We start from the raw sequence: 57671 nt of genomic DNA on the forward strand, positions 1-57671 counted from the left end.
GTGATAACGTTGAGATGGGCGTAGAGCTTATCCACCCAATCGCTATGGACAAAGGTCTTCGCTTTGCAATTCGTGAAGGCGGCCGTACGGTAGGCGCTGGTGTTGTTGCTAACGTATTGAACTAATACTTAATGCTGTCAGAGTAATCTGATCTTCGTTAATCATTAGTCAAAAGCCATCCTCGAAAGAGGGTGGCTTTTTTTGGGTATGGTTTGCTAATAGAATGACAGTGTCGACAATCAACGATAATATAACTGATATTAAAGCCAGCAAATAAAGAGGCACTGATGTTCGATATAAAGATGCTATTAGATGAACCAGATAAGCGTAAAGAAATGGTCGAAGCAGTTGCTACTATTGAAGTCATGGTTCAGCTACAAGACCCTTGGACATCTCAAGCAATAGGTGACCTGCTCGAACAGGATAGTATCAGTCTGATGGTTGTTACTGATAATTCTGCAAACGAATTGATTGGCTACTGCTTATACCAATTATTGTTTGAGCAAGCAGAGATTTTACGCATTGGCACTCATCCTGATTATCAGCGACAAGGTATAGCATCACGAGTTTTTATTAGACTAGATGAGGCGTTAGAGGCCAATCAAGTAGAGAGTCTTTTATTAGAAGTGCGAGCAGACAATACTGCTGCGATCGCGTTATATGAGCAGCAAGGATTTACTGTGATTCATACACGTAAAAGCTACTATCAAGCAGCGCATCAACCGGCAGTCGACGCGCTAATCATGCAGCGTATTTATAATTAATCTTAAAAAATATTAGCAGCTTTTATTATTTGAGATTTAAAACAATAACAAATAATAAATGCAGTGTGGTATCGAGGTTTCCTTATCAGGATAAAGGCAGTGTCTTTTTACACACATCAATGTCGAGTTTATAATCACTATCAGCCTTCATATGCTCAAGAATATCAATGCGTTCGGTCAACATTTCTATCATCAAACTGATGGTCGTTTGTTGTTTTCTGATTTGAATCAGTTTTTGCTGGGTAATGTTCAGCTGTAAGTCAATATCGAGCTGCCCATCGTAATAATCATTGAGGCTGTCTTTGATTTCAGTCAGAGTAAAGCCAATTGCTTGCGCGCTTTTAATTAATTCGATACGTTCAACACATTCTGGATGAAACTCAGTATATAGCCGCGAACCTGCCTGACGCTTACGAGACTTCAGCAGCCCCAATTGATCATAGTGACGAACTGTATCTTTGGTGGTGTTGGCTTTGGTTGCCAGCTTACCTATTAATAAAAAAGAGGTATCAGGTGCCATAATGTACTCATGATCGTGATAAGTAAGTTACTGATTTATGAAAACATTGCCGATTAAACGTAACAGTAATAATCATACGTGCTCAATCGAGTCGCGCTATTTTAACTATCGATTAGCCAGATCAACTTTAGATTTTAAAATAAAGTAATAAACTAGAGGTTTAATTGCCAAGGTTGCAAACTCCCTAGCAGCGATACCGCCAGAGGATTATGCGAATTTTTGTGCCAATTATCTGAACTATTAGATATTAATATATCTAGTTGAGTCAAAAACTCAGGACGTGACAAGGTGATAGCACCTAAACTCGTGAGATGATCGTTAGGGAGTTGACAGTCGACAAGATTAACATTGCTTTGCTCACATAAGCGCATCAAGCCCCAAAATGCTAGCTTTGATGCATTAGAAGCGATATGGAACATCGATTCACCAAAATAAATACCACCTATTTTTAAGCCATATAAACCACCAACGAGCGCGCCTTTATCATCCCAAACTTCAATACTATGCGCAAAGCCTTGAGCATGTAGCTCGCTATAGGCTTCAATCATCTCATCATGAATCCAAGTATGTTCGCCTTCAGGCTGACTTTCATTAAGATCGTTATCAACGCTATTACTACGCGGTAAACTACAAGCGTGTATGACCTCATCAAAAGCTTGATTCAGCGTCAACTGCCAACGACTACGGTTTGCTTGCTTACGTAGCGATTTACTGGGCTGATAGTCTGTCGGCTGCATCACACATCTGGGTTCAGGGCACCACCAAGCAATTGGCTCACCGTCATTAAACCAAGGAAATAGACCCTGTGCGTAAGCAGAAATCAGCGTCTCAGGAGCTAAATCTCCCCCGATAGCCACAATACCCATACCTTCAGGATCTACTATCGCTGGCTCTGGAAAGTCATAACGCCCAAGACTTTTGATATGTTGAACAAAAGCCTCAGGCGTTATGCGACTATCATTAACAAAATCGCTCATTTACGCTTCTTTGTCAGCTGTCAACGTTGAAGCATAAGTATGATCTTGAGCGACCGTTTCGCCTATTGCATCTAGGTACTTTTCAGCATCAAGTGCTGCCATACAGCCCGTACCTGCCGAGGTGATCGCTTGACGATAGACGTGATCTGCGACGTCACCTGCGGCAAAAACACCTTCGATACTGGTTTGGGTAGCGTTACCATTGAGACCGCTGTTGACGATCAGATAACCGTCTTTCATCTCTAACTGACCTTTAAATAAGTCAGTATTCGGCTTATGACCAATGGCAACAAACATACCAAACACGTCCAGTTGCTTGGTGCTGCCATCAATCATAGATTCAATGACCACGCCATTAACGCCCATATCATCACCAACCACTTCTTTTACGCTGTGGTTCCACTCGATTTTGACATTACCATTTTTGGCTTTTTCAAATAGTTTATCTTGTAGGATTTTTTCTGAGCGTAAGCTATCACGACGATGGACTAAAGTGACTTCAGCGGCGATATTTGATAAATACAGCGCTTCTTCAACGGCCGTGTTACCACCACCGATAACCGCCACTTTTTGGTCTTTATAAAAGAAGCCATCACAAGTTGCACAAGCAGAAACGCCAAGACCACGGAATTTGGTTTCTGACTCTAGACCTAGATACTGTGCTGATGCGCCGGTTGAGATAATAAGAGCATCACAGGTGTAATTGCCGTTATTACCGGTCAGCTCAAAAGGACGCACATTTAAATTCACAGCATTGACATGGTCATAAACCAGTTCAGTACCAAAGCGTTCGGCATGGGCTTTCATACGCTCCATCAATGCAGGACCAGTCAAATCATGTGCATCACCCGGCCAGTTATCGACTTCGGTCGTCGTCGTGAGCTGTCCGCCGACTTCCATACCGGTGACCATAACAGGCTTTAAGTTGGCGCGTGCTGCATACACAGCGGCAGAATAACCAGCAGGACCTGAACCTAAAATAATGAGTTTTTCGTGGCGTGGAGCAGTATTATCAGTTGCCATAAGATTTCCTTGCTAGAGCAATAAATGTGAAAAGGTTCAACGTTAAAATAATAAGTAGATATTATAAGTATTATAAAAGATAAGCGTAAAAATGACGACGTATCTGGTTATTATCGTTGCTATGTGATAATAACATAAGGGCTAAGAGCAAAAAGTGCAAGTTTGCTAAAACAAATATGGGTATCATTAGAACTAAAGTATCTGAAGCTTGAAATTTTAGTACCAAAAATGAGCCCATATTCAAATATAGTCAGTGAAAAGTGATATATAAACATCACGTACTGCTGGTATTACTTTGTCTTGCTTGCTGTACCTACGCAGACAGAGGCTATAAAAAATTTACATCATCAGTAACGTAGAGCTTTAATATATTTTGGTTAGATTCTAATGCAAAAAGAACAGGCATCATTTTTTACTAGCTGCATTTTTGGCTAAATCACTACTGGATTGATTTTCTTATGCGCTTTATTGATAACACGGTCGCCATGGCAGCTATGTATTTGTTATTATAAGAAGTTGTATGCCGCGCACAAAACAAAAACAGCAATGCGGTCAATATTTTGCCGTAGTATTTTAGATAAAGTTTTTGTGTTATTACGCCACATCAGTCGTAACCTATTACAGCAGTTTCTATCAGGAATTTATGTCAGCATGATTAAGCTTAATCATGGTTTGACGACTATTGAGTATTCATGACGAGTATTAACAACAAGGCAGATCTTACGTGATATCAGCACCAATTATTGATTACTTAAAAAAGGGCATATTTACCCTACTGGGATTACTCCTCGCGGTTTATTTGTTCGTGATTTTGATGACTTATACCGGTAATGATCCTAGCTGGTCGCACATCAGTAGTGATATGACGACCATTAATAATATGGGCGGCGAGATGGGCGCATGGCTCTCAGATTTGCTGTATAGCTTCTTTGGTTTTGGTGCGTGGTGGTTACTGGCGTTTCTGGTTTATGAGTCAGTACTGATTTGGTGGGACAATAAACCGACGTTTTGGTTATTACGCTTGGTTGCTTACGTGTTTTTAATATTGAGCAGCAGTGCCTTATTTGCCCAGATGATCGCATTGGTGCAGCAGGTAGCAGATCCGATGTCGTCAGGGCTCAAAGGCGTTGCTGGCGGTATTATTGGTCTTGAGCTACAAGCGAGGCTAGCACAGCTATTGTCGCAGTGGGGGAGTGTGACGTTTTTGGCAGTGTTTGTCGCTATTACGACCACCTTTGCCTTTAATATTCATTGGTTAAGTATTTACGAAAAATTCAAAACTTTGTCTTGGTTTGGGTCAGGTGTCAAAAACCTTGATAGCAGCCTTGATGTTAGTCAAATAACACAAGAAGACAATGCTACTAGTGCTGCCGATAAACAAGGTCTTGATACAGCAATAAGTAAGACTGATACTCCAGAATATGAGCAATTGCCTCTTGAGTTGCAAGTGGATGAACAGGCTAAAAATAAACAGCAAGACAATAGAAGTGGTCGTTTTAATAGCGCATTGACAGACTTTTTATCGTCTTCAGGATTGGGTGCCAGTGTAAAAGCTTCTATGGCAGCCGCAGCGCAAGTCGCCAGTGAAAGTACCAAACGAGAAGAGCAGCTGCAAACTGCAGCCGCCACAACGACTAGCAATAGTGCTTTTAATCTAAATAAAACATCAGTACCTGCTACCAATGTTACGCCAATGCCTATCAGAAAGGTTGAGCCAAGTTTTGCATGGAACGATGCAAATACTGTCGCTGATTTATTAGCAAACCAGATAGAAAATGAGCAAGATACGATACCTTATGATGTCGTAAATGCTCCATATTCAGAGGCATCAGCTGCTGCTTCTGTTGACAGCTTAAATACTGACATTTCTTCTGCTAGCCCAGTTCTTGATATTACTCAAGAGGAGACTCAGCAACAAGCAGCACATTCGTTAAATGATTATGCACCGAACATGTCAACTACGCAGCCAGATATTCCTGAATCAGCGCCTAGCGTCAATAGCTTAGTGGATGCATGGTTGGCAGAACATGCGGCAGTGCCGGAAGCGACTGATTTTAGCCATGAACAAGAATTATCTGCCATAGAGACATTAACAGAAACTGCAGCTGCACCTGTTCAGCAGCAAACTACTATCTCACCAAACGACACTACTGACGACATTCCTAATAATGCTGCAAATGACTTGTTGAACGATTTGGAGTCTTTTTCTGATGCTGATGCTGATGTAGAGAATACATCAGAAATAATAGATATGACACCGACCAATACCCCGCCTGCAAATCCAAAAGCACCACCAATAGCAGAGAGTACGGCTACCATATCAAGTATCGAGTCAGCCATAGTAACTAAACCAACTATGAGTTTTGCAGTCCCAGAAGGTGATAGTAGCAATCATATTACGGATATGATGCCAGAAGACGACAATGTTTATGATAGCACTGACGAGATTGATGCTCCCGTTATGCCTCATATTAGTGATGATATTGCATTCAGTCAAAAATCACGCTCAATGCAAACGGCTGCCTATCGTAGTAGTCTGTCGCCGATTCCAGAGATGTCGATCTTAGATAAGCCAGACCCCAATCGTCAGCCAAGCTATACACTTGCTGAGCTTGAGCAGTTATCAGAGCTACTGGAAATCAAATTACAAGAGTTCAATGTCAAAGCAAATGTTGTTAATGCGATTCCAGGACCTGTCGTCACTCGCTTTGAAGTAGACCTAGCGCCTGGGATAAAAGCCAGTAAAGTTACGGGAATTTCACGCGATTTGGCACGCTCATTATCAATGGCATCTTTACGTGTGGTTGAGGTTATTCCTGGCAAGCCGTACATTGGCATTGAAGTGCCCAACAAACAGCGCGAAATGGTACGCTTAATTGAACTATTGGATACCGAAAAATTTAAAGATCCTAAAGCGCAAATCAGTATGGCGATGGGTAAAGATATTGGCGGTAAAGCTATTATTACTGATCTTGCACGAGCGCCGCATATGTTGGTCGCTGGTACGACAGGTTCTGGTAAATCAGTCTTGGTCAACGCGATGTTACTATCGATGCTGCTAAAATATACGCCGAACGAGCTGCGAATGATTCTTATCGATCCTAAGCAGCTTGAGCTTGCCAACTATAATGATATTCCGCATTTGCTGACCCCAGTCGTTACCGATATGACTGAGGCGGCAAGTGCCTTGTCATGGTGCGTCGCAGAGATGGAACGTCGTTATCAGCTTATGAGCTTGCTAAAGGTGCGTAAACTAAATGAGTTTAACAAAAAAGTGATCGCTGCTGAAAAATCAGGCAATCCAATGCTTGACCCATTATGGCGACCCAATGACAGTGTAAGTATTAGCCAAGCACCAAAGCTAAAAACCTTACCGATGATTGTCATCGTTGCCGACGAATTTGCCGATATGATTATGCAGGTCGGTAAGCAGGCAGAAGAGTTAATTACACGCTTGGCGCAAAAATCGCGGGCAGCAGGGATTCATTTAATCCTTGCGACTCAGCGTCCTTCAGTTGATGTGATTACTGGTTTGATTAAAGCCAATATTCCGGTACGAGCAGCGTTACGAGTCAACTCAAAAGTCGATTCACGGACTATTTTGGATAGTGGTGGCGCAGAAGATATGCTTGGTAATGGCGATATGCTGTTCTTAGGGCCTGGGCAAATTGAACCTGATCGTGTCCATGGCGCTTATGTCAGCGATGAAGAGGTCAATAGCGTCTGTGATGCATGGCGTGAGCGCGGTGCGCCTGATTATATCGACAATATGGCAGGCAATTTTGAATTGTCTAGTCCTAGCGGTGGCAGTAGTGCTGCCAATGCCTCTGGTGAAGATGATGACCTTTACAACGAAGCCGTTGGTTTTATTATGGAGACTCGTAAAGTTTCCGCTTCTAGTATTCAGCGTAAATTTAGCATTGGCTATAACCGCGCCGCACGTATTGTTGACTCGATGGAAGAGGCTGGACTGGTCAGTTCAATGGGTAAGAGTGGTAAACGTGAGCTACTAATGTAGAGCTTATGTTTGACTGGATGGTAAAAAGACGATTTACGAAAGTAACTCGTCTTTTTTATTGAAGATATTAAGGAATTTTATGTAGTAAAAGGTTTTAGGAGTATTATTTTCAGGCTATCAATTGCCCCTATCAAATAGGATTCTAAATACCGTAAATGACTAATGAGTTTGTTTATTCATTATAAACAGTAAGGTTTTATACTAAACTGGATGCTGTCTATAAATCGGATACATATTAATCTTTTCAAAATTTTAATTTGATTATTCTCCAAGGAAGGTCGGTTATGTTTAAAGAATATACCCAATACGATGCATTAGCACTCGCGGCATTGGTCAATGCTGGGGAAGTCAGTACCAAAGAGTTGCTGGATGCAGCAGTCTATCAAGCCAATCAGCTCAATCCTAAATTGAATGCTATCATTCATCGTTTTGACGAGCGCGCTTATGCTGCAGCGCAGGCGGGACTGCCAGCTGGTGTATTTAACGGCGTCCCTTATTTGTTAAAAGATTTGTCATTTAGCTTCACTGATGAGCCGATTACGATGGGCAGTCGTAGCGTCAATATCATCTCAAAAAGCGATAGCGAAATCGTCAAGCGTATGAAAGCTACGGGTGTGAACACTTTTGGTAAGACCAATACCCCAGAATTTGGCTTGATTATCACCACTGAGCCAAAAGCGCATGGCGTGACACATAATCCTTTTAAAAAAGGCTATAGCTCTGGGGGCTCATCGGGTGGTAGTGCGGCGGCAGTGGCAAGCGGTATCGTACCGATGGCAGGCGCGGGTGATGGTGGCGGCTCGATACGCTTTCCTGCCGCGTGGTGTGGTACGTTTGGACTCAAACCCAGTCGTGGACGTAACCCAATGGGTCCCTTATTTGGTGAAGGCTGGGAAGGAGCAGTAGCCGATCATGTAATTACACGTAGCGTGCGTGATAGTGCCGCGATGCTTGATGCGACTAGTGGTGCTGAGATTGGGGCACCTTATGTCATAGCACCGCCTAAAGGTACTTTCTTAGAAGCGGCAATGCGTGCTCCAAGGCAATTAACCATCGCCTTGCATCAACAGCCGTTGGTTGCCAATACTGTGGTCGATAAGGAAGTGCTTACCGTATTAGAGAAGACTGCTAAGCAGCTAGAAGCCATGGGTCACCGCGTAATACCGGCTGAACCTAATATTAATATTGAACAATTCTGGCATAACTTTTTAGTCGTTGTTTGCGCGCATACTGCGTTTACTATTGATAATATTGAGCGTTGCTATGGTGCGCAGCATATACAAAATCTTGAACCGCAAACGTATAACATGGCAATGTTAGGACGTTCATTATCGGCTGTTGATTTGGCGCACGCCAAGCATGGCTGGCATGATAGCCAATATCAAACCGGTCTTCTGCTAGAGACCTACGATATGATTTTGTGCCCAACCGTTCCAACACCAGCAGTAAAACATGGCGTATTACCACCAAGTCGCATGGACGAAATGCTGATGCGCAGTGCTGGTTTGCTAAATAAAGGCATGGATATGGGCAAATACGCTTTTAGCTCAGGCATGATTGAAAAGTTAAGCTCGCCAGTGCTTGGGAAGATGGGTTTTACCTTATTGGGTAATATTACAGGCTTGCCAGCCATGTCGTTGCCTGTCGGTATGAGTAAAAAAGGTCTGCCGATTGGTATGCAATTGATTGGGCGTATGAATGATGAGACGACGTTATTGAGTGTAGCAGGCGAAATGGAGCGTGCAGGTTTATTTACTAAACTTGCTTTTGAAAAGTAGTGTGGTATACCCGCATATATCTGACGCTTTGATTGAGAGCCTTTAATCAAAGCGATAGATATCCATGCCTAAGCTATGATGCGCCATACTTTGATGCACGACTGAGACACGTTGACCGGTACCTAAGGCAAAAAATAGCGGCAGTAAATGCTCATCACTTGGATGGATATCTTTATAGTCAGGATATTGCTGCCAGTCTAAGGCGCTTGGGATGTCGGTTTTGAGCTGTTGTAGTAGCCAAACTTTAAAATCTTTTGCGGTTTGATCAATACTGTCTGCTTGCCAGCGTAGCGCTTGCAAATTGTGGGTGATATTCCCTGAACCAATAATCAGAATTTGCTCATCACGCAGCCGTGCCAGTTGCGCGCCCAATTGATAGCAGGCGATACTGTCATAATACTGTGGCAAGGATACTTGTACGATAGGAATATCAGCCTGTGGATACAGGTGTAAAAGTGGCGCCCATACCCCATGATCACTGACACGTAAGGGATTGACCCTACAAACAATACCACGGGCACTCAGTTGCTGCGCCAAGGTCTCAGCAAGTGCTGGATGACCAGCAGCAGGATATTGCAGCTCATATAGCTCTGGAGTAAAACCTGAAAAATCATGCCACGTTTTTGGCTCAGGATTGCTGCTGATCTCAAGTTTCGCTGACTGCCAATGCGCGGACATAATGACGATGGCACGAGGTTTGGGTAAGTTTTGTCCTATACGAGCTAGCGCGCTCGTCGTAGCAGATTGCTCGATAGCCAGCGTCGGTGCACCATGCGATATAAACAGCGCCGGTAACTTAGGGCGCTTTGCCGCGCTCGATATGATAGGCGTATCTGTCCAAGCCGCCGCTGCTGTAATTGGCGTCGGTATCAGTGGGCTATGCAAATCGTCGCGATTATCATCGCGTTGCGGATTGATACTGTGGGCATTGGGTGTTGCAGGTTTAGGATGTCTCATGTGGCATTTATTAGGGCGCGCGTCCATTTTTCAATCTGTTGTGTCACTGTGATTGATGATGTTTTCCTACGGGATAGTTTTCTATTGCTACTTTAATTACCACGGTGATAAGGGTGGTTATGATTGATACTCATCGCGCGATATAGCTGCTCCATGAGGACAACGCGCACTAAAGGATGCGGTAGCGTAAGCGCTGATAACGACCATTTTACATCAGCTTTCGCTAACACTTCGGGCGATACCCCGTCAGCACCACCGATGACCAAGGCAATATCATCGCCTTGCTGCATACCATCAGATAATTTATCTGCCAAATTTTCGGTCGATAGCATCTTACCCTTGACATCAAGTACCCACAATTGCTCACGTCCTGCTGTAGCATGAGCGGCTAAGATCGCCTGTCCTTCTTGCTCACGGTATTGAGCTAAATTAGCATCCGATGGATTCTTAGCACGTTTTGCCGCCGCAATTTCAACGACTTCGGTAGTGAGCATAGGCTGAATACGCTTATGATACTCGTCAAAACCAGTTTGTACCCACTTGGGCATTTTATTACCTACGGTCAAAATTCTTACTTTCATAACAGCTGCCATTTTAAGAAGGGGTTAAATAAATGTAATAAGAAAACCTGTTAAATACTAGATTCTTTGCTCAAGACGTATTTGATAAATAATTATTCTGTATGATTTTAATGCTTTCAAAGCCCACTTACTTACTTACTAATAGTCCAACAGCCGCCTAAAAAGGATAGAGTAAGACAAAGAAAAGAGTCATGCTGCTCTATCCTTTTTAGAGCCGATTAAGTTTTTAGTAAAAATTTTATCAACTGTATTACATAAGTGGAGCAATGGTCTCTGAGACTGTGTCTTCCGCTTCTGGATCATCATTAGAAGTACTCGGTTTTGGAATAATGGTGAGTTTGGCATCCGACTCAAAAACCACCGCTTCAACCTCATCAAAATTATGAATACCCTCAGAGCGCATAGCACATTCAATTTCTTGGCGGGTCAAACGCTCATCACGCATGGCATCGGGCAAAAACTGTCCTTGGTAAAAGACAATGCGTGGCTCAGACAAAATAAAGCTGCTAAATTGCGGCGAAACAGAGGCGTATTTGGTGACCAAAAATTGTAATAAATACAGTGAAAGAATAGCCGCCATACCTTCGATAATCGGAATGTCTTTGAGTAAAATCGTACTGGCACTTAATGACCCAATCATCACTGTGACAATCCAGTCAAAATTATTTAGCTGAGAGGTTGAGCGTTTGCCTGAAATTTTAGTAAACGTAACAATCAAAACGTAGACCACGACCGTGGTCAGAATAATACGTCCAAGCTTATCAACATTGTCAAAAAAAATCATTTCCATGGTCTTATCTCCTATTCATCAAAGTTCATCAGCGTAAATACAGCGTAACGGAATTTAGAGATGAATAGGGCAAAAACTTTGTAGTTGCTTGTTTATAACGTTCAATTGCTGGAAGTAAGCAATTAAGCGCCCTTGCGATTGGGATCAAGCAGGCGGTTAATTGCCCAAATGCTGATACGTGCACTCACCAAACTCAGCACCAATATCATGATCAATGCAGAAATTAGCGGTAAAGGCTGCTGCATGCTCATCTCAAGCAGCACTTCACGGCTGATGGAATCGAATAGAAATACCCATATCCCCAAAAAGTAAACCATAGTGAGTAGCCAAACCACGATCACGCCGCCAAACATTAAGCGGTTGATCTCGTCTCTATCTAGTGCACGCTGTTGGTGCTTGATAAACTTATGCACGGCAATATAAGCGCCCAAGATAATAGACAGCACAGTGACCAATTGCGCATTGAGAGCAAGCTTGGTTTGAATCATCATAAATACAGCGCTGGCAAGCATATAGCCAACGGCAAAAAACCCAATATAGAGCATCAATTTGGGTTGAGTGGCAGTTGTATTTAAGTGTGATCCTTTACGTCCTGATGGGGTGATAGGTTTGCTAAGTGACGCGGGCTTACGTGACATAAAATGTCCTTTATAAAGTAAATAATTTGGCGTAAAAAATTAATGCTGCGCTGTCCAATCTAGCATGGCGTCCAGTACCGTTCTTGCTGTATAAGTATTTAGCGCTTGCTCATTATTGATCAGTCCCACTACCACATAATCCTGTCCTGATAAGCCTTTGACATAGCCTGCCATCGAAGTGACATTGTTTAAAGTGCCCGTTTTTATCCAAGCTCGACCAATGGCGTTTGATTCTGGTAAACGCTCGCTATGTGTCAAAATGGTGCCACTGACTCCAGCGATACCTAACGAGTTTACATAAGCATTAAAGCTTGGGTGAGCGTAAGCATAAGTCAGCAGCTCGCTTAGATTAGCAGCGCTGATGGTACAATCACGGCATAACCCAGAACCATTGGTCAGATGTGGCGGTGGTGTGCTTAGATGCGTTTGCCACCATTCGTTGATGGTTTGTAAGGCAGCAGGGTAGCTCGTTGTCGCAGGCTTACCAAATTGATATAAGCTGTGCTGACTATTAATAGCTTTATCGACGTTTTTATTAATGGTTGGATTAACGGTTTTATCTTTGGGTTTATGATAAGCACCTATTGATAGCGCCACTTGTTCAGTCATCACATTATTAGAGAAATGATTGATATCATAGATTTGCTGCGTTAAGTTTAAAGAAGGATAACTAACAATTGGTAAAGGCGACATTGGTAGAGCTGCCAAACCGCGCGCTGATATGGATTTCTTATTCTTATATGGTGTTTCTTGAGTGACAACGTTGCCCGTTAGCGTATTACCCAGTGCTTGCCATTTGGCTTTGATCACGCGAGCCGCAAAATCTTTGGCATCAGGATAAGCGACATAAAAAGCATGGTTGCCGCAGTTATCGGGTAAAGAAGTCTCAAAGGTCAGCTGAGTTTTTTGCCACTGCGGTGCTAGGCTATAACGTGCTTGACCACAGGCAGAAGAGCGTATATTTATCTTATTTGGCAACTTATAATCTGCCAGCTGAGGCATATAAGTCAGTTGTGCTTGGGCATTATCTAATGGATAGCTTTGGATACCAATAGTACTGAAATTGACCAAAAAACCATCGGGACTGGCGTTATAAGGACGTAAAGGCGCGTTATCAAATGCCGCAGGATCTTTACTGACGTGGTTAAAAATGCCGCTATCTACAATGATATCGCCATCAATATGACGGATACCTGCTGCTTTCACTTTATAGAGCAATTGTTGTAAGCGCTCATGGGTCATTTTTGGGTCGCCACTGCCTTGAATTATCAAATCACCAAGCAATGTATCACCAATGATAATACCAGTATGATAAACGCGCGTATGCCAGACAAAGTCAGCGCCTAAGATATCTAAGGCAATAAAGCTAGGAACGAGTTTCATCGTGCTGGCGGGCGTACGTGCTATGTCAGGCTGATGATTGAGTAATGGCGAAAACGATATTTTTATTGAGGTCTCACTGTCAGATTTTTTATTGTCGCTGTTATTATTATCTGCGCCATTAGCATTGATATTGTCGTTATGACTGGAAGAATAATTAACAGTGTTTAATACGTTTTCTGGCAGTAATGACGGAGTACTCATCAAGCTTTGATGGGTATAAGGATCATCGGTATAAGCGTGTAATTGTCTGTCGTGCTGTCTGATGGTTTGCTTTTCGATGGTTACTAACGCGCTTTGGTAATTGGCTAGCGGCTTAGGGTTTCGCTTGTTTTGCACCAGTTTTTGCTTGCTGTTGTTGGTATCAGTATTTATCTCGTCTGAGCTTGCAGGCTGCAATTGATTGACCGCCTTTTTACTGTCGATAACCTGAACGGCAGAGGGCAAGCGGCTGGCGTTTTTGTCACCCACTGGCGTAATGACAATACTGATGTCTGCTGCGCTTAAATGGGCTCGCGCTAATGCCGTTTCAATCTCTTGCGGTAAGGCAGCGTGCAGCTGTAATGGCACTAAGGTAGGAGCGACAACTAATGCCAATAAAGATAAACGTTGACCGATATTCTTCGGCGTTTGCAAATATTGGCTAATGGCTGTTGTGCGTATAGAAGAGTTATGAGTTCTAAGTAGGGTTGGTTTTACTAAGGAGCGCATGAGCAGCCTATCATCAGGTGGCAAAAACAGGCTATGGTAACATGAGTTGCTGTTTTCGCGTAGCTGTAGCATGTAGTTGTAAGCGTGCTTTTATTTTAATTTTTTATCTTAAAGCCTTGTCTAAATAATGCATTTTAGCCATCATATTAGCGCATATGCAAAAATGCCATTGCCGTCATGATGGCGTCATTATAAGCATCGTGGGTGCCAAGCTCAGGAATATTATAATGCGCCAAGATACTATTCAAATGCTGTGCTTGGCTAGGGAGCCCTTGGCTGCGACCCATCATACGCCGGCTATAAAGGGGGCGGATATCGATAATCTCATTGGGCAAATGAGTACCCATATAATGCTTTACTAAAGGATTTAAGAACCCGACGTCTATTTGCGGACAAAACCCCACAAGCGGACGATTACCAATAAAGGGCAATAGTAATGCCAGCATCTCATCATAGCTCATCGCATGCTCAATATCGGCGGTGCGCAGTCCGTGAATGACAATGGTATCGCCTTCAGGCATGACAGGCGGTCTGCAAAGCAGATGCAGCCCATTTCCCGTATCAATCTTGTCGCCATTGATATGAATGGCAGCTACTGATAGCAGGTGATGCTTCTTTGGATTGAGTCCGGTCATCTCACAATCAATCGCGACCCACTGTTCATCGACAGGTGCCTTAAACATTGACGCCAGTTCAGGTCGCTGTAATTGGTTTTTTTGCCAAGCAGTAGACAGCTGTTTTAGCCAGTTCATAGTCAGTTATCTCCAAGGCTAAGCGGTTTACCTTAACCAAATTCAAGCTGATAATGTCGGCTTAACTGGTCTTTAAAGCTTTTTACTACCGCCAAACACTCTTTTAATAAATCACGCTCAAGGGCAGACAAGGTCGTTGGATTGACTTCTTTTGCATGCTTATTGTCTGTCAATAAAGCAACCGATAGGCGCTGCGCCATAAAGAACTCTAATGCCTCAAGTAAGGTGTCGGCACGCTCTTGGGTTAAGGCCCGCGCTTGAACCAAAGCTTTCAGACGACCTTTGCTGCTAGCATCGGTAAAGAGATCGTTTTCTAACGCCAAGGTACGGATACCATGTACCAATGGAAAGATACCCGCTTTTTTGAGGTCAATAGTATAAGCGCTTGGTTTACCACCTAATAACGGTACTAGCCTTTGCCACCATTGATTGATATCGCCAAACTGTAGGGCTGCTCGTGCAAATTGGCGCACGAACATCAAGTCTGACTGCCTATGGGCCGTCTTTAGATGTTCACGAACCTGCGTCAATAGCGTTTCATCACCGCAAACATATTCACCATCAAATATAGCGGATAAATAAATACTATGCATCGGGTCTGTGTTTTTAAACCATACACTAATCTGCGCTTTAAACGCTTTTAATGGTTGCCGCCACATGGGATTATTCATCATGATATGACCATCGCATAGCGGATAGCCAAGATCTGCTAAGTGCTGGTTAAAGGTATCGGCAAATTGTGCCAGCTTAGGGTGGTCATAACCATCACGCATGATGAGCGCATTGTCTTGGTCGGTACGCATGATTTGCTCGCCGCGACCCTCTGAGCCCATGATGATAACACAGGTATTCTTCATTACTTCATCAGGAACGATGAGTTGCCAAAGTTTGGTAAATACTTGCGCGTTAAGGGTTTGTACCATGCGGCTGACGTTGCCCATTTTGATACCGTTTTGATGCTGAGCACGTATATATCGCCCAATGAGTTCAACTGCGGTTGCCAAACTTGGCAAATCTGTGGCTTGGTTAATTTGAATACTAATCAGCTGAGAATGATGACCAATGTGAGCAAGCATATCGCCTTGTGCAAGCACACCGATGACCTTACCATTAGTATCTATCACTGGTAACCTGTGAATGCGATAGCGAGTCATGGTCAGTAACGCATCACCAATCTCATTATCAGCGTTAATGGTTCGCAGATTAAAACTTGCATAGTTTTGACAAGGCGTTGTAGTAGTGTTCTGTTGGTCGCTGACGGCGCGGCAGATATCATTATCGCTGAGGATACCCAAGGTACGATCGGAGCTATTTTTATCTTGTAAATGTCCTGATGGGCGTATCAAAACATGCTTCAATCCAGCCTCAGTCATGGTACGTGCTGCTTGATATAGACTATCGTCTGCGTCAACGATATGGACTGGTAGTAAAGTAATATCAATCACCGGCTGTAGCATGATTTGCTGTACTTCCTGAGGGTCGTCATAGCTGGCAGCGTCAAGTTTTTTTCCACCATGCCTCAGCTGTAAAGCTTTTAAACGCTCTGGCAGATTTTCTGACAATAATTGGCGTACGAAATGGTTTTGGGCACCGATTTTATCAATGGTTATCCCATTTACTTGCAGCAATAAAGTATCTTCGACAGCGCGAAACTGATAAGCAGCCGGCTGCGAATCAATGTTTTTATCTTCTTGCAGCCCATCTTCTATGAGCGACTCTGGTGAGCGTCTGCTATCAAACCAATCGTTACTATTAAGATGGGCAGTATGGTTGTTGCCCAAATAAGAGGCGACAAAATCACCATCTAACAGCTGCTCGACATGACCTTTAAGCACCACATAAAAGTACTGCAAATCATCCGCTGGTAACATCTCATCTTTGGCAAGATAACGCACTTGGGTATTTTTTTTGATACTTTGGCGTTCAGCGGCACTTAATACATCAAATGGTGGTTGGGTAAAATCAAGATGGGGCATGGCATCATCCTTGATGGCATAAGCAATAAGAGGGATGTAAGTATGATAAATACAGTCAGGGAAAAGTAATATCGATACATCAAGTACTGCTGATATTTTTCTTGCTTGCTGTGCCTACGCAGACAGAGGCTGCAAAAAATTTATACCAGCAACACTGTAGCGTTTTTGAGATATTTTGACTATATATCATCAAATGGCGGTTTGTTAAGCTTAATGCGTTTTAAATAGCGATTTTAAGCACCGAGTAATTGACGAATGCGCTTGATTGCCTCGCGACTTTCCTCGACGCTTGCCACTAAAGCAATACGCACATAGCCTTGCCCCGGATTTTCACCATTGACCTCGCGTGATAGGTAACGTCCGGCAAGCGCGTGAATATTGGCATCCTCATAGAGTGCTTTGACAAATAATTCATCATCACCACCGAATTGCTCAGGCGCTTTTATCCAAAAGTAAAATCCTGCCTCAGGCATACGTAACTCCAGTAATTCTCCAAGCTCCGACATCCAGAGTGCAAACTTTTCTTGATACAGCGCTCGATTGTGCGCCACATGCTTCTCATCTTCCCAAGCGGCGATAGACGCCAGCTGATGAGGTATCGGCATCGCACAACCCTGATAGGTGCGGTATTGTAAATAAGCCTGCAAAATAGTGGCATCGCCTGCCACAAAGCCTGAGCGCAAACCGGGTAGGTTTGAGCGCTTCGATAAAGAGTGAAACACCAGACAATTTTTGAAATCGTGTCGACCAAGAGCCGCGCAGGCTTGCAGCAAGCCTATTGGCGCTTTATCAAAATACAGCTCGCTATAACATTCGTCGCTGGCAATGATAAAGCCATATTGGTCTGATAGGCGCAACACTTGCTCCCAGTCATCCATCGTCATCACTGAACCGGTTGGGTTGTTTGGGCTACAGACAAATAACAACTGCGTACGCGTCCAGACGTCTTTTGGCACACTACGAAAATCACCCTTAAAGCTATTGTCTGAGGTGCAAGGGATAAAATAAGGCGTTGCTTGCGCTAATATCGCCGCCCCTTCATATATCTGATAAAAGGGATTGGGCATAACTACTATAGGCGTAGGCGATTGGTTGAGCGTTGCCGTCTGACTAACACTCTCTGTCTCGTGATTAATCACTGCCTGCACGATACTAAATATTGCCTCACGTGTACCCATTACTGGCAATACTTGCGTATTAGGGTTGAGGTGATTTAAGAAAAAGCGCTTCTCAAGCCAATGAGCAATGGTTTGACGCAGCTCAAACAGCCCATTTGTGGTCGGATAATGGCTTATTTTGTCCAAGTTTTCGCGTAGTACGTCCAGAACAAAGGCTGGCGGCGCATGTTTTGGCTCACCAATACCCAGTTTGATTTCATCATAGCTATGGGCTGGAGTACTATCAGCCAGTAAAGTGGCCATCTTAGCGAATGGATAAGGGTGTAGGGACGTCAAGTTGTGATTCATAGGCAGGCTAACTATAATAGACAGTTAATAATAAAGTTATAAAGAAAAATTACATTTAAGCAGTGTAGCACTTCTCTTATTTTTTGTCTTTTTCTTCTTATATTTCCTTATAGTGCTTTGTAATAACTTGGCTAGAGGATATTTAAGCATTGTTATTTTAACTATATGGCTGTGTAAATAGGTAATCATGTGACTATATCGTAACGCGTTATTATAAAAGCGATGTGATTTCTGTATTACTAAGTAAAGATAAATGCTGGCTTTTCTGACAGCGTATTTTAGGAATAATTTGATATGTCTAGTATGTTAAAAACGGACAGTCTCGATGCTAAGGATATCAATGAAAAATACTTTGATAATCATGAAAGTCTTGACGTTTATAAGCAGTTAAAGCAACGTGAACAGACTTGGTGGAAATCACGCCAGCAGTTGACACTGTTACGAGAACGTCAAATGTTTTGGTTTGGCGATAACAGTTTTATGATGTGGCTGCTCTGGCAATTGGTCAGCTATATAGTCGTTGCTATGGTACTCATGCTGCTTAGCAAGTTGCTAGATATATCGTTACCTCTGTGGCAATACATCGCTTTATTTGTCATACAAACCTTAATTTTTATTGTGATGCTGAGTTTTAAAGACAGACTTGCTAGGCAGTTGCAATATAAGATCAATCAAGCCGATTTGTCGCGTGAAGAGATGCTTAATGAGATGACTATCTTGGCTTCTGATAGCTTGTATCGTGATGTCCACGCCAAAGCACCTATTACTTTGAAGCAAATCTACCGATATTATAATGCAGAATTTCGTTTGGCCAGCTTGCACCGCCTCCTACAAAAGGAGGTCGATGCGGGACGCTTGATGTATGGCGACCAAAAGGTGGAAGCCGATATACTGCCTCTAGAGCTTGCCGATGATGCGCTGAAGGAGTATGCACGTGGCATCATCTACAAAAGCTTGATATAGAAAATAAGCTAGACTCTATCATTACGGACACTAAGACTGTCTATCAGTGCCGTTTTTAACGTCTTAAGTTTATCAGCGCTCAGTGCTTGATCATTTTGATCGCTGATATAAAACATATCTTCTGCACGCTCGCCAAGCGTAGTAATACGCGCGGCATGTACTTCAATCTGCTGTTGCAAAAATACTTGTCCAACACGGGCAAGTAGACCTGGCTGATCAAGGGTCTCTAAGCTCATTATGTGCTGACTTGAGGCATCATTGAACTCAAAATTGATCGTCGTTGCTACATCAAAATGTTTGAGCTGGCGTGGAATTCGTTTGTGCGTCAGTTTGGGCGCGGTAGGATTTTTAAAGGCATCAATCAATCGTTGCTTAAGCTCTTGCTGGCTATCGCTATCGACCAGTAAAGTACCGCTACGGTCGAGTAGCACATAAGAATCCAACGCAAAATCACGGGTCGCTGTGATAATACGGGCATCCAATACATCAAGATTCATCTGATCGAATACGGCCATAGTAACCGCAAACAAATTGACCTGATCTTGGGTATAAACAAAAACCTGTACCGCATCAAGCGCCAGCTCTCGATGCTCACGTAGAACGACTAATGGCGGACTATCAGCATTTGACGCTCGACCTATAGGCGGATGATTCAAAATCGCTTCAGTATGCCATAAGATATCTTCTGCAATTTCACGCAAAAAATACTCATCGCCCAAATCATCCCACAATCTCAACACCTCATCGCGATTCATATGCTGATTGTCGACGTTATCTAGCATTATCAGTGCTTGCTTGCGTGTGGCACTAATCATATCTTGACGATTGGTTGGGGCATCAATATCCGCCCGCAAAATACGGCGCGTTTGCGAATATAGCTGCTTCATAAGTGTCGCACGCCAGCTGTTCCAAAGTTGTGGATTAGTGGCGTTCATATCAGCGACGGTTAAGACATACAGATGATTTAGATGGGTGACGTTACCGACTAAATCTGCGAACAGCGTCACGACTTCTGGATCTGAGATATCTTTTTTCTGAGCTGTCATTGACATCAGCAGATGATAACGGGTCAACCAGCCAACCAGATTGGCGTCTGCAGTACTCATACCATGAGCCAGACAAAACTCAATCGACTCGATTTCGCCAAGTTGACTATGGTTGCCGCCACGACCTTTGGCAATATCATGAAACATCGCCGCTAATACCAAAATCTCTTTGCGCTCGATGCGCTGAAAAATGGAGCTCACGAGCGGAAAATCTTCATAAAAATGCGGATCCGTAAAACGGTGCAGAATACGAATCAAAAATAAGGTATGGGCATCGACCGTATAACGATGGAACAAGTCATACTGCATCAAACCAGTGACTTGAGCAAAGGCGGGGATATAGTTGCCAAGCACGCCATAGCGATTCATGGTACGCAGGCGATGAAAGAGATAATTCTGCTCTTTTAAATTGGCTAAAAATAAGGTTTGATGCGTAGGATTGTCGCGATAAGCCTGATCAATACCACGCGCTGCAATTTTTAGCGCGCGCAAAGTATGGGTACGGACATTCTTGATGCCATACTGACCCATAAGTAAAAACATCTCTAAAATCGACTCGGGATGCTGCGCAAATACTCTGTGATGCGCCATTGCGATTTGATCGCCGACTTGGTTAAAGCGGGCATTGATAGGCTGTTTTTTTGGGCGTTCTTCATCAGGCAACTGCGCCTCGATGATGGTTTCGTAATAGTGATTGGTTAGCATTTCAGACAATGTTGATATTTGCATCGCACAGCGGTAATAATCGCGCATAAAGCGCTCTACCGCAGCATTTGGTTGATCATCTGTCTGGGTATCATAGCCCATCAGTTGAGCAATCTCACGCTGATAATCGAATAACAGCTTGTTTTCATTGCGACCAGTCAGTTCGTGCAGGTAGTGCCGTATCTGCCATAAATAGTTTTCTGAAAAGCTTAATTCATCGAATTCCTTTTCAGTCAGAAAGTTCTGTTGTACCAGATCATAGAGCTTACTGACCCGAAAATAGCGTTTGGTCACCCAACCAATAATATGGATATCGCGCAGACCACCAGGGGCGGTTTTTATATTGGGCTCAAGATTATATTCTGTGGCATTGTGCTGTAAATAACGTGCTTTTGCCTCATCGATTTTTACATCATAAAACGAGCGCGGGGACCATTGATTGTTTACTATTTGGTGCGGGACATTTTGCAAGGCGTCATTGCCTATTAATAGGCGAGCCTCTAATAATGCACTGGCAATAGTATGGTCAAGCGCCGCCTCCAAGCAGTCACTGACGCTGCGTACTGATAACGCAGGCTCAAGTCCAATGTCCCATAAGAGTGCCACCAAGTTATCAATTTTACTACTGGTATCAGCGTCAATATCATGTGGCATCAGTAGCAAAATATCGATATCTGAATGTAGTGATAACTCACCGCGACCATAGCCACCAGTTGCAAACAGTGCCAAATCCGTCTTATCAAGCCCAAAGCATTTAAATAATTCGATCAATAAATCATCAATCACGCAAGCACGCGCGCTAACCAGTTGCCGGATATTGACGCCACGTTCGAGTGCGCGGCTGATATCGTCATTTATTTGAAGCAACCATTCAGGAATACCAAATAGCGATTTTTCTACCACGCTCGTGTCTGTTGATAAAGAGGCAGTTGTTATATTGTCTGCTGAAAATAAAGGCATCGGTGTCAAATCAATAGCGGTGACATCACAGTTAAACATGAGATTTATCCAGTTAAAAGTTTGAAGTCTAGTTCAGTAAATAAGGAGCGCTAAAAATAAAAAGGGATCAATAATATAGAGAAAGTATAAAGATAAAAAACCATCAAGAATAGTGGGGGACAACCATTAATAATAGACGAAAAAAAAGACCGCCTAAGCGATCTTTTATTGTATTACTGAGTCAAAAAACTCAAATCTTCTTCAGGGCGCGTGGTAAATACTTCACAGCCATTGTCCGTTACGACCATCGTGTGCTCCCACTGGGCGGATAGCTTGCGATCTTTGGTAATCGCCGTCCATTCATCCGGTAAAATCTTAGTCTGCCATTTGCCTTCGTTAATCATAGGCTCGATGGTAAAAGTCATGCCGGTTTTTAGCTCAAAGCCCGTACCTTTTTGTCCATAGTGCATGACTTGCGGCTCATGGTGGAACTCATTACTGATACCGTGACCACAGAACTCACGCACGATACTAAAACGCTCAGGCTCGACCACTGCTTGGATAGCCGCACCAACATCGCCCAAACGCGCGCCGTTTTTGACCACGCTCATACCAGCATATAGGGCGTCTTGTGCTACTTTGCAGATACGCTGCGCCATGATGGAGCCATTGCCGACGATCCACATTTTTGAGGTATCACCATAATAGCCATCTTTAATCACGGTCACATCGATATTGATGATGTCGCCGTCTTTTAGCAATTTATTTTCGGATGGAATACCGTGACAAACCACGTGGTTAATCGAGGTACAGATAGATTTTGGAAAACCATTGTAGTTAAGCGGTGCAGGAATAGCTTGTTGCACATTAACGATATAATCATGGGCAATTTGGTTCAGTGCTTCAGTACTGATGCCCACTCTGACATGCTCATCAAGCATCACAAGGACATCGCTGGCAAGTTTACCAGCCACGCGCATTTTTTCTATGGCTTCAGGAGATTGAATAAGAGATTTTTTAGTCATCATCGTCGTACTTATAGTTATAGAATTTAGGTCATCAATTATAGCATAAACGCACAAGTTGCTGCTTGAATGCAAGTTATTGAATATTTCAATCGTATTGATATTAAATGACTTTATATACGCTAATGTGACTATATAGTCACTAGGATATAGCTGCTAATGTCAAAAAAAAGTTGAATGTTACAGAGTATATAAGTATTGTAATTTTGTTCGCTAAATGATTTAGCAGACCTCTTTATAGCTTTGTGCAGGATGCAAGAGATAAGGCAATATAAAGATAGAATCACGTTTACAATAACAAGGATGTTGTTATGACTCTAAAACCCTCTCTGCGCGCTGTGCTAACGCCGAGCGCATTTTTACCGTCATTAGGTGCCATTGTCACCGGTGCGCTTTTGATGACTATGCAAGCCACCTCTGCTCAGGCGGCTGGACAGTATTATAACTGCGCCAATGCTGACGGTTGCCAGCTCGTAAGTAGTCAATATTTCACCTCAGATCATACCAAAACCAAATACCCAGTGGTACTCGCACATGGTATGGCAGGGTTTACTAAAATGTTCGGCTTAGTTGATTATTTTTATGGTATTCCTGAAACACTCATGAGCGGTGGCAGTCAAGTATATACCACAAAAACCTCCTCTTTTAACAATAGCGAAATTCGTGGCGAGCAGCTTTTACAGAAAATAAAAACCATCAGTGCCATTTCAGGCAGCCCAAAAGTGAACTTATTGGGTCATAGCCAAGGTGGTATTGATATTCGTTATGTCGCTGGCGTGGCACCAGAATATGTTGCTTCTGTCACTGCGATTGGCAGTCCAGAGCAAGGATCAAAAACGGCGGATGCTGTTATGCGAACGCTTTCTGAGGATAGCTTGGCTACCCAAGCGGTATCTGTGTTCTTTCAGCTATTCGGTGGCGTTACGGATGTCGGTTCAGGTACGAGCCCGACAGAACTCAATAAACAAGAAGCTTGGAATACAGCTGTCGCGTTATCAACTGATGGTGCTGCCAAGTTTAATGCTAAATTTCCTGCGGCGATGCCGACCAGCTATTGTGGACAGCCTACTGGCACTGAAGCCAATGGTATCAAGTACTACTCATTTAGTGGTGTTGGGCAAATAACCAATGGTCTTGATCCTAGTGATTATATGCTCGCGCTGACAGGAACAAGTTTTGACAATGATCCAAATGATGGCTTGGTATCTGCCTGCTCAAGCCGACTGGGTTATGTGATTCGAGATGATTATCGTATGAATCACTTAGATTCAGCCAACCAGCTTTTGGGTTTGACCGCATGGGGGCAGCCTGATCCAAAAACCTTGTATCGTGATCAAGTCAATCGCTTGAAAAAAGCCAATTTATAGTATTCATAGATGAGTTAGCAGATTCACAGCTTTTATGATTCATAGCTTTTATAGAAAAAGGGTCAATACTAAAATGACCCTTTTTCTTTATCCATTTTTATTTATCATAAATCTCTACATAAACCGATTGATTAAATAAGATATTGTCGTTATGTCAAATAATCGCCGTTCACCCTTATTGTCCATTATTATTGCTGTGATAGTCGTTCTAATAGTAGCGATTATTTGGTGGTTCAAGCCTGTTAACAATAGCAACGCTTTTTCTCAAGCGGATTCTATAACGCTAGACAATCAAGCTAACGCTAATACCGTAAATAAAGCGAGCTCTGATAGCAATATGAGCCAAAAATCGAATCAAAACATAATTAAATTTACCACAGGACTTGAGAGTCTACCGCGTTCCTTGCAAGGGACAGATGTCGATGGTGAGATTATTATTGATGAAAACAAGCAACTGGTCATCACAGAAGGCTTAAGGCGTTTGTTTGATTATTTTTTATCAGCGCTTGGTGAAGAAGAGGAATCAGCGATTTACGCTCGCGTAGAGAGTTATATCCGCAGTCATACGCCAGAGCCAGCCGCCAGTCAAGCGGTGGCTATATTTGATCAATATGTGGCTTATCTCAAAGCCATACCTGAGATTGAGAAAAAATACGGTACGCTGCAATTGCAAGCGACCCAAAGTGGCGAGCTAGATTTAAGTGTCGTCGCTCAGCAGAAACAAGATGTCGCTAGATTGCGCCAACAGCATTTTGATAAAGACACCATTATCGCTTTCTTTGGGACAGAAGATGAGTATGACGACTATAGTATGGAGATGGTCAGAATCAGTCAGAATTCTCAGCTGTCTGAGGCGCAAAAAGATGCCGCAAAACAAGATTACATCAGTCGTATGCCAGACAATGCAACCAAAACCAATATCGCCCAGCAAGCCAATCTAAACGAGCTGATGACGCGTACAGAGCAAATGCAAGCAAAAGGTGCCACACCTGAAGCGCTGTATAATATGCGTCGTGAGCTGGTCGGTGCACCAGCGGCAGCACGCTTAGCGCAAGTAGATCAAGCAGACGCTAGCTTCGATAAGCGTTTCAAGCAGTACCAAGCACAAAAACAGCAGCTTCTAAAACAAAGCGTCAATCAATCACAAACGCAATCACAAGCTCAAATCAATCAAATCGAGCAGCAACTGTTCAACGACTCTGAACGCAAGCGCTTAACAGGTTATGCCGCCCTACAGCAGCAGAAAGCTGCCGATACAAATTAACCAAAAAGACAGGCTATAGATATGAATTTAAAGGTAAGTAAAAACCGTAAATATAGCTTGATAGGCTTTTAGCCAGTAAAACAATTCTTAAGAATCAGACAAAAGATTATGTGTTAGCAGTTAATAACTGGCTTAACAAGGCATGTTAGCAAAAATACCGTAAAATGGTACAAATATAGCGTTAATTGGTACTCAATCTATCATGATAGGCTTATGAGAAATAGGCATAATAGCCCCATTGTTTAGACTAAAGAAAACAACAAATTGATCAGAGCAAACGCTACTAATTAAAAAATAAACAATGAATATCTTATTTTGTATATTAATATTTGAAACTTATAGGAGTTTATATGAAAAACATGACTAAAATGATGATGGCTGCGACTCTTGCTGTAGGTACGTTGGCTGCTGGTTGCCAGACTGCTCCTATCGTAACGGCACCTGTGACTCAACCAATTACTGCTAATGCACTACAAGCATATGATTGGCAGCTTGTTGATGCAAAGCGCGCAAATGGCGATAAAGTCACTCAGCTATTCTTTGATCCAGCCAAACCACTTACCCTAAAATTCTTCAAAGACAACGGCAATGACCGTGTTGCGTTTGTCAATACTTGTAATAACATGGGTTCTAATTATAATGTTGTAAATGGCAATGTTGTATTAGGCAATGTTCTATCTACTATGATGGCATGCCCTGAGCCACAAGCCAGCTTTGATACAGCGACGCTTGCTACAGTACAAGGTAAATATAGCATCAGCACCAACGCAAACAACACACCTATCTTGACCATCAAAAATAGCAGTCAAGTCGCTCATTTTAAAGCGGTTACTAAATAATATAGATAGTCAGTTACTACCGTTATATTATAACCGTATATAAAAAATGCCTCACTTAGCAGTGGGGCATTTTTTCGTCTAAAATTTTTGTTTAAAAAAAGAGACCAATCTGCGTTACACTAGCGACATCACTGTTCCTAATGACTTATATTTCATTTAGCACTCTTCTTCTTGATATTATTAATAGTAAGTTGCACGTTTTAAATGGCTCTATAGGACTTTATCTTATGTTAAAAACCGCTGTCTTAAAACCGACTGTTAATATTCGTAGGCGAAACAGTACTGTTCCTATTATCATACTTTCAATGCTGGCGGTATTAACAGGCTGCCAGACCATGCCAACTGCTTTGTCCAAAGCGCCTAGCACTATGGCTATGAATAATCCGCTCACTATTGGCATGCCAGCAATAGATCGACAAGGCTATATTGCTTATGTAGAGGAGCAAGGCGTGGGTGCTGCCAAGGTCTCGACGCTATATCGTATCCGCCCCGATGGTAGCGGGCGTCAATTGATTGATCAGCTAAATGGCTATATCTACGCGCCTGCGTGGTCAGCGGATGGTCAAATGCTCGCTTATAGCAAACAAGCCGCGCGCCAGCATCCAAAGATTTATATTTACGATGTCAAAAGCGGTAGTCATAATTTGGTCGTCAATGTAGAAGGTAGCAATTTATCACCGTCATTCTCACCCGATGGCAAAAAGCTGCTCTATAGCTCAACTGTCGGCGGCAATGCCGATATCTATGAGATGCAGCTTAGTGATGGCATTACCAAACAGCTTACCACGCTACCGAGTACTGAAGTGCAGCCAAGCTATGCCAGCGATGGGCAGAGCTTTGTCTATACCAGTGATAAAGTCCGCGCTGGTCGCCCAAGCATTTATCGTTATAGCTTTGCAACGGGCAACGCCGCGCTGATATCGACGGGAGCCTACGCTGCTAGTCCTCAGCTTAGCTTAGATAGTCAACGTTTGGCATATCTTAATGGTCGTAAGGCGTCAGTAATGATGCTTACCACCAGACAAGTCATCAATCTGGCAGAAACGGGACTTGATGAGCCAGCGCGACTGTCGCCTTCTGGGCAATACGCCATCTATCCGACGCGTCAGTCAAATTTGGGTGGACAAGTAGGCGGTCAAAGCAGTCAAAGTGGCGGCAGCTTGGTTATCCATTCTTTAGCAGGAAATACCAGTTATGCGATTAGCAGTAAAACGGGCGGAGTAGTGCGCTCACCAATTTGGGGTCGTTAAGCGATTTTTTTAACTTAAAGGTAAATATCATGGCGCATAAAAAGAAGAACGTCCGCAAAAAACTCTGTCCTGTCTGCGAGCGCGAATTTAGTTGGACTAAAAAGTTGGATAAAAACTGGGAGAGCATGGTCTATTGCTCCGACCAATGCCGCCGCGTGAAGAAATATGAAGGATTGGCTCGTCAAAAAGAAGATAAATAGGCAGTAATAACTAACCATAGATATTAGATATACGGCACAAGGGAGCAGACGATGGCACACAAAAAAGTAAACCTACCGCAAAAAACCTGCCCCGTCTGCCAGCGTCCTTTTGCCTGGCGCAAGAAGTGGGAGAAGGATTGGGCACAGGTGATTTATTGTTCGGAAAAGTGTCGGCGGGGGAATGGTAACGATTCGCCTATAGTTAAAGTAGAATGAGATTAGTTCTTTTGTCAATATTTCTTGGATGATATACCTATTTAAATAACTATCTATATTATAGTTAATTTGAGTATTTCATAAAAATGAAATTTGGATACGCTGATGATTATAGAAAATACCGCTTTGTCTATTTTATTAAGTGAGCCAGTAACCAAATTGGCTAACTGGATATTTGGGAAAGCTTTAGTAGCTACTAAAAATAGAAAAATAAAAGATTCGCTACAAGGCTTGGCTGAGAAAATAACAGATGTTGCAAAAGTAAAAACAATATATAAAAATGATTCTAGTATAGACTTACATGAATTTTATATTCCAACTAGAGTAAGGAATATAAACATTAAGATTAATAAAATAATAGATATTGATAAAAAAAATATTATTATTGAAGGAACAGTGGGTCAAGGTAAGTCCATATTTATGCGGTATTTAACTTATCAAGAGGCTAAACTAGGTAAAAGAATACCTATTTTCTTAGAACTGCGTAAACTTGAGAATAATCAGAGTTTAGAAGATGCAATCAGCTCTACTATAGCTGAATGGATACCAATATTTTCTAAAAAGAATTTTCATGTGTTAGCTGAAAGTGGAGATTTGTTTTTATTTTTAGATGGTTTTGATGAAGTAAGTCGTGATAATTTAAAAAGGTTACTGAACGAAATAGAGAGATGGCATAGGTATTACCCTAAAATGCAAATGGTAATTAGCTCTCGCCCGGGAGATGATATTCAAAATATCAACGCTTTTAAAGTATATCAGTTAGATCCATATAGATACCCTGAGCAAAAAGCATTAATAAACAAGCTGGTTCAAGAAGAAGATGCTAGAAATATCTTAAAAAAATCAATTGAGGAAAGTCCTTCTGATATTAAAAGCTTAATAACAACTCCTTTAATGGTGACTTTATATGTCATGATATACAGGGCGCTTTCTGAACTGCCTAAAACCCAAAGTGAGTTTTACAAGAACATATTTTCTATATTGTCAACTCGTCATGACAAAACTAAACCTGGTTATAAGAGAGAATTTAGTAGTAAGTTAAGTGAGTCCAAGCTGCAAAAGATATTTGAAGAATTTTGCTTTATGAGTTTTAAGAAAGATGAGTTAATATTTAGTTACCCAAGAGCAGTTGAGATAATTGATATTTGTATAAAGGACAAAGATATTCAGGCAGATCCTAGTAATATTCTTCAAGATTTTTCTAAGGTGGTTTGCCTTCTACCAATAGACGGTCTCAACTATACTTTTGTGCATAAAAGTATTCAAGAATATTTTAGTGCTAGTTTTATAATAGGTAAATCTGAGGCTTTTAAAAGTAGTTTCTATAGTAGTTATTTAACTAAATTCGCAACATACTCTAAAATGAAAAGTATTATAGATTTTCTTAAAGATGGAGATGAATATAGTTATAATAAATATTATAAAATACCATTTTTAAAAGAATATATAGATTTTTTCGAGATAAATCAGTACAGTAATAAAATTATAGATAATATTCTTATAGAAAATAATGTCCACGATAAATTAAATATTAGGCTAATTACGAAAGGATATATAACGTCAGTACAAGTAAGATATCCAAAAAATATCCAAAAAATATCCAAAAAATATCCAAAAAATATTTAGTCATATTACCAACGTAGTAGCGAAAGAGCGTAAAATTAGTCATAACTATGGTTTGCATGATGCTCCTACTGAAGGACTAATAAATATGGGTTATGTATATTTAAAGGATTCTCTTGATGAAAATGAACTCCTTTCGTTGAAAGGATATATTTTTGAAGAAAGTAGAGAATTGCTACATTTGTATGAAGGTCTTGAAAAATATATAGCTATACAGGAAGACTATGAATATTAATGTTATTGACCAGATCGTATCAGTGATTTGCCAACGTTAGCAGTTTAATAGCACAAATCTACTAGATTTTCCAATAGAATTAAAATCGGGATTGGCTGCATAAGCGACCAATCCCGTCTCAAACACTTCTGTAGAAAGTTATAAATAAAATTAAATCTACAAATTCGGATTTAACCACTTCTCAGCAGTTTTTATATCCCAGCCTTTACGTTCAGCATAACTCTCTAACTGATCACGACTGATCTTACCGACGTTAAAGTACTCACTATCAGGATGCGAGTAATAGAAGCCGCTGACTGATGACGCAGGCCACATCGCATAGCTTTCAGTCAAGGTCGTACCGATGGCATCGCCCGTACCAAGCCATTCAAACAGTTTGCCTTTTTCGGTATGTTCAGGGCAGGCAGGGTAGCCAGGCGCAGGGCGAATACCAACATATTTTTCTTTAATCATCTCATCATTGGTGAGTGACTCAGTCGGCTGATAGCCCCAATACTCTTTACGAATCAGCTCATGCAGATGCTCGGCAAAGGCTTCGGCTAAGCGGTCGGACAAGGCTTGTACCATAATGGCATTATAGTCGTCACCAGCCGCTTTATACTTCTCAGCCAGCGCTTCTGTTCCAACGATCGAAACGGTAAAGCCGCCAAGATAATCCGTGTGCGTATCCGATGGTGAGATAAAATCTGCCAAGCTAAAGTTTGGCTTACCACTGGCTTTGTCACTTTGTTGGCGCAAATGCTCAAATTGATATTCTGCTATGCCACCCTTAGTCGGTGCTTTATCATAGACAGTGACAGTATCCGCGCCAGTACGGCGCGCAGGCATAAGCTTAAACACCCCTTTGGCCACGAGTGATTTCTCATCGATCATCTTTTGCATCAGCTCATTGGCATTATCAAATAAATCACGTGCCGCTTCGCCGACCACGTCATCTTGCAATATTTTCGGATATTTACCCGCCAGTCCCCAAGAGATAAAGAAAGGCGTCCAGTCGATATAAGGTAATAGATTGGGAATCGGGTAATCATCTAGTATTACTTGTCCTAATTTATTAGGCGTAGGTGGCACATAGTTATCCCAATCATACTGAAAGCCAATCTTGACCGATTCGGCATATGTGACCTTCGCCGCCTTTGGTTGGCGCTTAGCCAGACGCTCACGTACCTTGATATATTCTTCGCGGGTTTCATCAATGAGACCTTGGCAATGCTCTTTTGACAGTAGCTTGGTCACTACGCCGACAGAGCGTGAGGCATCCGCCACATAGATGACACCATTATTTTGGTATTGTGGTTCGACTTTGACCGCCGTATGTGCTTTTGAGGTCGTTGCACCACCGATCATCAAGGGCAAAGTCATGCCGCGCTCTTGCATTTGCTTAGCCACATAGACCATCTCATCAAGGCTTGGGGTAATCAGACCTGATAAGCCAATAATATCGACTTTCTCAGCTATCGCGGTATCGAGGATTTTCTCACAAGGTACCATCACGCCCAAATCGACAATATCATAGCCATTACAGCCAAGTACCACGCCGACGATATTTTTACCGATATCATGGACGTCACCTTTGACCGTTGCCATGAGGATTTTACCTTTCTTTTCACCCTCGACTTTTTCAGCTTCAATGTACGGGTTTAGCCACGCGACGGACTGTTTCATGACGCGCGCAGATTTTACTACCTGAGGTAAGAACATTTTACCGGCACCAAATAAGTCGCCGACGATATTCATACCGTCCATCAGTGGTCCTTCGATGACCTCAAGTGGGCGCGGATATTTCTCCCACGCTTCTTTAGTATCCGCTTCGATAAAAGTAGTAATACCTTTTACCAACGCATGAGCAATCCGTTCTTCGACCGTACCTTCACGCCATGTCATATCGACGGTACTGTCTTTTTTCTTACCGCCATCTTGATAGTTTTCAGCAATGGTCATCAGGCGTTCGGTGGCATCTTGCCCAGTTTCGCCTTGATTGCGATTAAGCATCACATCTTCGATGGCATCGCGTGCCTCGACAGGAATGTCATCATACAGCTCAAGCATGGCAGGGTTGACGATACCCATCGTTAAGCCGTTTTGAATCGCATGATAAAGGAATACAGAATTGATGGCTTCACGAATCGGATTACCACGGAAACTAAACGAGACGTTAGAGACACCGCCTGAAACCATCGCATTTGGCAGGTTTTCTGTAATCCATTTGGTCGCGTTAATAAAGTCGGCACCGTAGTTATTGTGCTCAGTGATACCGGTAGCAACTGCAAAAATATTAGGGTCAAAGATAATATCTTCAGAAGGGAAGCCTACTTCATCGACCAACACATCATAGCTGCGTTTACAAATTTGAGTTTTACGCTCAAAGGTATCCGCCTGACCATCTTCATCAAATGCCATAACAATAATGGCAGCACCGTAGCGCATACAGAGCTTGGCACGCTCGACGAACTCAGCGTGACCTTCTTTTAATGAGATAGAGTTGACGACACATTTACCTTGAGTGCGCTTCAAACCTTCTTCGATAATGTCCCATTTCGATGAATCTAGCATTAACGGCACACGGCTGATATCTGGCTCGCCTGACACGAGGTTAACGAAGTGAATCATCGCTTGTTTAGAGTCAAGCATCCCTTCGTCCATATTGATGTCGACGATTTGTGCGCCGCCTTCAACTTGGTCACGGGCAACGTCAAGCGCCTCAAGATAAGCTTCGGTTTTAATTAAGCGTAAGAATTTCTTCGAACCCGTAACGTTGGTACGTTCACCAACGTTGACGAATAGACTGTCACCGTTGATGGTAAATGGCTCAAGACCAGATAAGCGGCAGGCAGGCGGAATCTCAGGAATGATGCGCGGTGGGTAATTTGCTACCATATTAGCGATTTGACGGATATGCTCAGGTGTTGTACCACAACAGCCGCCGACGATATTTAAGATACCAGCTTTGGCAAAGCCTTCAAGCAGTGCAGCTGTTTCATCGGCAGTTTCATCATATTCGCCAAACTCATTGGGCAGACCGGCATTTGGATGCGCAGAGACATAAGTATTGGCAATATTCGATAGCGTTTGGATATGGGGTCTAAGCGCGTCTGCACCGAGCGCACAGTTAAAGCCAACGGATAGCGGTTTGGCATGACGAATGGAGTTATAAAACGCTTCAGCCGTTTGCCCAGATAAGGTACGACCTGACGCATCGGTAATCGTCCCTGAAATCATAATTGGCAATTCAAATCCGATATCATCAAACACGCCTGTGACAGCAAAGATTGCTGCTTTGGCATTGAGCGTATCAAAAATAGTCTCAATCAAAATGATATCAACGCCACCTTCCATTAGCGCCAAGGTTGCTTCGCGATAGTTCAGCACCAATTCATCAAAGGTAATATTACGAAAGGCGGGGTCATTGACGTCAGGTGATAGCGAGCAAGTACGCGATGTCGGACCAATAACCCCAGCGACAAAGCGTGGTTTTTCTGGATTCTTCGCAGTGTATTCGTCAGCGGCTTCACGTGCGATTTTAGCAGCCGTTTTATTTAGCTCAGGCACGAGATATTGCATATCGTAGTCTGCCATCGACAGCCGCGTACCATTAAAGCTATTTGTCTCGATAATATCAGCGCCGGATTCCAAATGCGCCAAATGAATCTCTTTAATCATATGCGGCTGCGTCAGCACCAATAAATCATTATTGCCGCGGACATCTTGCTTAATATCAGCAAAGCGCTCACCGCGATAGTCCGCTTCCTCTAATTTATAGTTCTGAATATGCGTGCCCATGGCACCATCTAGCATCAAAATCCGTGCTGTCATTTGGTCTGTAATGCGCGCTCGCGCCTTTAGCTGCTGATCCTTATAAGGGAATACAGCAGGCGGCGTCAATATAAAGTCATTGGGATTAGCATTTGGGTTACTGGCGTCAGTTAGATTGATTGAAGAGGTATCAGTTTGAGAACGGGCTGTTGGAGTCATAGGAGCGCTGCTTATGGAGTCAATGTTATAAAAAAGAAGAGGAAAAAGTCGTTATAATTTTTAATAGAGAAGACGTCAAAACCATCAATGCCAGTAAAAAATAGTAAATAAATACAGATGATTTTAGCAGAAAATATATTGCCAATGTCAGGTTATCAAAGTCTATTGCATAAAGCGTGTGAGCACAAATGAATATCATTTATCTTTAGGGTTACAGAAAGCTTTACTTATGATTATAAACGTAAAAGTATCACTTTATAATGCAAATACAGATTACATGCACACCACAAAAAGTAGCGTAAATAGCCGTTTACGCCACTTAAGGATATGTTAATTTAATTTCAGAAGGATTGATGTTTCATAAGCGGTGCTTATTAGTAAGGGTTGATGATTTTATTTGCAAGTTTGCCTATATATTATTTTTCATGGCTAATCATGCATTATCAAATCAGTGATTATATCGTTAAGCGTTGCTGCTAAGGAAAGCCAATCTCATCTGACCTACCAGATAAAAACCAACAGATTATAGATATTTACTCATTAAGGATAATATTATGAAAATCATCAAAATCGCTGCTATTGGTATTTTAGCTGTTTCAATTGCAGGTCTAAGTGCTTGTAACAATATGATGCCAGCCAAAAGCGCTCCTATGAAAGCGCCCATGCATAGCCAATCCATGGCAAAAATGAATGTAGTACAAATTGCCCAAAGCAATCCTGACTTCTCTGTACTCGTAGAAGCTGTCGTTGCCGCTGATTTAGCGGGCGCGCTCTCTAATCCTAATGCCAACTATACGATTCTTGCGCCAACCAATGCTGCCTTTATGCAAGCGTTACAAGAAAATAACATGACCAAAGCACAGCTCTTTGCCAATAAACCACTATTGACTAAAATCTTAAGCTATCACGTGATTAACGCTGCAGCACCTATTTATGCCAAGGATGTTAGACCAGGCAATATAACCATGCTAAGCATGGACACGCTTATGGTCACAGCCCAAGGCAAATTGATGGATGAAAGTGGACGTACAGCAAATCTTTTAAAAACGGACATTACTGCCAGTAATGGTGTGGTACATGTGATTGATAGAGTTCTAATGCCTAGATAGTCTTTTGGCAAGGTTTTATAAACTAGCCATTATATGCGTATAAGATCAATCGTTTAAGAGCTGTTCTACGCAGCTCTTAAATTCGTTATAGATTCAGATAACGAAACGCCTGTGTTATATACGTGATTGCTACAGTGCTACTACCTAAGAATATATCAATTAAAAATCAATCAGTTAATATTGTAGATGATTTCAGATAACGTCCCTTTAAAGAATGTCATATTCTAAACAGTATTGTGCATTTTAAAAAAAACTGTTTATGCAAAAATTATTACTTATCGAATCAGTACTTATCAAATTGTTATTCACTCAATAGTTATTAATATCAAAGGAATGTCTTATGTTAAAAAAGAACTTACTATCTATCGCCGTTGTGGCGGCAGCAATGTCATTAGCAGCTTGTAACGATAAAGAAGTCGTTGCTGAGCCAGTTGAGCCAGAAGCAACCACTGATGTAGTCGTTGAGCCAGAAGTCGCAGCTGAACCAATGGTTGAAGCGGATGTTGCCCCTGAAGCAGCAGCTACGCAGACTATTGGTGAGATGGCAGCTGGCAATAAAGACTTGACCATCTTGACCGCTGCACTACAGGCAGCTGGACTTGATTCGATGCTGATGGCTGAAGACAAGTACACAGTATTTGCACCTACTGATGATGCATTTGCTGCTTTATTGACTAAATTGAACATTACCAAAGAAGAATTACTTGCTGATCAAGCGACGCTAAAAAGTGTGCTTCCATACCATGTCGTACCTATGGTTGTAAAAGCCGCTGATATTCCTTACGGTACTGCGATTGAAACTGCGAATGGTCAAACCATCACGATTAGTGATGCCAATGTCATTACAGATTCAAATGGTAATACCGCCAACATCGTTGGCACTGATATGATGGCAACCAATGGTGTAGTGCATGTAATTGATACAGTTTTATTGCCTAAATAAGTTTTGGTTAATAGACTTACTAAGTCTTTCTTGTAAACAGTAAATGATGTAAAAATACCTAAAGCCCAGCCATTGAGTTGGGCTTTTTGCTGCCTATTAATTGCTGCTAATAATTTGAGTCGATGCAATGTAAAAGGAATCCAGTAGTGCCTTATGACATTTGTATTTCTTTTATTTAGGACCGAATATAGTAGAAAAGAGGCAAGAGCGCACATACAAAAAAGCCCAAGACAATGGTCTCGGGCTTTTTTAATAACTGGCTAGTAGGCAAATACTTTACAGAGGATTAACGATGCTCTTTATTTAAAGGATCTTGTGCCGCTATTCTTTGTTGCTCTTTTAGATGACGCTCTTCCCAATAAGGCGCGTTTTTGATACCGAATTTTGCAGGATCAAATGTATAGCGCGTTACACCAGCTTTACGCTGTGCTTCATAGTCTTTAAGCATGGTAAGCGTCGGACGTGCCACAAAGAAGATAACAAGAATACCAACAATATTGAGCCAAGCCATAAGACCAACACCAATATCACCAATTGCCCAAATATAACCGGCTGAGTTAAGACCACCATAGGCAACCATCACCATGATTAGGACTTTAACTAAAAATAGACCAGTTTTGTTGGCACCGCGACCGATAAAGCGCGTCAAGTAAGCAACGTTCACTTCAGCGATGTAGTAGTAAGCCAAGATGGTTGTAAAGGCAAAGAAGAAGACGGCGATAGCGATAAAGGTATTACCAAAACCACCATAGACAGATTCCATTGCCATTTGCGTAAATGCTGGAGCGTTGATTTCAGTCGTAGCCGCTACATTCTGGACGATGAATTGACCATCTGGTAATGTACCTTGGATGTTATAAGTACCCATCGTTAAGATCATAAATGCAGTAGCAGAACAAACCAGTAACGTATCAACGTAAACCGAGAAGGCCTGTACCAAACCTTGCTGTGATGGATGCTCAACTTCAGCAGCAGCAGCAGCGTGAGGACCTGTACCTTGACCGGCTTCGTTAGAGTAAATACCACGTTTTACACCCCAACCAATCGCTGCACCAAAACCTGCTTGAGCAGTAAACGCATCACCAACGATTAAGCCAAATACTTCTGGAATCATCTCAAAGTTAGCAAACATGATGATCAGTGCAAGGATAATATAGCCGATTGCCATGAAAGGAACCGCATACTCGGTAAACGTTGCGATACGCTTGATACCACCGAAGATGATGATACCTAATACCACAAGAATAATACCCAATGCTACTAACCGCATAGAGCCGACTTCTAAGGCTCCAATGTTAACGATAGAACCTTCACCCATTACCTGCGCGAAAGCACTGATAACGCCGTTTGCCTGTACGCCTGGTAGGAACATACCACAAGCAAGGATAGATGAGATTGCAAAAAGGATGCCGTACCATTTTTGACCAAGTGCACGCTCAAAATAGTAAGCAGGGCCACCGCGATATTCGCCAGTGATTACATCTTTTTCTTTGTAAATCTGAGCCAGTGTCGACTCAACATAAGCAGTAGATGCGCCTAGGAAAGCAACTACCCACATCCAAAATACAGCACCAGGACCACCGAAGCCGATAGCGGCTGCTACCCCTGCGATGTTACCCATACCCACACGACCAGCAAGCGAGACGGCAAGTGCCTGAAACGATGAAATGCCTTGTTCACTAGATTTACCAGTAAATAGCAATTTGATCATTTCACCGAATAAACGTACTTGTACAAAGCGCGTCATGATGGAATAAAATAGACCTGCGCCCAAGCATAAGTAAATTAATGCGGGGCTCCAAATAATTCCGTTTACTAAATTGACTAAACCTTCCATATATCTATTCCTTCAACTGTCTCAAAATGACTATATATGAGGATGCATAGAGTGAGTTAACGGTTTAATATCCTTATTAAAGCCAACCACTCAAATTATCTGCATGTACTTAAACAATGATTCAAGCTTCATATGTACATAGTCACCAAGAATGGACTGTAGTTGTCTGTGTTTATCCGCTTGGTTTATTATCAAAGTTTGGCTGTATTTGCTCATCTCTTGATATCATTTATATATAAATATCAATCGATTGGCGATGGTTGCCATCTTTTTACTGTCTCTTTACTTTGGTAATCCGTCATCCTGCCATAAACATAAACGCTGTTATAAATAAACCAGTGGATAAAACAGGCGGTTATAATTTTAAATACCCATCATCGCGATGGTATTCAGCTTTCTATGAGCAGTATCGGCTAAGTACAATTGCGTAATAGAGTCATAAAGCGATGATTTATCTGTCTATTAATCCTTTTAAATGATAAATAAACGAATCGCTAGTACTATGAAGAAAATAAGTCCACTACCAAATGTATGCAAACCGTACAGCTACGTAACTGCAATTTGCCATATTTTTTACCCAATTACTAGAAATTTCTTCTTAGCGGCAGCCATATATATGTTATGGCAAGCTTTATTATGGCAACAAGTACCGTAGAATATGGCATAAGGTCGATTTATCTCAGTTTGGATGATTTTTCAATAATTTATGTTATATAGATACATAGTCAAAACAGAGCGAGAGATTATGCTACAAGTCGTTGCTTGCGGTTGTGTTTTGGTAACGATGAATTGTAAAAAAAGCGTTATAGCGCCATTATTAGCACAACATATTGTAGGCTACAAAATATAAGCTTATATAGTCATGGTATTGAAGTCAGTATCAAAAAAAGCAGTCAAAAGCCATTTTAAAATCTTGTTATCAGTTGTTTGATATTTATCATTATTAGGAGAATCCACAATGACCCGTAAATCCATTGTAAAACCCATCTTGCTATCAGCTGTATTAGCCATGTCTACTGTCGGCTTGACAGGTTGTGGTTATAATAATCTTCAGGCTCAAGATGAGCAAGTGACGGCTTCGTGGTCAGAGGTGGTCAACCAATATCAACGTCGCTCGGATTTGGTGCCAAACTTGGTAAAAGTAGTGCAGCAGTATGCTAAGCAAGAGCAGGAAGTCTTTACGCAAGTGGCTGAAGCCCGCTCACGCGCTGGTGGTATCACCGTAACGCCAGAAGTACTCAATGATCCTGAAGCGATGGAGCGTTATGCGGCGGCGCAAGAACAGATGACGGGTGCACTATCACGTTTGATGGCAGTGTCTGAGCGTTATCCTGAACTGAAATCTGATGCGCTATTCCAAGATTTGCAAGCGCAATTAGAAGGTACTGAAAACCGTATCGCCGTCGCTCGTAACCGCTATATCCAAGAAGTACAGGGTTACAATACGACCGTACGTCAATTCCCAACCAATATTACGGCAAAAGTATTTGGGATGAGTGCTAAACCAAACTTTAGCGTCGCGAACGAAAAAGAGATTTCTACTGCACCAAGCGTGGATTTTGACAATGGCGACTCAAAGACGGCTCAATAGCAGCAAATCAATAATGATGAATCATGCGTTTATTTCACGCCGGTATGCTTCATCTATTAAACGAATTGTGTAGCCGTCTTAGCGTTTCTTACTGGTATGAATAGGTTGCGTCTAATATTAAATATAAGCGTCTCTTAAAGCCTATTTATATCGTTAAGCCATTAAAAACAGGTAGAGCATCAAGTACTGATTAATTAAATACTTACTGATTGCCGCTCTACCTATTAATTTAGTAAAGATTTGACTTGAGGTGGTATACAGTTAATGACTCATTTAAAAACACCCCTAGCAGCGTTGTTATTCGCCCTTACTATTGGTAGCGCGTCTACATTGCATGCAGCGCCCGATGACAGTACGCTTGCTGCCGATAGCACCACGCAAAATCGCAGTGTGGAAGACTTAGTGGCTATTGCAAAAGCCGCTGAATCCAATGAAGCTATTAATGATGCTGTTTTAGGCAATGAGGCGATTAACGAAACCATACTCGGTAATGAAGCTATCAATCCTAATGCATCCAACAATGAGGGCGTGGCAGAGGCAAATGCGACCAAACGTCCCCCTGTCAAATCAACTGCTGACAGTGTCGATGCGGACAAACTGATTTTAAACAGCCCTGTCATCGACCAAGCTAATATCTTAAACCCACAAGAGAAGCAGCGCTTAGAAGCACAGCTACGTACAATTTATCAGCAAGGTTTGGCACAAGCAGCAGTGGTGATTGTCCCAACTACCAATGGCATGCCTATCTTTGATTATGCCTTGCAAGTTGCTGAAAAATGGCAGCTGGGTAGTAAAGACATCGATGATGGCTTGCTTGTGGTTGTCGCTGTCAATGACCGTGATATGTATATACTGACAGGTTATGGACTCGAAGGTGTACTGCCAGATGCGGCGGTCAATCGCATCATTCGAGAGGATATTACCCCATTATTTAAGCAAAATAATTATGGAGCAGGGATATTGGCAGGCGTAACAGCCTTACAAAATCGTTTATCTGCTGATCCTGAAGTGCTTGCTCGTGCCGATGCGCAGGCAGCTGAACGTACTACCCAACAAGGCTCAGACGAGCTGCCATCTCCTATTTTTCTATTCATCATGGCGATGATATTTGGTAGCTTTATTACCAGTATATTTGGTCGAGTATTCGGTTCTGTACTGACGGCCGGTGGTTTTGTTGCAGGCTCACTAGCATTGGGCGGTGGTCTATTTATGACCATCATCATGGCGATATTTTTATGGCTGTTCTTGATTTCACGCGGCGGCGGTAAAGGCGGGTCTGGCGGCGGTAAAGGAGGTAGAGGCGGTGGTATGATATTCCTACCGGGTATGGGCGGTGGCGGTGGCTTCGGCGGCGGTGGTTTTGGTGGTGGCGGCTTCGGCGGTGGCGGTGGCGGTTTTGGTGGTGGCGGCGCTGGCGGTTCTTGGTAAGCATTAGCCCGTTGTTTTTCAGTGGCTTCATAGCTACCTAGTAAAGACACTAAATAACCATTAGTAATGACGTACTTGAGGAAATAGTATCATGGCAGAGAATAACGCTTCAAAATCCAGCTTTGCCCGCTGGTGGCGCCAAGTCTTATTTATCCCCGTTTTGCATAGTAAATGGTTGACGCCCGCGGCAAAAGCTCGGTTGACAGAGCGGGTGACACTTGCTGAGCAAGGTCACCGCGGCGAGGTATTTTTGATCGTAGAAAATCATTTGCCTATTCAAGAGGCCTATCATAGCGACTGCCGTGACCGTGCGATTGATTTATTTAGTGAGTATCGAGTGTGGGATACTGAAGAAAACACTGGTGTGCTGATATACGTCAATGTTTGCGAGCATAAGCTTGAAATCGTTGCTGATCGTGGTATCAGTGCCCATGTTAGCCCAACAGTTTGGCGCGCAATGTGTGACAAAGCGGTAGTCGGTATTGCCAATCAGAAGACAGAAGAAAGCTTGACTGAATTGCTCGATGAGGTTGGTCAAGTACTGCGCCAGTATTATCATCTGGAGCAAAACCCATCAGGTAATGAGTTGTCTGATACGGTGGTTTTTTTAAAATAAACCCAGACGGCCATCAGCATGGAAGATTACACTAAACACTTATCGCTATATTTAATAAATAACCGATATACAACGCCAATACTGGAATATTATGATTGATCTAATAAAAAGACTGCCAAAAGCAGAACTGCATTTACATATTGAAGGCTCGCTCGAGCCTGAGCTTATGTTTAGATTGGCAAAAAAGAACCAGATAGAGATTCCTTATAAAGACATAGAAGATGTGCGTAATGCTTATAACTTTACCAATCTGCAGACGTTTTTAGACATCTATTATGCCGGTGCCAATGTCTTGATTACGCAGGAGGACTTCTACGATTTGACATGGGAGTATATTCTCAAATGTGTCGAAGACAATGTCATTCATACAGAGATATTTTTTGATCCGCAGACGCATACGGCAAGAGGCGTGGCGTTTGAGACAGTCATAACAGGCATCAAACGTGCACTGGCTGATGCCAAAGCACAATATGGTATTACCTCTTGTATTATCATGTGCTTTTTACGGCATTTATCACAAGAAGAAGCGTTTGAAACGTTAGAGCAAGCATTGCCATTTAAAGACGACATTATTGGTGTCGGTTTAGATTCTTCAGAATTAGGCAATCCGCCATCGAAGTTTATAGAGGTATTTAAAAAGGCAAAAGAGGAAGGCTTTAAGTTGGTTGCCCATGCTGGCGAAGAAGCGGATTTCTCTTACATTTATGAAGCGTTAGATTTATTGGATATCAGCAGAATCGACCATGGCGTGCAATCTATCAAAAGCGCTGAGCTGATGCAGCGTCTAAAAGATGAGCAGATGCCGCTCACCGTGTGCCCGAATTCTAATATCGAGTTGAGAGTATTTGACACCTATAAAGAGCACAACATCAAAGAGCTGCTAGATTATGGTCTAAACATCACTGTCAACTCAGATGACCCTGCTTACTTTAAAGGCTATATCAACCAAAACTTCATCAATATCAGTGAGAATTTGCCATTAACAGAAGATGATATTATCACCTTGGTAAAGAACTCTTTTAGATCGTCATTTATCAGTGATGAGCTAAAGCAGCAGTATTTGGACAAAGTCGATCAAGCGGTAGGTTAATGGTTTGTCTATTATAGTATGCCCATTCTTTTTACCAACTCTGGCAGGATGACACCAGCTTTTGCTGCCAGAGTAATATCGACTAGCATATTTGGTGTCGGATAAGGATTTATCTCGATAATTTTAGCACCGTTATGTTTTGCCAGTTGTGCCAATCCAGCAGCGGGATAGACGAGGCTAGAAGTACCGATACTAATAAATACATCACAATTCGCGGCAGCTTCCTCTGCTGTCTGCCATGCCCGCATCGGTAACGACTCTCCAAACCACACAATATCAGGTCTGATATAACCATCACAATGCTGGCAAATCATTAGAGCTTCATCAAAGCTGATGCTATTCTCGCTGTTATAAGCGCCTTTTAATTGGATTGTATAAGGTGTCTGACATTGACTGCATCGGTTACGCCATAGATTGCCATGCAGGTGGGTAACAGCGCTACCTGCTTGCTCATGCAAATCATCGACATTTTGAGTAATGAGGGTTAGTTGCTGATTAGTCGATTGACTGTGATACTGCCACTGTGCCAATGCTGTATGGGCAGGATTGGGTTTTTTACTAGCCACGAGCTGTCTGCGCCATTGATACCATGACCAAACTAGCTTTGGATCGCGAGCGAAGGCATCTGGTGTCGCCAAGTCCTCAGCCCGATAATTCTCCCACAAGCCAGTTTGCTTATCACGAAAAGTCGGAATGCCGCTTTCTGCTGAAATCCCTGCGCCAGTTAAAAGGCAAATATGCTGTTTTGATTCTAATAGTTCAGCAGCACGCTCTACTTCTGCTATTAACGCTGATGATAATTCTGCTAACATAAGCTAACCCTTGCTAATAATGGATATCCTTTCTTATGATAGACGGAATTTGGTGGCTTGTCATATTGACGGCAGTTATCGTTGGACTATGGTTTTTTGCAAAATCACGTGCACCAAATAACTTGCATGATACAAAGTCAAAAGATAAGAAAAAACCGATCAATGACGCCTTACAAAAGACGGCGGAGATGATTAAGCAGTATTTTCCTGATTATCGAGTGACACGAAAGGGCAGTCATTTGCTCGTTACTCGACAAAATATAAAAATCGCGATGATTACGATCGACCCCAAGCTTGCCGCCAGTCAACGCCGTTTGGGTGATATACCAGTGATTAATTATCAGCGTGTGCCTAGCCGTGCGCAACTAGATGCCAATTTGCAAGAGGCAGAGTAGATTGGTACGAATACCTAGCTAGGAGAAATAACACTCTGTCATAAGTCAGCATAAAATGGAGTTAACAACAATATATACAACATTTTATAGGTATTAACAGACGAGCTTATTAATGATAAAAACTTCAAGGTTTTGTTTTAAATGGTCTTATAGATTTGAGGTAGTGCTGAGAAATGGCGAAATACGATGATTGGTGCGCTCGGCGGGAGTCAACCAGTTGTCTTAAAATATTGATTAACATAGATAATTTAGATAAATTTTATTTTATGTACAACAATATGTACAACATTTTAATATCGTTACCCTCGGCTTATAACTTGGAAGCTTACTCATAGCTGCTTACAAAATAATTATGCTGATGAAAGTCAATTATCTAATTTCAGCCATTAGTGTCTTATAAGCTGACTCAATCCATGCTTGCTCACTAGCATAACCATTTAATAATGGATCGAAATCAAAGGTATTGTTTTCAAAAAATTTTTTTGCTAAATCATTGGCCAATATATACTCGAGGTCTTGAACTAAGCTATTTAAGATATCTAGATTTTCCTTACTCGCAAAATGAATGAGAACATCTGCGTCATTCACTTTAGGATCAGAATACTCTGCCCACCAATTTTGATAGAAATAGGCATTCATCAGATATATAAATGTATTACTCACAATATTTCCCAGTACATAACATTCATGAGTACAAACAGTCGCATTTTTACTTTGAAAGGCGTTGGGTTTCAATCTCCAATAGCTATCTAGTTGCACTTATAGGTCGGTCACTGTGAGTAAATCTGGATTCCTTTCTAGTGTACTATCCTACATTTAAAGCCGCTACTGTAGAATGTTAATTATTCCACTTTCTGCTTCCTGAGAATTTTTCTGCTTCCAACGTCAGCTAGTTATTTTATTAGCTTAGAGGTGGTTTTCCACTTTGAAATAAAGGTATAAAAAAGCGCATTTTTATTCCTGTTTTACTTGCTTCCTCATTTCCTTGCTTCCAAAAGCAGTATCCAGATATTAAAAGAATTCTTTTATTTAAATAAGAATACTTTTATCCAATAAAAGCCTTAATTGCGTTTGCAAACTAGCGTTCATATCCTCTACTATCATACAATGATTTTTATAGACCGTTATAAGTCGATATGTTCCATCGCAGTACGTGTTAGCCAATTTTTAAGCCTGTCATATCATCTCAAGTATTTATCCTTGCTCAACAAACAATAAGACGAACCCATGACCAAAAACTTCTCTCAAACAGCGGCTTTCATCTGGTCAGTTGCTGATCTATTACGTGGTGATTTTAAGCAGTCTCAATACGGCCGTATAATTCTGCCATTTACATTATTGCGCCGCTTAGAGTGTGTACTAGAAGAGACCAAGGCAAACGTAGTCGCTGAGAGTCAGCGTATCGCTGAGATGGGTCTGCCTGAGGAAGCGCAAGAGAAGTTCATCATTCGTGCCAGCAAGCGCCCGTTCTACAATATCTCGCCTATGGATCTTAGTAAAATGGGTCAAAGCGATATCAAAGATAACTTAAATACTTACGTGCAATCTTTCTCTAAAGACGCGCGTGAGATATTTGAGCATTTCAAGTTTGAAGAGTTTGTCGGCCAGCTAGCGGATGCCAACTTACTGTATAAAGTGGTGCAGAAGTTCGCCAATACCGACCTAAGCCCTGACGCTATCTCTAACCATGAAATGGGCTTTGTTTTTGAAGAGCTAATCCGCCGCTTTGCTGAAAGCTCAAACGAAACCGCAGGGGAGCATTTCACCCCGCGCGATATTGTCCGTCTGACTACCTCACTGGTATTTATGGAAGATGATGATGCCTTGACCAAAGACGGCATTATTCGCACTATATATGATCCCACAGCGGGTACGGGCGGTTTCCTATCCTCTGGTATGGAATACGTGCTAGAGCTAAACCCTGACGCGGTGATGCGTACCTATGGTCAAGAGCTAAACCCTGAGTCTTATGCGATCTGTAAAGCCGACATGCTGATTAAAGGGCAAGAGGTCAATAACATTAAGCTGGGCAACACTTTGTCTAGTGATCAGCTGGTCGCTGAGAAGTTTGACTACATGCTATCGAACCCGCCGTTTGGGGTTGACTGGAAAAAGATATCGGGTGAGATCAATGACGAGCATACGCAAAAAGGCTTTGACGGTCGCTTTGGGGCTGGCTTGCCGCGTGTGTCTGATGGTTCGCTATTATTCCTGATGCACTTGCTGAGTAAGATGCGTCCGATTACTGCTAGTGAGCAAGAAGCTAGTAACACTCAAAACAACACTCAAAACAGCAATCAAGGCAGCCGTATCGGTATCATCTTAAATGGTTCACCGTTATTCACGGGTGGCGCAGGTAGTGGTGAAAGTGAGATTCGCCGTTATATCTTAGAAGCTGACTTGCTAGAAGCTATCATCGCCTTGCCAAACGATATGTTCTATAACACGGGCATTGCTACCTATATCTGGATATTAAGTAATAAGAAAGCAGAAGAGCGCCGCGGACAAGTGCAGCTGATCGATGGTAGTAATCTATACAGCAAGATGCGTAAGTCACTTGGCTCAAAGCGTAATGAGATGAGCGAAGACGATATCAAGACCATTACCCGCAGCTTTGGTCACTTTGAAGTGGTCGATGCGCGTGTATTAGATAAACCAGAAGAGGTTAAGTCGAATCGTGGTCGTCAGTCTTCCAATCCTAAAAGTGAGCCTGCCAAAACCTTTGCCAGTAAAATCTTTGAAACCCATGAATTTGGCTATCGCCGTTTAACCATTGAGCGTCCATTGCGCTTATCGGCACAACTGACAGATAGCACCATTGATAGCCTACGCTATGCGCCAAAACCTTTTGATATGGTCATGCCAGCGTTATATGAGAAGTTTGCTAGTGACTGGGCTACTGATAATAACAGTGACAGCTATGGCGACTTATCTACGGTTACGGTTGATGCACGGGCGATGATAAAGGCAGACTTTAGCGAGCTAAAAGAAAGCCAAATCAAAGACGTGCTTGATGCCAAGATATGGCAAACGCAACTTAAGCTGATGAATAAAGCCAAAGCCTTGCAGTCGGCTATCGGTGACAGCCAATTCGACGATTTTAATGAGTTTGATAAAGTGTTTAAACAAGCGTTAAAAGAGACTGAAATAAATCTTGACGCTAAAGAAAAGAAACAGCTGCTAGATGCTATTACTTGGAAAAACCCTGAAGCCGAACCCGTCATTAAGAAAATGGTCAAGGTTGCCAATCCGCTCTATGGTGCATTTAGCTACAAACCCGCCCCGATTCATCAACAAGCAGACAAGCCAGCCAAAATCGTTGAGTTTCAGCCAGATGGCGACTTGCGTGATTATGAAAACGTGCCGCTTGACCCAAGCATGACCACCACCGCGCTGATTGAAGCGTACTTCGCCCGTGAGGTGCAGCCGCATGTGCCGGATGCGTGGATTAATGCTGAAAAGGTAGATGCTATTGATGCAGAGATTGGCGTGGTCGGCTATGAGATACCCTTTAATCGTCATTTCTATGTGTACGAGCCACCGCGCGCGCTTGCCGATATCGATGCGGACTTGGATGCGGTCAGTACGGAAATTATGCAGCTATTGGGTGAGGTGCATTCGTAATGGCGAAATACGAGCAGTATGCAGAATATAAAAATACAGGTGTAAGCTGGATACCTGAAATGCCTCAAGGTTGGCAGGTCACTAAGCTTAAGTATTTAATAAAAAATCTTGAGTCAGGTGTTAGTGTAAATGCTGCTGATTATCCTAAATCGGAAGGAGAGTTTGGCGTTCTAAAAACAAGTTGCGTTTACACTAGAGAGTTTCGTGCCGAAGAAAATAAGACTGTGTTTGAAGAGGAGTTGAGTAGAGTTAAATGCCCAGTAAGAGCAGGCTCAATAATAATAAGTCGAATGAATACGCCTGATCTCGTTGGTGCTGCTGTTTACGTCACAGAGAACTACAGTAATCTTTATCTTCCCGATCGTTTATGGCAAACAGTCTATAACGATGATGAAGCTCAAAGCTCAAAATATCTTCATTATTTTATGTATCTTAGAGGTTTTAGAGATCAAATTTCAAATTTTGCAGAGGGTGCTAGTAGTAGTATGCAAAGTATTTCTAAGGAAGATTTCTTATCAATTAATATTTTACTACCTACGCGAGATGAGCAAGAGGGAGTCGCCAACTTCCTCGACCATGAAACCGCCCAAATCGATACCCTAATTGAAAAACAGCAAACCCTGATTCAACTATTAAAAGATAAGCGCCAAGCCGTTATCAGTCATGCGGTGACCAAAGGCTTAAACCCTGATGCACCAATGAAAGATTCTGGGGTGGAATGGTTGGGGGATGTGCCGGAGCATTGGGAGGTGTTAGCCATTTCAAAATTAACGCAAAAAATCACCAATGGCTATGTAGGACCTACTAGAGACATACTTGTAAAACAAGGGGTTCCTTATGTTCAAGCTACTCATATAAAGCGTGGTAATGTAAATTTTGATGATGCATATTTTGTGACAGATAATTGGAGTAAGAAGCATTCAAAATCAATACTAAAAAAAGGTGATGTTCTTGTTGTGCAGACTGGTGCAGGCACTGGAGATATAGGTTTAGTGACAGAAAGAGAAGAAGGTTATAACTGTCATGCATTAATTATTTTACAACCAACAACTGATTTGATTTTGGGTAGTTATTTATCCTTAATTCTTCAATCGTCTTATGGCTATTCAACCTTATATTCAATAAGAACAGGTGGTATGCATCCTCATTTAAATTGTGGAGAAGTTAGGTACGTCAAAGTACCGACTCCTACTATTGATGAACAACAAAAAATTGTTGAATATATCGAGAATATGAAAAGTAAGTTTGATGAATTAACTAGAAGTGCAGAAAAAGCCATCCAACTCATGCAAGAACGCCGCACCGCTTTAATTTCTGCTGCTGTCACGGGTAAGATTGATGTGAGGGGCTGGCAAGTGCCTCAGTAGTTCTTAATTTAGGGGTGTAGTGATGGATGTTGGTATCTGGAGTCAGTTAGGACTTACTTTCTGTGCCTTTATAACCATAGGTTATGCAATATTAAAAGATAAAATATCTAATAAACAGAATGATCTAAAAAATACTAGAAGCATCCTTAGAAGACGAGAATATATAAGAAATAGCAATAGGTATTTACAAGATTTAGAGCTAATACGGTCACCTATTTAAAAGGTTTTAGATGGGAAGAGGTAGAAGTTCTGCTAGATAAAAATATAAGCTTATCGACCATTTCAAATATTCGGGCTTTAAAGAAGGAAAGTTTTCTAATTATTCGTAGTGATGAAATTATTATCCCATCGAAGAACTATATATTCAAAAAGAAACTCTATAAATTTAAGAGTTTAATGATTTTAGGTAGCTTTGTTTTTAGCATTTTGTTGATTATTTGGTCGATTTCTCATTATTCATTAAGTGCCATTGAGTACATTTCCATGCTGACGTATATGTTGCTTTCTGAGGTAATAGCTATTTATTACTTTGATAGCGTGATCAGCTTTGACTTAATTATAGAGTCCGAAGATCTAGCAGGTAATGATATCGTTGTATCACAAGACTTTGATAGTGAATTACAACCATAACTTTCTTAAAGGCTGGCAAGTTAAGCAGTTTTTTGTGCTTAATAAATATAATTAAAAGGAATTAATTTATGAAAGCATTTACCGTAGCAGCTTTACTAGCCGCAATAGCAGTCACCACTATCGCCCAAGCAGAAACCTATAAATGGCAAGATGAGCTATGTGATATCCAAGGCAACTTTGATAATAAAAAGTATAGCGCCAAGCAAATCAAGAATTCACATTTCGTATTAGAGGGCTTAACGAGAGCGAATTTAAATAGCTTTTTTGCACCGATGGACATTGAAGACTTAGACAAGGTCTCTATCAAAGATTTAGAGAGACTCACTGAAGAATATAAACAAGTTAAGAATAATGTCGAACGACTTGATGTTGTGCCTGAAGCAAAAGCCTATAAACAACAGTTATTGCAGAGTATAGAGGGTGAATATAAAAAAGAGCGATTAACCATTTTGGCTTATGTCGATCCCATACAAGCGATGAGACAGAGTCCGCTGATGTGTAAGCAGTATCTTGAACCTTTTTTCAAAGACCAAATCGCCGTGCAGAATAAATGGCAGCAGATGGTTGAAAAACGCGCGTTATCAAATAGCTATGCCATGTCACGTTATCAAGAAGAAAAAGCCAACGACCCTACTAACTATGCCAAAATTGACTTGATCACCTTTGGTTTTGGCAATTGCGTCAATAATCAAAGATATCATGCGGGTTCTGAAGTAGTCTTGCGCAATCAGCAAAAACTGAATAAGACGCTATTTGGTAAGAGCCTGACGATGGTTTGTGAGGAGCCGTAAGAATCGATTGGTTAGATTGACGTTCGTGGCTGGCAAGCCTTGAGTATTCAGTAGTGGAAAGCTAGAGTATTTTTGCGCTTAATAACCATCGGAACAATTAAAGGGACTTACATCAGGAGCTGAAATGATGAAAGCAATGACCGTAGCAGCTATCCTTGCCTTAATGGCAGTGACCACTATCACCCAAGCACAGACCTACCAATGGGAAGATGATTATTTTTATTGCAGTCATAAAGGTGACTTCGACAGTAAAAAATATACTGCCGAGCAAATCAAAAATTCGCATCTTTTATTAAACAGTTTAAGAACCTCAAATTTAGGAAGCTTTCTGTCACCTCTCAGTATCGATGGTCTAGACAAACTATCCATGAAAGACATGGATTTGCTTACCAAAGAATATAAACAAGCTAAGAGTAATGCGGCGCGACTTGACGTCGTACCTGAAGTAAAAGACTATAAGCAGCAGTTGCTTAAGTCTATTGATGGGGAATATAAACAAAATAAATTAACCATCTTGGCTTATCTCAATCCTAGTGAGGCACTTAAGCAAAGCCCGAAAATATGTAAACATTACATTAGGCCCTTTTTGCAGAGTGAAACTGCTGTCCAGAAGAAATGGAAAGAATTTGTCGAGGCAGATATTAAGGAAAAAAGCGCTTCTAAATTTTCGGCATCTATTCGCGATACACTGATGACGCGCTATCAGGGACAAAAAGCCAGTAACCCTGCTGAGTATGCCAGAATTGCTTTGCTGACTTTCGGGTTTGGTAATTGCGTTGATGAGCAGGTCTATCATCCGGACACTGATGATGTTTTTGAAGCTTATCAAGAACTGAATAAAACCTTATTTGGTAAGAGCTATAAAGTAACGTGCTCTGAGTTATAGGATTTAGTTTGAGGCTAATAAGGTATAGAGCTAAATATGAAAAAGCAAAGCATAAGATATCGCAAAATAAGAGGTATTAACCGCCGTAAGCGCGCTATTGAACAATGGGGCGCGCGCAATAAAGCATTAGATATTGAGGAACTAAAAGAGACACATCGAGATTACGTCAAGTTTTGGGTAAATCCATGGTCACGTTTGTCTCTGATTAATAGTATCTATCCTGAGCCAACGGACGACTGTGAATATTTATTGATTAAAAACTTGCAAAAAATCTACCAATCATGGCAAGACACTTTAGAAAGTATGCAAACTCCTTATTATCTGCAAATTTGGCTATACGAAGAATATATCAGCCGCTCACAGGTGGTCTGCGCGATAGAGGATTACAAAGACTTTTATAAACATACCTTTGAGCCAGTAGATGAGCAGCCAAAAGACGGTATTCAAAGCTCTATTCACTATAATGTAAACACGGCTAGGTATCTAGATCGTTATGACTGGACACTACATCGTTGTGTTCAGGCATATGATTTAGCTGATCCTTGGGATGCTGAATATGTCGAGAGTTTAGATAGCCAGCAATTACTAAGAAAACAGACCATCGGGCAAAAAGAGTATCAAATTGTTGAGATCGATAAAGTGTGGTTACTCTCATAAGCCCAGCTTATAGCTAATCCATAACTGCAAACTAATAATAAGAACCATGCCATGACCAAGACTAGTAATTTCATAATGAAATCTATGCACTATTAATATAACAATGTTGAACACTGTATAAAAACTAAAAAGCTCAAAAATATCATGATAACAATATCGACTTAAAACTCTCTGCTCAGTTCATAGTGATAGGACGCACAATGCTAGTACCAAATATAAAGAAAAAAATATTCTATAAAGCAATGATCTTGAGCATAGTGTTTGTGCTATCACAATCAGCGCAGGCGAGCCGCTTGGTAAGCACCGAAGCAATGGCTGCTAAAGGATCTGTATCTGCTCAGTATAACTTGGCGGTAATGTACGAAACAGGTGACGGCGTCGCTCAGGATAGTAAAAAGGCATTAGAGTGGTATCAAAAGGCCGCTACTCAAGGAGACTCATCTGCTCAAAATAATCTAGGGATTATGTACGATCTAGGTGATGGGGTTGAACAGGATTATGTCAAAGCAGCAAAGTGGTATCGCAGAGCCGCTGATCAAGGCAACCCATTGGCTCAAAAAAACCTCGCTACAATGTATGAGGCAGGTACTGGGGTTGCAAAAGATGATGCTCAAGCTGTGCGATGGTATCGAAAAGCTGCTGATCAAGAAAATGCGATTGCTCAATATAATTTGGGCGTAATGAATGAAGAAGGTAGAGGGGTAGCTCAGGACAGTATTAAGGCGGTTGAATGGTATCAAAAAGCTGCTATTCAAGGCGATGTATTGGCCCAGAATAATCTTGGCACCATGTATTACGAAGGTATAGGAGTCGCTCAAAATTTTGATAAAGCTTACTCATGGTTTCAGCAAGCCGCCACTGAGGGTGATCCATCAGCTGAATATAACCTAGGCTTGATGTACGAGATAGGTCAAGGCGTCAAGCAGGATTATGCCAAAGCCGCACAATGGTATAAAAAATCTGCCGATCAAGGCAGTGCTTTAGGTCAGGGGGCGCTTGGCTGGGCATATTACCTTGGTCAAGGTATCGAGCAAGATTATGACAAAGCGTATGAGCTTATACAAAAATCAGCCATTCAAGGTAATGCCACAGCTCAAAATTACTTAGGTGTTATTTACGATGAAGCCGTAGCGGTGGGGCAAGATTATGCCAAGGCATATGAATGGTATAAAAAAGCCGCTACTCAAGGTGAAGCCGCCGCTCAAAATAATATTGGTTACTTTTATGAGAGCGGTACATTCCTTGAGCAAGATTATACCAAGGCTGCGCAGTGGTATCAGAAGGCCGCTGATCAGGATCATGCCCCTGCTCAAGCGGGACTCGGCTGGGCATACGCCAGTGGTCAAGGCGTCGAACAAAATTATGAGAAAGCACTCGATTTATTAAAAAAATCAGTCGATCAAGGAGATCCGACAGGTCAGAATAATCTAGGTGCGATGTATCTAATGGGTAATGGTGTAACGAAAGATTTTGACAAAGGGTTAGATTTGTTAAAGAAATCAGCAGCACAAGATTATGCTCACGCGCAACGTAATATGGGTATGGTTTATTCCAGAGGTCATGGCATTAAGCAAGATACCGAACAAGCAAAAGAGTGGTTTAGGCTCGCTTGTGATAATGGGGATTCAATGAGCTGTGAGCTTTATGAAGCATTTATGATGACATCCGATGATACTATCGCGGCATTAGAGGCAGCAACGAAAGCAGCATCAGAAGCGGCATCTGATAAGTAGTTTTTAATTTGTAAGCTATTAAGAGTTAAATAAGGAAGTGGCTATCACTTTACAAAGTCCATATCCAATTGCAAAGCGCTATAAGCAGCTATTCTGGGCGTTCATCTATAGCCCTATAATCGCCTATTTGATTACTGCTTATACTACCTATCAGTCATATAAAAAATATGACGAGGGTTTGACGGTTTCTGTATTGTTTATGACTAGTATTGCTGAAGATATGCTACGCAATATTGATATTACATTTAGGCTTGTGTGGTTACCGTTTTTTTGGCCTGTGCTTATATTTTATGCATTCGTTTTTTACAAAGTTTTCACGTCCAAAAAACAAGAGGTTGAGAAGCACAAAACGCTATTATTAGTATTTTTGCTGGTGCTTTTTTATCTATTCACTGAGCAGTTCGCACATTTTATAGCCTCATCAATTTGAGCTGAGTCTTTCAAACTATAATTAAAATAATAATAAACGGAATGAATATGTCTGACACAACCTACGAATCTGTCTTCCAAGCTGATATAGTCAGCCAAATGCAAGCGCAAGGCTGGCACTTGGGTAGTCCTAGCGGCTATATGGCAGAAACTGCGCTATATGAGCAAGACGTGCTGGACTTTGTGCAGACCACCCAGCCAGATGAGTGGGATAAGTTCTGCCGCGTGTTTCCTATCGATAGTGAGCGCCATTTCATTGAGGCATTGGTCAAGCAGCTGAATAAAGCGGATGAGCACTCAACCGATAAAGCCTCACGCACCTATGGTACGCTTGGCGTATTACGTCATGGCCTAAAGATTCGTAACGCGCGTTTCTCTCTTTGCCAGTTTAAGCCTGAGCACAGCTTGAACCCTGAAATCATGGCACGCTATGAGGCCAATATCTGCCGTGTTTTCCCTGAAGTGGTGTATAGCCCTCATGTTAGTCTTAAAAACGGTGCTGATGCTAATGATAAGGTCGCTAAGCGTAACCGTATTGATGTGGTGCTCTTTATCAATGGCTTGCCTGTCACGACGATGGAGCTAAAGTCTGAGTTTAAGCAATCGGTACAAAATGCTATCACTCAGTACAAGAAGACACGCCTGCCAAAAGACCCTGATACCAAGAAACCTGAGCCGCTACTGACGTTTAAGCGTGGCGCATTGGTTCATTTTGCGGTTAGTCAGTATGAAGTCTATATGACAACCAAGCTGGCAGGTAATAGCACCTACTTTTTACCCTTTAACAAAGGCACGAAAGATGGCGGTGCGGGTAATGATACGCCGAGCGATAGCAGCTGTTATGCCACCGATTACCTATGGAATGAAGTGCTCACGCCAGATAATCTATTGGCCATTCTCGGCCATTTTATGCACTTACAGATAGAGGATGAAGAAGACGCTATTGGGCGTAAGTCTAAAAAAGAAACCATGATGTTCCCGCGCTACCATCAGTGGGACGTGGTGACCAAACTGGTCAATGCCGCAGTTAGTGAGGGCGCAGGACAAAAGTATCTGATTCAACATAGTGCAGGCTCAGGCAAGTCCAACTCTATCGCATGGACGGCGCATCAGCTATCTACGTTATATAACAGCGATGGCGATAAGCAGTTTCATTCAGTGATTGTGATTACCGACCGTACCGTACTCGATGACCAGCTACAAGAGACTATCTATCAGTTTGAACATGCCGATGGCGTGGTGGGCAAGATTAATAGAAAAGAGGGTGACGGTTCAAAGTCTGAACAGCTTGCTAGCGCACTGGTGAACTCACAGCCAATTATCATTGTGACTATTCAAACCTTTCCTTTCGTGCTTAAAGCGATTGAAGACTCAAGCGTTCTCAAGTCGCGCCGTTATGCCATCATTGCTGATGAAGCACACTCATCACAGACAGGCTCAACCGCACGCCAGCTTAAGGAAGTGCTGATCTCTGGTGATATAGAGAGTAGTACAGATGATGACGCGCCGCTATCTAGTGAGGATATGCTTGATAACGTCATTGCTGCACGTCGTAGCAGTCCTAACTTAAGCTACTATGCCTTCACTGCCACGCCTAAGCCAAAAACCATTGAACTGTTTGGACGCTTGCCCAATCCTGACTTGCCAGCCTCAAAAGATAACCTTCCAGCCGCTTATCATGTTTATTCAATGCGCCAAGCTATTGAAGAAGGTTTTATCTTAGATGTGCTAAAAAACTATACCAACTATAAAGTGGTTTATCAGCTCAAGCAAAAGCTGGCTGCCGCTGATGACGAAGTTGATGCTCGCCGTGCCAAGATTAAGCTTAATAACTGGGTGCGACTCCATGAGCATAACATCGCGCAAAAAGTGAAAATCATCATTGAGCACTTTAACGATAACATCAAAGGCTTACTCGGTGGACAAGCCAAAGCGATGGTGGTGACGGGTTCACGTAAAGAAGCTGTCCGTTATAAGTTGGCGTTTGATAACTATATCGCTGAGTACGGTTATAGAAACATCAATGCCATGGTCGCGTTCTCAGGTGAAGTCACCTTCAATGATAATGACCCTGATAGCGGCGCATTACTTGGTGAGAAGTTCACTGAGCACAACATGAACATTGGTCTCAAAGGTCGCGACCTACGTAAAGCTTTTGACAGCGATGACTATCAAGTGATGCTGGTGGCTAATAAGTTCCAGACAGGCTTTGATCAGCCGAAACTCTGCGCCATGTACGTTGATAAGAAACTAACAGGCGTGGACTGCGTACAGACTCTCTCACGGCTTAACCGTACCTATAAGGGTAAGGCGGAGAGTGGCACCTTTGTGCTCGACTTCTTTAATGATCCCGAAGATATTTTAGAGGCCTTCCAGCCGTACTATGAAACCGCACACTTAGCGGACGTGTCTGATCCTGATCAGGTATTTGATCTCTACGAGAAGCTGCGAGTCAGTGGTATCTTTTTATGGAATGAAGTAGAACAGTTTGTTGAAGCCTTCTATAGCAAGAATAAGTCTAACGCTGCCATTAGTAATATTTGCAAGCCTGCGGTCGAGCGTTGGCAGAAGCGCTATAAGCTGGCACGTGAACAAGCACAGCACGCCAAGGCGATGTTAGAGCGTACCAAAGCCACAGGTGATGTGGTGCTGATGACTAATGCTGAAAACGACTACAAAGGTTTTAAGACCGATCAAGATGCACTAGAAGTCTTTAAGAAGGACTTAGGTACATTCACTCGTCAGTATGAGTTTATGTCGCAGATCGTGGACTATGACGATAAAGAGCTAGAGAAGCTTAGTCTGTATGCGCGTAACCTACAGCCGCTACTACGCGAAAGTGTTGATGATGAAGATGAGGTTGATCTTAGTAATATTGTGATGAGTCATTACCGTGTCTCAAAGCTGCATCAGCAAGATCTAAAGCTACAAGAGGGTAGTAGTGAACTAGAAGCTGGCGGCAGTGCAGGTACGGCAACTCCTAAGGATATAAAAGAAGCATTTTTATCGCAGATCATTGAGCGCTTAAATGAAGTGTTTGCTGGCGAAGACTTTACCGAGAACGACATGGTTAATTTTCAAAATACCATTTGGGGTAAAGTCACAGAAAATGAGATTGTGGTAAAGCAGTTTAGTAATAACAGTACGGATCAGATCATGCTAGGTGGTTATCCTGACGCAGCAATGGACGCGCTATTTGAGAGCCAAGAAGCCTATGAGGGTATGACTATGCACCTGTTATCTAATCCTAATCAGTTTAAGAAGTTCATTAGATTAATGCTTGATACGAAGCTGGGTGATCACGCGTAGGTAAGGCTATACAGAGAGTAAGAGTTAAACAGCATGACAGATAAAAATATTAACCTTTGTGATACTGAAAATGAAAAGCAGCGCTACATTTTCAACATGCTGCCGACTTATTTCGTCACACAGATGGAGGCTGACCCTAACAAGCTATTAAAAACATTAACCGCGGGTTTATCTAGCGACCATCGTAAACAACCGTTTCAAATAGCCAAAGTATTGAACGATTCAATATTTTCGTCGCTCAATACATATATTAATGCGCAAGATATTCAAAAAGGAGAAATGTCAGCACATCCTTATCAGTCGCTATTACGGATTATGGGTGTATCGGCGGATAGCAAGTTGTATGAACATACTAAGATTATTGATATATCCGTTAGTCAAATGTTGTCTGAGTCAGTTATAAGTCAATTTAAGGTCTATTTATCCTGTGAATTTAATTATGAAAGTGA

At 42.0% G+C, this 57671-nt stretch carries 44 protein-coding genes and 1 pseudogene (1 of these 45 running past the window's edge); 28 read left to right on the forward strand and 17 right to left on the reverse strand.

What is annotated here, in order from left to right:
• Both tuf and rimI read left to right on the forward strand, forming a co-directional pair.
• Positions 1-125 (forward strand): annotated as a pseudogene (gene tuf, locus FQ082_RS09045) (elongation factor Tu); the annotation flags it as partial.
• A 162-nt stretch (positions 126-287) separates the two neighbouring features.
• A complete protein-coding gene (rimI, locus tag FQ082_RS09050; protein ID WP_149492851.1) occupies positions 288-764 on the forward strand; it encodes a ribosomal protein S18-alanine N-acetyltransferase in 477 nt (158 codons plus the stop codon).
• An 85-nt stretch (positions 765-849) separates the two neighbouring features.
• Here rimI and FQ082_RS09055 read toward each other — a convergent pair whose 3' ends face one another.
• The 3 genes from FQ082_RS09055 to trxB all read right to left on the reverse strand — a co-directional run bounded on the left by FQ082_RS09055 (position 850) and on the right by trxB (position 3284).
• Positions 850-1284 (reverse strand): MerR family transcriptional regulator, encoded by a 435-nt coding sequence (locus tag FQ082_RS09055; protein ID WP_149492852.1) that lies wholly within the window; start codon positions 1282-1284, stop codon positions 850-852.
• A 152-nt stretch (positions 1285-1436) separates the two neighbouring features.
• On the reverse strand, positions 1437-2261 hold the full coding sequence (gene aat / locus FQ082_RS09060; protein ID WP_149492853.1) for a leucyl/phenylalanyl-tRNA--protein transferase: 825 nt from the start codon (positions 2259-2261) through the stop codon (positions 1437-1439).
• Positions 2262-3284, reverse strand: coding sequence for a thioredoxin-disulfide reductase (gene trxB / locus FQ082_RS09065; RefSeq protein WP_011512797.1), 1023 nt, complete (start codon positions 3282-3284; stop codon positions 2262-2264).
• A gap of 724 nt (positions 3285-4008) precedes the next feature.
• Between trxB and FQ082_RS09070 the strand changes: the two genes are divergently transcribed.
• Entirely contained in the window at positions 4009-7302 is a 3294-nt protein-coding gene (locus FQ082_RS09070; protein ID WP_149492854.1) for a DNA translocase FtsK 4TM domain-containing protein, read from the forward strand.
• Between the two features lie 284 nt (positions 7303-7586).
• The gene (locus FQ082_RS09075; RefSeq protein ID WP_149492855.1) at positions 7587-9080 is read left to right on the forward strand and encodes an amidase; all 1494 of its coding nucleotides are present in this window, start codon (positions 7587-7589) and stop codon (positions 9078-9080) included.
• A gap of 42 nt (positions 9081-9122) precedes the next feature.
• Here the strand turns inward: FQ082_RS09075 and FQ082_RS09080 are convergent, their stop codons facing one another.
• The 8 genes from FQ082_RS09080 to dapC all read right to left on the reverse strand — a co-directional run bounded on the left by FQ082_RS09080 (position 9123) and on the right by dapC (position 18331).
• Positions 9123-10037, reverse strand: a complete 915-nt coding sequence (locus FQ082_RS09080; protein ID WP_149492856.1) for a DODA-type extradiol aromatic ring-opening family dioxygenase — start codon at positions 10035-10037, stop codon at positions 9123-9125.
• A 92-nt stretch (positions 10038-10129) separates the two neighbouring features.
• Positions 10130-10618: a 23S rRNA (pseudouridine(1915)-N(3))-methyltransferase RlmH gene (gene rlmH / locus FQ082_RS09085; RefSeq protein WP_020442765.1), complete on the reverse strand. Its 489-nt coding sequence runs from the start codon at positions 10616-10618 to the stop codon at positions 10130-10132.
• A 250-nt stretch (positions 10619-10868) separates the two neighbouring features.
• Positions 10869-11408, reverse strand: a complete 540-nt coding sequence (locus tag FQ082_RS09090) for a DUF421 domain-containing protein (protein WP_149492857.1) — start codon at positions 11406-11408, stop codon at positions 10869-10871.
• Between the two features lie 122 nt (positions 11409-11530).
• Positions 11531-12046 carry an ABZJ_00895 family protein gene (locus tag FQ082_RS09095; RefSeq protein WP_149492858.1) on the reverse strand — a complete coding sequence of 172 codons (516 nt, stop codon included), beginning with the start codon at positions 12044-12046 and terminating at the stop codon, positions 11531-11533.
• 39 nt (positions 12047-12085) lie between these two features.
• Complete coding sequence (locus tag FQ082_RS09100) at positions 12086-14137, reverse strand: D-alanyl-D-alanine carboxypeptidase/D-alanyl-D-alanine-endopeptidase (protein WP_262498196.1); 2052 nt, start codon at positions 14135-14137, stop codon at positions 12086-12088.
• A 146-nt stretch (positions 14138-14283) separates the two neighbouring features.
• Positions 14284-14895, reverse strand: a complete 612-nt coding sequence (locus FQ082_RS09105; protein WP_149492860.1) for a 3'-5' exonuclease — start codon at positions 14893-14895, stop codon at positions 14284-14286.
• A 26-nt stretch (positions 14896-14921) separates the two neighbouring features.
• On the reverse strand, positions 14922-16865 hold the full coding sequence (locus FQ082_RS09110) for a DUF294 nucleotidyltransferase-like domain-containing protein (protein WP_149492861.1): 1944 nt from the start codon (positions 16863-16865) through the stop codon (positions 14922-14924).
• A 233-nt stretch (positions 16866-17098) separates the two neighbouring features.
• The gene (gene dapC, locus FQ082_RS09115) at positions 17099-18331 is read right to left on the reverse strand and encodes a succinyldiaminopimelate transaminase (RefSeq protein WP_149492862.1); all 1233 of its coding nucleotides are present in this window, start codon (positions 18329-18331) and stop codon (positions 17099-17101) included.
• 294 nt (positions 18332-18625) lie between these two features.
• Here dapC and FQ082_RS09120 point away from each other — a divergent pair, with 294 nt between their 5' ends.
• Positions 18626-19294, forward strand: coding sequence for a hypothetical protein (locus tag FQ082_RS09120; RefSeq protein ID WP_149492863.1), 669 nt, complete (start codon positions 18626-18628; stop codon positions 19292-19294).
• Between the two features lie 8 nt (positions 19295-19302).
• Here the strand turns inward: FQ082_RS09120 and glnD are convergent, their stop codons facing one another.
• Positions 19303-22044, reverse strand: a complete 2742-nt coding sequence (glnD, locus tag FQ082_RS09125; RefSeq protein ID WP_149492864.1) for a [protein-PII] uridylyltransferase — start codon at positions 22042-22044, stop codon at positions 19303-19305.
• Positions 22045-22217: 173 nt separating this feature from the next.
• Entirely contained in the window at positions 22218-23009 is a 792-nt protein-coding gene (gene map / locus FQ082_RS09130) for a type I methionyl aminopeptidase (RefSeq protein ID WP_379607884.1), read from the reverse strand.
• Between the two features lie 311 nt (positions 23010-23320).
• Here map and FQ082_RS09135 point away from each other — a divergent pair, with 311 nt between their 5' ends.
• From FQ082_RS09135 to FQ082_RS13025, 8 genes are all read left to right on the forward strand, one after another.
• A complete protein-coding gene (locus FQ082_RS09135) occupies positions 23321-24376 on the forward strand; it encodes a lipase family alpha/beta hydrolase (protein ID WP_149492865.1) in 1056 nt (351 codons plus the stop codon).
• Between the two features lie 151 nt (positions 24377-24527).
• Complete coding sequence (locus tag FQ082_RS09140; RefSeq protein WP_149492866.1) at positions 24528-25640, forward strand: lipase secretion chaperone; 1113 nt, start codon at positions 24528-24530, stop codon at positions 25638-25640.
• Positions 25641-25990: 350 nt separating this feature from the next.
• Complete coding sequence (locus tag FQ082_RS09145; protein ID WP_011512813.1) at positions 25991-26479, forward strand: META domain-containing protein; 489 nt, start codon at positions 25991-25993, stop codon at positions 26477-26479.
• A gap of 227 nt (positions 26480-26706) precedes the next feature.
• Positions 26707-27729: a PD40 domain-containing protein gene (locus tag FQ082_RS09150; protein WP_149492867.1), complete on the forward strand. Its 1023-nt coding sequence runs from the start codon at positions 26707-26709 to the stop codon at positions 27727-27729.
• Between the two features lie 29 nt (positions 27730-27758).
• Positions 27759-27929 (forward strand): DUF2256 domain-containing protein, encoded by a 171-nt coding sequence (locus tag FQ082_RS09155; RefSeq protein ID WP_149492868.1) that lies wholly within the window; start codon positions 27759-27761, stop codon positions 27927-27929.
• A 51-nt stretch (positions 27930-27980) separates the two neighbouring features.
• Positions 27981-28145 (forward strand): DUF2256 domain-containing protein, encoded by a 165-nt coding sequence (locus FQ082_RS09160; protein ID WP_149492869.1) that lies wholly within the window; start codon positions 27981-27983, stop codon positions 28143-28145.
• 105 nt (positions 28146-28250) lie between these two features.
• Positions 28251-29771 (forward strand): NACHT domain-containing protein, encoded by a 1521-nt coding sequence (locus FQ082_RS09165; protein ID WP_149492870.1) that lies wholly within the window; start codon positions 28251-28253, stop codon positions 29769-29771.
• Positions 29772-29856: 85 nt separating this feature from the next.
• Positions 29857-30003 carry a hypothetical protein gene (locus FQ082_RS13025; protein WP_188018935.1) on the forward strand — a complete coding sequence of 49 codons (147 nt, stop codon included), beginning with the start codon at positions 29857-29859 and terminating at the stop codon, positions 30001-30003.
• 156 nt (positions 30004-30159) lie between these two features.
• Here the strand turns inward: FQ082_RS13025 and metH are convergent, their stop codons facing one another.
• Positions 30160-33975 (reverse strand): methionine synthase, encoded by a 3816-nt coding sequence (metH, locus tag FQ082_RS09170; protein WP_149492871.1) that lies wholly within the window; start codon positions 33973-33975, stop codon positions 30160-30162.
• Positions 33976-34529: 554 nt separating this feature from the next.
• Here metH and FQ082_RS09175 point away from each other — a divergent pair.
• Together FQ082_RS09175 and FQ082_RS09180 are read left to right on the forward strand one after the other, a co-directional pair.
• A complete protein-coding gene (locus tag FQ082_RS09175) occupies positions 34530-35084 on the forward strand; it encodes a fasciclin domain-containing protein (RefSeq protein ID WP_149492872.1) in 555 nt (184 codons plus the stop codon).
• Positions 35085-35424: 340 nt separating this feature from the next.
• Positions 35425-36027, forward strand: coding sequence for a fasciclin domain-containing protein (locus tag FQ082_RS09180; protein ID WP_149492873.1), 603 nt, complete (start codon positions 35425-35427; stop codon positions 36025-36027).
• Between the two features lie 286 nt (positions 36028-36313).
• Here FQ082_RS09180 and FQ082_RS09185 read toward each other — a convergent pair whose 3' ends face one another.
• Entirely contained in the window at positions 36314-37864 is a 1551-nt protein-coding gene (locus tag FQ082_RS09185) for an alanine/glycine:cation symporter family protein (protein WP_020442782.1), read from the reverse strand.
• A gap of 958 nt (positions 37865-38822) precedes the next feature.
• Between FQ082_RS09185 and FQ082_RS09190 the strand changes: the two genes are divergently transcribed.
• From FQ082_RS09190 to FQ082_RS09205, 4 genes are all read left to right on the forward strand, one after another.
• The gene (locus FQ082_RS09190) at positions 38823-39455 is read left to right on the forward strand and encodes a LemA family protein (protein ID WP_149492874.1); all 633 of its coding nucleotides are present in this window, start codon (positions 38823-38825) and stop codon (positions 39453-39455) included.
• A 264-nt stretch (positions 39456-39719) separates the two neighbouring features.
• Positions 39720-40883, forward strand: a complete 1164-nt coding sequence (locus FQ082_RS09195) for a TPM domain-containing protein (RefSeq protein ID WP_149492875.1) — start codon at positions 39720-39722, stop codon at positions 40881-40883.
• Positions 40884-40974: 91 nt separating this feature from the next.
• Complete coding sequence (locus FQ082_RS09200; protein ID WP_020442785.1) at positions 40975-41499, forward strand: TPM domain-containing protein; 525 nt, start codon at positions 40975-40977, stop codon at positions 41497-41499.
• 91 nt (positions 41500-41590) lie between these two features.
• Positions 41591-42589 carry an adenosine deaminase gene (locus FQ082_RS09205; protein WP_149492876.1) on the forward strand — a complete coding sequence of 333 codons (999 nt, stop codon included), beginning with the start codon at positions 41591-41593 and terminating at the stop codon, positions 42587-42589.
• Between the two features lie 11 nt (positions 42590-42600).
• On the opposite strand, the gene FQ082_RS09210 is transcribed toward FQ082_RS09205, so the two are convergent.
• Positions 42601-43401, reverse strand: a complete 801-nt coding sequence (locus FQ082_RS09210; RefSeq protein ID WP_149492877.1) for an NAD-dependent deacylase — start codon at positions 43399-43401, stop codon at positions 42601-42603.
• A gap of 35 nt (positions 43402-43436) precedes the next feature.
• On the opposite strand from FQ082_RS09210, the gene FQ082_RS09215 reads away from it, so the two are divergent.
• Entirely contained in the window at positions 43437-43796 is a 360-nt protein-coding gene (locus FQ082_RS09215; protein ID WP_020442788.1) for a hypothetical protein, read from the forward strand.
• A 369-nt stretch (positions 43797-44165) separates the two neighbouring features.
• On the opposite strand, the gene FQ082_RS09220 is transcribed toward FQ082_RS09215, so the two are convergent.
• On the reverse strand, positions 44166-44459 hold the full coding sequence (locus FQ082_RS09220; RefSeq protein ID WP_149492878.1) for a contact-dependent growth inhibition system immunity protein: 294 nt from the start codon (positions 44457-44459) through the stop codon (positions 44166-44168).
• A gap of 564 nt (positions 44460-45023) precedes the next feature.
• On the opposite strand from FQ082_RS09220, the gene FQ082_RS09225 reads away from it, so the two are divergent.
• The 8 genes from FQ082_RS09225 to FQ082_RS09260 all read left to right on the forward strand — a co-directional run.
• Positions 45024-47420 carry a class I SAM-dependent DNA methyltransferase gene (locus FQ082_RS09225; RefSeq protein ID WP_149492879.1) on the forward strand — a complete coding sequence of 799 codons (2397 nt, stop codon included), beginning with the start codon at positions 45024-45026 and terminating at the stop codon, positions 47418-47420.
• The gene (locus FQ082_RS09230) at positions 47420-48787 is read left to right on the forward strand and encodes a restriction endonuclease subunit S (protein WP_188018936.1); all 1368 of its coding nucleotides are present in this window, start codon (positions 47420-47422) and stop codon (positions 48785-48787) included. The genes FQ082_RS09225 and FQ082_RS09230 overlap by 1 nt, the downstream gene beginning before the upstream one ends.
• Positions 48788-49485: 698 nt before the next feature.
• Positions 49486-50208, forward strand: coding sequence for a hypothetical protein (locus tag FQ082_RS09235; RefSeq protein WP_149492880.1), 723 nt, complete (start codon positions 49486-49488; stop codon positions 50206-50208).
• Between the two features lie 124 nt (positions 50209-50332).
• A complete protein-coding gene (locus FQ082_RS09240; protein WP_149492881.1) occupies positions 50333-51094 on the forward strand; it encodes a hypothetical protein in 762 nt (253 codons plus the stop codon).
• Positions 51095-51130: 36 nt separating this feature from the next.
• Positions 51131-51751, forward strand: coding sequence for a hypothetical protein (locus tag FQ082_RS09245; RefSeq protein WP_149492882.1), 621 nt, complete (start codon positions 51131-51133; stop codon positions 51749-51751).
• Between the two features lie 263 nt (positions 51752-52014).
• On the forward strand, positions 52015-53484 hold the full coding sequence (locus FQ082_RS09250) for a tetratricopeptide repeat protein (protein WP_188018937.1): 1470 nt from the start codon (positions 52015-52017) through the stop codon (positions 53482-53484).
• A 477-nt stretch (positions 53485-53961) separates the two neighbouring features.
• Entirely contained in the window at positions 53962-57222 is a 3261-nt protein-coding gene (locus tag FQ082_RS09255) for a type I restriction endonuclease subunit R (protein ID WP_149492884.1), read from the forward strand.
• Between the two features lie 33 nt (positions 57223-57255).
• Positions 57256-57671, forward strand: partial view of a hypothetical protein gene (locus FQ082_RS09260; RefSeq protein ID WP_149492885.1) — the beginning only. Its footprint extends 757 nt past the window's final position; only the first 416 of its 1173 coding nucleotides appear in the window; the start codon lies at positions 57256-57258; its stop codon lies off the right edge, out of view.

It is taken from the genome of Psychrobacter sp. ANT_H56B (genome assembly GCF_008369245.1).
Classification (GTDB): domain Bacteria; phylum Pseudomonadota; class Gammaproteobacteria; order Pseudomonadales; family Moraxellaceae; genus Psychrobacter; species Psychrobacter cryohalolentis.

Excerpts from the sequence above, each read along its gene's own strand:
- dapC (WP_149492862.1), bottom strand. The coding sequence starts at position 18,331 with ATGAATCACAACTTGACGTCCCTACACCCTTATCCATTCGCTAAGATG.
- FQ082_RS09245 (WP_149492882.1), top strand. The coding sequence starts at position 51,131 with ATGAAAAAGCAAAGCATAAGATATCGCAAAATAAGAGGTATTAACCGC.
- FQ082_RS09155 (WP_149492868.1), top strand. The coding sequence starts at position 27,759 with ATGGCGCATAAAAAGAAGAACGTCCGCAAAAAACTCTGTCCTGTCTGC.
- glnD (WP_149492864.1), bottom strand. The coding sequence starts at position 22,044 with ATGTTTAACTGTGATGTCACCGCTATTGATTTGACACCGATGCCTTTA.
- FQ082_RS09255 (WP_149492884.1), top strand. The coding sequence starts at position 53,962 with ATGTCTGACACAACCTACGAATCTGTCTTCCAAGCTGATATAGTCAGC.
- FQ082_RS09210 (WP_149492877.1), bottom strand. The coding sequence starts at position 43,401 with ATGTTAGCAGAATTATCATCAGCGTTAATAGCAGAAGTAGAGCGTGCT.
- FQ082_RS09095 (WP_149492858.1), bottom strand. The coding sequence starts at position 12,046 with ATGTCACGTAAGCCCGCGTCACTTAGCAAACCTATCACCCCATCAGGA.
- FQ082_RS09230 (WP_188018936.1), top strand. The coding sequence starts at position 47,420 with ATGGCGAAATACGAGCAGTATGCAGAATATAAAAATACAGGTGTAAGC.
- FQ082_RS09140 (WP_149492866.1), top strand. The coding sequence starts at position 24,528 with ATGTCAAATAATCGCCGTTCACCCTTATTGTCCATTATTATTGCTGTG.
- rlmH (WP_020442765.1), bottom strand. The coding sequence starts at position 10,618 with ATGAAAGTAAGAATTTTGACCGTAGGTAATAAAATGCCCAAGTGGGTA.
- FQ082_RS09100 (WP_262498196.1), bottom strand. The coding sequence starts at position 14,137 with ATGCGCTCCTTAGTAAAACCAACCCTACTTAGAACTCATAACTCTTCT.
- FQ082_RS09165 (WP_149492870.1), top strand. The coding sequence starts at position 28,251 with ATGATTATAGAAAATACCGCTTTGTCTATTTTATTAAGTGAGCCAGTA.
- FQ082_RS09180 (WP_149492873.1), top strand. The coding sequence starts at position 35,425 with ATGTTAAAAAAGAACTTACTATCTATCGCCGTTGTGGCGGCAGCAATG.
- rimI (WP_149492851.1), top strand. The coding sequence starts at position 288 with ATGTTCGATATAAAGATGCTATTAGATGAACCAGATAAGCGTAAAGAA.
- FQ082_RS09120 (WP_149492863.1), top strand. The coding sequence starts at position 18,626 with ATGTCTAGTATGTTAAAAACGGACAGTCTCGATGCTAAGGATATCAAT.
- FQ082_RS09160 (WP_149492869.1), top strand. The coding sequence starts at position 27,981 with ATGGCACACAAAAAAGTAAACCTACCGCAAAAAACCTGCCCCGTCTGC.
- FQ082_RS09090 (WP_149492857.1), bottom strand. The coding sequence starts at position 11,408 with ATGGAAATGATTTTTTTTGACAATGTTGATAAGCTTGGACGTATTATT.
- aat (WP_149492853.1), bottom strand. The coding sequence starts at position 2,261 with ATGAGCGATTTTGTTAATGATAGTCGCATAACGCCTGAGGCTTTTGTT.
- FQ082_RS09175 (WP_149492872.1), top strand. The coding sequence starts at position 34,530 with ATGAAAATCATCAAAATCGCTGCTATTGGTATTTTAGCTGTTTCAATT.
- metH (WP_149492871.1), bottom strand. The coding sequence starts at position 33,975 with ATGACTCCAACAGCCCGTTCTCAAACTGATACCTCTTCAATCAATCTA.
- FQ082_RS09150 (WP_149492867.1), top strand. The coding sequence starts at position 26,707 with ATGTTAAAAACCGCTGTCTTAAAACCGACTGTTAATATTCGTAGGCGA.
- FQ082_RS09080 (WP_149492856.1), bottom strand. The coding sequence starts at position 10,037 with ATGAGACATCCTAAACCTGCAACACCCAATGCCCACAGTATCAATCCG.
- FQ082_RS09235 (WP_149492880.1), top strand. The coding sequence starts at position 49,486 with ATGAAAGCATTTACCGTAGCAGCTTTACTAGCCGCAATAGCAGTCACC.
- FQ082_RS09075 (WP_149492855.1), top strand. The coding sequence starts at position 7,587 with ATGTTTAAAGAATATACCCAATACGATGCATTAGCACTCGCGGCATTG.
- trxB (WP_011512797.1), bottom strand. The coding sequence starts at position 3,284 with ATGGCAACTGATAATACTGCTCCACGCCACGAAAAACTCATTATTTTA.
- FQ082_RS09200 (WP_020442785.1), top strand. The coding sequence starts at position 40,975 with ATGGCAGAGAATAACGCTTCAAAATCCAGCTTTGCCCGCTGGTGGCGC.
- FQ082_RS09185 (WP_020442782.1), bottom strand. The coding sequence starts at position 37,864 with ATGGAAGGTTTAGTCAATTTAGTAAACGGAATTATTTGGAGCCCCGCA.
- FQ082_RS09190 (WP_149492874.1), top strand. The coding sequence starts at position 38,823 with ATGACCCGTAAATCCATTGTAAAACCCATCTTGCTATCAGCTGTATTA.
- FQ082_RS09205 (WP_149492876.1), top strand. The coding sequence starts at position 41,591 with ATGATTGATCTAATAAAAAGACTGCCAAAAGCAGAACTGCATTTACAT.
- FQ082_RS09055 (WP_149492852.1), bottom strand. The coding sequence starts at position 1,284 with ATGGCACCTGATACCTCTTTTTTATTAATAGGTAAGCTGGCAACCAAA.
- FQ082_RS09135 (WP_149492865.1), top strand. The coding sequence starts at position 23,321 with ATGACTCTAAAACCCTCTCTGCGCGCTGTGCTAACGCCGAGCGCATTT.
- map (WP_379607884.1), bottom strand. The coding sequence starts at position 23,009 with ATGACTAAAAAATCTCTTATTCAATCTCCTGAAGCCATAGAAAAAATG.
- FQ082_RS09215 (WP_020442788.1), top strand. The coding sequence starts at position 43,437 with ATGATAGACGGAATTTGGTGGCTTGTCATATTGACGGCAGTTATCGTT.
- FQ082_RS13025 (WP_188018935.1), top strand. The coding sequence starts at position 29,857 with ATGGGTTATGTATATTTAAAGGATTCTCTTGATGAAAATGAACTCCTT.
- FQ082_RS09145 (WP_011512813.1), top strand. The coding sequence starts at position 25,991 with ATGAAAAACATGACTAAAATGATGATGGCTGCGACTCTTGCTGTAGGT.
- FQ082_RS09240 (WP_149492881.1), top strand. The coding sequence starts at position 50,333 with ATGATGAAAGCAATGACCGTAGCAGCTATCCTTGCCTTAATGGCAGTG.
- FQ082_RS09110 (WP_149492861.1), bottom strand. The coding sequence starts at position 16,865 with ATGCCCCATCTTGATTTTACCCAACCACCATTTGATGTATTAAGTGCC.
- FQ082_RS09225 (WP_149492879.1), top strand. The coding sequence starts at position 45,024 with ATGACCAAAAACTTCTCTCAAACAGCGGCTTTCATCTGGTCAGTTGCT.
- FQ082_RS09195 (WP_149492875.1), top strand. The coding sequence starts at position 39,720 with ATGACTCATTTAAAAACACCCCTAGCAGCGTTGTTATTCGCCCTTACT.